This is a genomic window from Antrihabitans auranticaus (genome assembly GCF_016481275.1).
In the GTDB taxonomy this organism is placed as follows: Bacteria; Actinomycetota; Actinomycetes; order Mycobacteriales; family Mycobacteriaceae; genus Antrihabitans.
This window is the reverse complement of sequence record NZ_JAEMNW010000004.1, coordinates 230,687-288,357: the sequence shown is the minus strand read 5'-3', so window position 1 is coordinate 288,357 and position 57,671 is coordinate 230,687. Positions and strand designations below refer to the sequence as shown.

Genomic DNA, 57,671 nt, shown 5'->3' with positions numbered 1-57,671 from the left:
CGTCGCCTTCGGCTCCGGTGAAACGATGCCGACCTCGAGTAGCTCGTGGGTCGCGCCCGTCGACATCATCTTGATCTTCTCGCGCGGCACGATCTTGCCGTCGACGACCCGAACGTAGGTGACAACGCCCCGATAGGTGTCGTAGACGGAGTCGAAAATCATGGCTCGTGCAGGCGCATCTGCGTCGCCGACCGGGGCAGGAACCATCGCGACGACGTGATCCAGAAGTTCTTTAACGCCGACGCCGGTCTTGCCGGACACCCGCAGGACATCGCCAGGCTCGCACCCGATGATGTGGGCAATCTCCTCGGCATAGCGATCCGGGTCCGCCGCGGGCAGGTCGATCTTGTTGAGCACAGGAATGATCGTCAGCTCTTTGTCGAGCGCCAGATACAGGTTGGCGAGGGTTTGCGCCTCGATCCCCTGGGCTGCGTCGACAAGCAGAACCGCACCCTCACAAGCCTCGAGCGCACGCGAGACCTCATAGGTGAAGTCGACGTGGCCAGGCGTGTCGATGAGATGCATGACGTATTCGTCACCGTCCACGACCCACGGCAAACGGACGTTCTGGGCCTTGATCGTGATGCCGCGCTCGCGCTCGATATCCATTCGGTCGAGGTACTGCGCACGCATTTGGCGCCCCTCGACAACCCCTGTGAGCTGCAACATCCGGTCCGCGAGCGTCGACTTGCCGTGGTCGATGTGCGCGATGATGCAGAAGTTCCGGATCCGCGACGGATCCGTGAACGTCGTGTCAGCGAAGCTGGTAATGGGGAACTCCTCGGCAAGGACAGTTAGCGCGTCGTCACGGGGCAGTCTACGTGCGCAGATGGGTGGGTCGGGACGGTGCATCAGATCCGGCCGTCCGGCGCTTCGATTCCGGCCGGAGCCGGAGTGAGAGAAATGCCGCGCACTATTAAGCTCGGAGCCATGGCCAGACCTTGGAGCGCTCTCAGCAAACAGATCACCAGCATCGCCAAGGACCAGGCACCCAAAATTGTTCGGACACAGGCTCCCAAGCTGTTCGAACGGCTGCAGAAGTCCGGGGTTCTCCCCCACGCGCCGGCGCCCAATGCCGGCAAGGGCATCGAAGTGCGCCCCGTCGCATCCAATGCCGTTCCTACCGCGGAGCGTGCACGCCGCGTCGTCTATGCGCCGCGACTCGACGGTCGAGCAGACCCCGGCGAGGTCGTGTGGACGTGGGTCACATACGAGGAAGATCCGAACAACGGAAAGGATCGCCCGGTTCTCGTCGTTGGCCGTGACCGCAGCACACTGCTCGGATTGATGCTGTCGTCGAATCCTGCGCGCGCGAACGATCGCGACTGGATCGGCATCGGTCGCGGCGTCTGGGACCACCAGGGTCGCCCGAGTTGGGTCCGGCTCGATCGAGTGCTCGACGTTCCCGAGGCCGGCATTCGTCGCGAGGGTGCGATTCTGGAACGCAAAGTGTTCGACGAAGTCGCAGCCCGCCTGTGCCAGGAATACAGCTGGCGCTGAGGACTAGGAGTCCGCCAACCACGCCAAAAGTCGGCCCTGCGACCAGCAGCGGCCGACGGCCTCTGCGCGGAGCGATGTCCGGTCGACGACCGCCAAGCCGATGATGCTGTGGCCGGATGCACGACGATCGCCGAACGTGGGAATCGTCGGAGCGACGCCGACCCCTTCCACCGACACCCATGCGACGGTGCGGTCGGCTGCTTCGTCCAGGCGGTGCAGAAAGCGCAGACGATTGTCGAGCGAGAACTGCGATAGCGACCAGGTGGTGGTGACCACGGGCAAGGCGTCCGCGGGCACATGGGCCAACGCGTCCAGCAGCACCTCGATGGCGTCGCCCTTCAACAGCTGCGGAGGATCCTTCGCCGTCACAGCGATCTCCGCTTCGAGCCTCGCCGCCAGTTCCGGTTCGTCCGGCCGGACGCAGGCGCGCAACCACCGGGCCTCATCGGCATCGGTGACGTCGATCGGATCGAGGTCGACCCCGATTCGGGCGACCACCTGCGGAATTGTCCGCGTCGGGAGGTCCCTGTCACCCACGACGGACGCCGACAGTTGCACTGGAGACAACGGGTCGCCCAGCGACTGACCGTTGCTATAGGTGATGCCGACGCGATCGACGTTGAGGTTGAACCCCGCAGAGCAGCCCACGTCGATCAGCCCTAGCGCGTCGGCGCCCGCTCGGTGCGCGGCCTCGGCTATTGCCGGATACAGCACCGCGCAGCGACCGGCCTCGTTGGTCCGCATCTTCCGGCGTCCGGCGATTTCCGCCACCGCTTCGGTCATTCGCGTCAGCGCGTCTATCGCGGCGAGGGCTGCGGCGTCGCAATCCCCAGCTTTGTAGGCCGCCGCGAGCGCCGGCGCGCGTCCGGCGAGGGCTAGATCGTGCAGCGCAGCGAGGATGAGCGCCGGCTTCCGCTTACGCGCAGGAACCGCCTCGATAGCGCGCAACGCCTCGTCGGACTCGCTGAGCGCGATTGCGACGCGCTCGTACAGCGGCGACGTCTGCGCGGCATCGACCGCACCGAAACGTCGATACGCCTGAGCGAGACTGCCCGCCTTCCCCGCTGGTTCGGTTCCGCGTTCGGTCGACTCCGGCATCCCGAAAATTCTAGTCCGCTACGCGAGCCGGGTGATCTCCACGACGACATCGAGTGCCGTGGACCCGCCACCCGAGTAGATGCCCTTCAGTGGCGGAACGTCGGCGTAATCGCGCCCGACGCCTACCGAGACATGCTGCTCGCTGATGCCGACGGCATTCGTCGGGTCGTAGGCCCACCAGGTTCCGGTCCACGCTTCGACCCACGCGTGACTCTCACCCGCGACGGTCTCACCGAGTACGGCCGACTTCCTCGGATGCAGATAGCCGGATACGTAGCGGCTGGGAATTCCCATGCTACGCAACAGAAGTAGCGTCAGGTGCGCGTAGTCCTGACACACGCCCTTGCGCTCGTCCCAGGCCTGGACTGCCGAGGTGTGCACGCCGGTGGTACCCGCCACGTACGACATTTCGGAATGCACCCACTCGGCAGCCTTGATGACCGCGTCGGCAGGATCGACACCCTTCGCCAGCTGTTTCGCTACCGACGTGAGCTTGCGGTCGCGCGGCACATACTTGGTGGGCGTGAGCAATTCGTCGAACCGGTCGAGCAACATGTCACTGCGCAGGTCGTCCCAGGACCACGACTCCGCAGGCGGCACAAAGGGTTCCGTCTCGACGACCGACGAGCCGGTCACCTCGAGTTCCGTGTGTGGGGCATGGAGGTCGAACGCCGTCACCGAGGTACCCCAGTAGTCGCGGTATTTGTAGGAGCGCGTTGCCGGAGTGGTCTCCACGCGGTTCAGGATGACGTTCTGCCGATAGTCCGCACGCGGCGTCAACCGCGCCTCGTTGTACGACGACGTCACCGGCGCGTTGTAGGCATAGCCCGTCGTGTGTACAACCCGCATACGCCAGCTCACAGCTCGCCCTCCACTTCGACCAAATCTTCGGCGCTGATTCCAGCATCTGTCCAGGCAACCCATGGCGCAGCGTGGAAGTATTGCAGCGCAACAGCTTCCCCGACCTCGCGGCACGTGCGTTGCAACGAGAGCAACCGTGCCTGCAAATCTTCGAGCAATTCTCCCGGCGGCAGAAACTCGAGTTCACTGCGCGCCCGGCCCAGCAGGCGCTGCGCTTCGTCGCGTGCCCCGACGCGACTGCTGGGGCGCTGATCCAATTCCTCGAGGCACTTTTCAGCCACGCGGATCGTGTGGAAGACCGACCGTGGAAACAGTCGGTCGAGCAAGATGAACTCGGCGACCAAAGCGGCATCGAGCGCGCCGCGATACGTCCGCAGATAGGTGTCGTGTGCACCCGCCGAACGCAGCACCGTGACCCAAGCCGGCGACGACGTCCGGTCGCCGGCACGCGAAAGCAGCAGTCGGACAGTCATATCCACACGTTCGACGGAGCGGCCGAGCAACAGGAAGCGATAGCCGTCGTCACGACTCAGCGTGGAATCCGCCAGACCTGCGAACATGGCGGCGCGCGCCTTGATGTACTGGAAGAACTCGTGCGGGCCGAGCCGTCGGGCAGCACGTTCGCGTTCGGCCAGACCGTTGTAGGTCGTGTTGAGACATTCCCACATCTCGCTCGACGTGACTTCCCGTGCACCGCGGGCATTTTCACGTGCGCTCGAGATCGAATCGACGATCGAACCACCGTGCGCACGGCTGAACGCTACGAGATCGGTCACCGACCACACGTCCAGCGTCCCCTCCGGGGGTTCGATGCCGAGCACGCGCAGCAACAGGCGAGAGGTCCGGTCGGGGTCGACGGTCGCGTCTTCGAGCAGTTGATGAACGGCGACGTCGAGGATGCGTGCGGTGTCGTCCGCGCGCTCGACGTACCGGCCGATCCAGAACAGCGATTCCGCGTTTCGAGCCAGCATCTAGCTCACCTTGCCCTGCTGTTGTTGTTGCTGCTGATTGACCTGCGACTGACTCAATTCGGGCCCGTGCTCGGCGGCGCCACTGGAAACCGGCACTTCGCCGACCAACTCCTCACCCGCCAGCTCACGCTCTGCGATCGAGGCCCTGCTCGCGAGCACCCAGGTGTCCTTGCTGCCGCCACCCTGGCTCGAGTTCACGATCAACGACCCCTCGGGAAGCGCCACGCGAGTCAATCCCCCAGGCAGAATCCATACCTTTTCGCCGTCGTTGACTGCGAACGGCCGGAGGTCGACATGCCGGGGTGCGAGCTTGTCGCCAACCTTCGTCGGAACAGTGGAGAGCTGCACCACCGGCTGGGCGATCCACCCACGCGGGTCCGCCCTGATCTTGCGCGAAATGACTTCGAGTTCCTTGGGTGTCGCGTCCGGGCCGAACACAATTCCGTAGCCGCCCGAACCCTCGACCGGTTTGATCACCAATTCGTCTACGCGGTCGAGCACTTCCTCTTTCTCGTCGTTCAGCCAGCACCGGAACGTATCGACGTTCGCGATCAGCGGTTTCTCGTTGAGGTAGTACTCGATGATCGTCGGCACGTAGGTGTAGACGAGCTTGTCGTCGCCGACGCCGTTGCCCACCGCGCTGGAGATGACGACATTGCCCGCTCGCGCCGCGTTCAACAGGCCTGCGACTCCGAGTACCGAGTCCGGACGGAACTGCATCGGATCGAGGTAATCGTCGTCGATGCGCCGATAGATGACGTCGACCTGGCGTTCCCCCTCGGTCGTGCGCATATAGACCACGTTGTCGCGGCAGAAGAGGTCGCGGCCCTCGACGAGCTCGACACCCATCTGCCGAGCGAGAAGCGAATGCTCGAAGTAGGCCGAGTTCGCAACGCCTGGTGTCAGGACGACGACCGTCGGATCGGCTTCGTTGAGCGCGGCGGACGCGCGCAGCGCTCGCAGTAGGTGAGTCGCATAGTCGCCGACGGCGCGCACCCGATGCGACGAGAACAGATCGGGGAAGACGCGGGCCATCGTCCGGCGGTTCTCCATGACGTAGGAGACGCCTGACGGCGAGCGCAGGTTGTCTTCGAGCACGCGGAAGGTGCCCTTCTCGTCGCGGACGAGGTCGATACCCGCGACGTGGATTCGCACACCGTTCGGTGGAACGAACCCGGCAGCTTCGCGATGAAAGTGCTCGCACGACGTCACGAGCCGCTTCGGAATCACGAGATCACGCAGAATCGACTGCTCGCCGTAAACGTCCGCGAGGAACATCTCGAGCGCCTTGACGCGCTGCTTGATGCCGCGTTCGAGGCGAGCCCATTCGGCAGCGGCGATGACACGCGGCACCAGGTCCAGCGGGAACGGACGTTCCTGCCCGGACAGCGAGAACGTGATGCCCTGGTCGATGAACGCGCGCCCGAGGGCGTCCGAGCGGGCGGCGAGGTCGGCGACGTCGGTCGGTGCGAGCGCTTCGTAGATGCCCTTGTACGGCGTGCGAATCTTGCCGTCACCGTCGAACATCTCGTCGAAGGCGCGGCCGTAGCCGTTCGCGGACTCGTAGCCGTCGAACACTTGTGGCGTCGAATCCGTGCCGCGAGATCTGACCTGCGTCTGCCTGGCTGTCTTTGTCGTCGTGCGGGAGGTCATTGGGCCATGTTGCTACATTCAGCGCGGGACGGCAGGCAGCGAGAAGTTAATTTCTGGAATCAGCGCCTGTAATGACGGCGGTTTGAGAACGCGACCGTACCCCTGGTATTCTCGACCGTCGGCGTGTGAACGCGCCCAGAAGACTTTTCAGCAACGTCAGCAATGACAACCCGATCACCAGAAGACAGAGGGAAAACGCGTGGCCAACATCAAGTCCCAGGTAAAGCGGATCCGCACCAACGAGGCGAGCCGTCTGCGCAACCAGTCCGTGAAGTCGGCACTGCGTACGTCGATTCGCTCCTTCCGTGAGGCCGCTTCTGCCGGTGACAAGGAAAAGGCGGGCGTTGCGCTCCTCGCGGCCGGTCGGAAGCTGGACAAGGCCGCGAGCAAGGGTGTCATCCACTCCAACCAGGCTGCAAACAAGAAGTCGGCGCTCGCGCTCGCCTTCAACAAGCTCTGATCTTTTAGACGAGGCTGCTGCCGCCGTGGTCATAGGGACCCCGGCGGCCTTTTTGTGCCCGTAAGCAGTCCTCAGCGTGCGTTGCGCAACGTCAGAACCTGTTCGACGGCGCGCTCGATCGCATAGTCGGCGCTTGCGGCGTTGCCCTTCACGTCTGCATTCAGCGCAGCGACGACCTGCATTGCCGCGTTGATCGTCTCCGGACTCCAGCCGCGCACCTGAGCCTGGCCCTTCTTGACCTTCCAGGGCGGCATTCCCAGTTGGCCCGCCAACTTGAACGGGTCTCCCCGACCGGCCGAACCCACCCGAGCGATGGTGTGCACCGAATCCGCGAGCGCGTCGGCGAGCAGCACCGGGTGCAGCCCCTTCAGCATCGCCCAGCGCAGCGCCTCGAGAGCGGCAGCGCGATCGCCTGACACCGCGAGGTCGGCAACGTCGAATCCGGTGACTGCAGCGTTGCCCGAGTAGTACCTGCGGACCGCCGCGACGTCGATTTTTCCGCCGGTGTCCGCGGCGAGTTGCGAGCACGCGGACGCCAACTGCCGCACGTCGTTTCCGATCGCTTCGAGCACGCTCTGCACTACTTCGACCGACACCCGCACACCGAGACCGCGGAACTCGTTGCGGACGAAGTCGACGAACTCACCGGACTTGGCGACCTTCGCGCAATCGTGGACCTGCGCACCGGCTTTCTGCAGCGCCGGTGCGAGCGCCTTCGCTCGACCGCCACCGGTGTGCAGCACAACGAGGACGATGCCGTCGGGCGGCGATGCTGCCGCATCCTGCACGAGCGCCACCGCGTCCTTACCGGCCTCTGCAGCGGCTTCCAACACGATGACCCGGTCTTCTGCGAACAGCGATGGGCTGAGCATCTCCGCTAACTCCGGGGCGCTCGCGTCCCCCGCACGAAGTCGATTGACCGGCAGGTTGTCACCGGCACCGCTCGCCGCGCGGACAGCCGCGACGATTCGCGTGACGGCGCGTTCGATGAGCAGGTCCTCCTCACCGAGGACGAGATGCACCTGCGCGGGAGTCGGTTCAGTCACGGGGCGATCGTCGCACGGGGGTACGACGACCAGCCCGCCCGGGGACCCGCACCGACCACACCGCAAGGACTAGCCCGCAGCCGACCAGCGCAATGACGACACCACCGCCCAGTCCGTCCCACACCGTGAGCGAACCGCCGGGTAGCGCTGCCGCCTCGTGCGCCACCCAGAGCAGCCACCACAGCGGCGCACCGGTCAGGTCGGCAACCACGACGCCCAGCGGCAGCCAGATCGACGCGAGGATCGCACTCACCGCACCGAGGACGGTGATCGGTGCGATCACCCAGCCCACCAGCACGTTCGCGCCGATCGCGACCAGGCTGACGGTGCCCGACAGCGCCGCGACGAGCGGAGCCGTGACGGCGAACGCCGCCGTCGCGACCGCGAGAACCTCCGCCGGAGCTCGCGGCCAACCGTGGCCGCGCAGCCAGTCCGCCCAGGTCGGCGCCACGAGGACCAGTCCCGCCGTGGCAAGTACGGACAGAGCGAAGCCCATGTTCACCGCCAACGCGGGATACAAGGCCAGAAGCACGATCACCGCGGCGGCCAGCGCCGGAACCGCTTGCTTGCGCCGGCTGGTGATCAGCCCGAGCAGGCCGATCGACCCCATGACGGCTGCGCGAAGCACACTCGGCGACGGGCGCGCGAGGACGACGAACATGGCCAATGCAACTGCCGCGACCACGACAGCCGTGCGCGGACCGACCGTGAGAGCGCGTGCAGCGAGCAACACCGCGCCGACGATGATGGCGACGTTGGCGCCGGAGACCGCGGTCAAGTGCGACAGGCCCGCGGTTTTGAATTCGTCCCGGACGTCCTCGGGCAAGCGCGAGGTGTCACCGACGACCAGACCCGGCAGCAAGCCCCCTGCGGCTCCAGGAAGCGCGGCTTCGGCAGCCGCTGCGAACCGCGCCCTGACGTCGCCCGCGAATCGCTGGACGAGCGAGGGCCTGCTCGTCCACAGCGGCTCGGCGGCGGCGCGCAGCGTCGCTACCGTCAGATCGCGGTGCAGTGGTTCCGCAACTGCAGCCCGGAAACGGACGCGCTGGCCGGGTAGCAGGGTCCGCCACCCGTCGGCGGGCGCGACGACCACGACGGCCCCGCCGGAACGTGTGATACCGCGCGAGTTCTCGAATTCGACGAGCGCCGCAGTCACCATCACGCGACTTGGCCCCGGGGCCTTGACCGGCCTCGGATCGTCGGACAGTTCTACCGTCGCGGTCACGTACGTGTCGGCGTGCGCGCGTGCGAGTGGATGATCGCCGACCGCCTGGGCGCGCACCGCGATCGCGAAGGAGAAACCGCCACCGAGCGCGAGGGCCGCGACTATGCCTGCGCCGACGCGCGCAACACCCAGCGACCACACCGCTGCCGCACCGATCACCAGAACGAAGGCAAGGACGAGCGCCGGCCGCCAACCCGCAAGAACACCGAAAAGCGTTGCACCCCAAACGGACAACGCGCCCGGTACAAGCCGGAGATCGAGCTGCTGCACCGGCGTCGTCACAACGTCACCTGGTCGCGTAGGCGTGCCAGACGGGTCGGCCCAATACCGTCGACCTCCGCGAGTTGCTCGATGTCGGTGAACCTGCCGTTCGCCGTCCGCCACGCGACGATGGCGGCCGCGGTCACCGGTCCCACGCCGGGTAAGGAGTCGAGTTCTGCCTCGGTCGCCGTGTTGAGGTTGATCTTGCCTGCAACTGCCGTCGCTCCCGCGGTCTCGCCCGACGACGTCACGGTCGCACTGCCCAGGACGGGCGGACCGTCGCCCGCTCCGGCCACGCCGACCAAGATCTGGTCGCCGTCGGAGACCCGCTGTGCCATGTTGAGGCTGAACAAGTCGGCGCCGTCCTTCGCCCCGCCTGCTGCCGCGATCGCGTCGGCAACCCGCGCGCCGGGTGGCAACCGCACCAGGCCGCTGACGTTCACCAGTCCGACCACGCTGACGACCAGCTCCGCAGGTTCTGCCGCAGCGCTGGAGGTCGGCACCGACACCGACTGCACAGCAGGGGCCGGTCGGTGCATCGGCCGGTCGCCGAAGACCACCGCACCGGCCACGGCAGCGACGACGATCGCCACCCCTGCCAGGGCGATCGCGCCGCGCCTCCCGGGGTTCAGCCGTGCGCCGCGGAGCCGATCGATCGTCCACCTGCTCGGGCCGGTGTCGGGTTCGGCGAGCCAGTCCGGCGTGTCCGCGCGCGGGCTTTCGTAGTCCGCACCCGGCTCGCGGCCGCGCGAATCGTCACCGAGTACAGATTCGAGCCGGTTGCGGACAAGGTCGTGATCGTCGCCGCCGGCCGAGCGGCCGACAAGTGATGGACTGCGCATGGCCGCCACCGTAGGACAGCCGCCGGACCGGTCAGCTCGCCCGACCTGGGCTTTCGAATTGCCCTGTTAGTAACTCGGGCCCTGTGGATAACTCACCCGGGCTGCAGCGAAACTTGCTGCGGCACTTACGGTTACGTCGGGGAACCGGCACCGCCAGGCACGACGACCACGCCGACCGCACCAGGTCCGAGGTGCACTCCGAGCGTCGGGCCGAAATCGGTCACGATCAGCTCGTCGAGATTGGGAATTCGTTCGCGTAACTGATCGGCGACCCGATCGGCACGCTCGCGAGCGGAGATGTGCTGCACCGCCGCCGCGACCGACACGGTGCCGCTGTCCTTCACCGCCGCGTCGACCAATTTCCCGAGCGCCTTGGAGGAGGTCCGCGTCTTTTCCTTCGGTACGAGTTTGCCCTCGACCATGTGCAGGACCGGTTTCATCGCCAGCGCCGTCCCGACCAGGGCGGCCGCGGTGCTGATGCGCCCGCCGCGGCGCAGATGATCGAGACGATCGACAACGACCAGGCTCCGCGAACGCAGGGTCACCGAGATCGCCGCGTCGTAGACGTCGTCGAGCGATCCGCCCAATGCGGCACACCGCGCCGCGGCCAACGCGGGAAATCCGACACCCATGGCGGCGCTGAGCGAATCGACGATTCTGATGCCGCCTGTGAATTCCGTCTCCGCCTGGCGAGCCGCCTCCCAGGTCGCCGAGAGCTTGCGCGAGATGTGCACGGCCACCACGCCGTCGCCGTCGCTTGCTTCGAATGCCCGCTCGTAAGCGTCGAGCAGTTCGCCCGGCGATGCCCCGGAGGTCGTCGCCGAACCCGACAGATAGCTCTCGGGAATCTCGTCGACGCCTTCGCGCAGCTCTTTGCCGTCGACGAGGACGTGAAGCGGCACAACCCGGATTCCGTACTTCTCCGCGAGTTTTCGATCCAGGGACGCAGAGGAATCGGTGACTACGACAACGGTCACGTTGCTACCGAACCCCCGCGTCCGTCGAACGGTTGGCCGCAGCGATGGTCTTCAGCATGGCGTCTGCAACTCTGCGATGGGCTTCCCAGCCCCAGTGAATTCCGTCGGGGTTGGCAGCGTCGGAGAAAATGTTCTCCCGAACGGCGTCCCCAAGTTCGACGAGGGGAACCTGTGTCTGCTCGGACCACGCGGACAGCGCGGCCACCGCAGGTTCGCGACCGGCATGAACGCGTCCGTATGCCTCGCAATCGTGGACCGCCGGGTAGGTGCCGATGATCGGCAGCTCCGGACGCAGGTACGCCAACGCTGCGCGGGATTTCTCGAGGTACTCGACACTGAGCCGCGGCGGAAGCGCAACCGGCCGGCCGAGCTTCGAGAGGCGCGGCTGCAGCCGCTGATAGCCGGCGCGAACGTACCGTCTGAGCACGGGCGGACGGATATAGCGAATCTGCTCGCGCAGAGCGGTCGGCAACGGTGACGGCAGGGTGTCCATGCCGCCTACCGCGAACACGACGGCACCAGCTTTCGGAACCGTTGCCCACACGCGCGGATCGCCGATCAGGGCCCAATACGCGTCGCGACAGGTCCAACCGATCCGCGCGATCAGCTCGAGATCCCAGCCGAGTTCCGCGGCGACGATGTTGGGCCAGATCCGTTCGTCGTTGGCGGGCAAGCCGCCTTCGGGACCGTAATACGACAGCGAGTCGGCCAGAACGAGCAGCACCGGACGCTCAGAGGACATCAGAGGCCACCTTCGCCGACGCGTTCCACACATCGAGTCGCCAACGCAGGTCTGCGCCGTCACCGTGGGCGGCGAGCTCGACCCAACTCGCATTGCCCAGACCGCCGAGAATCGGCCAGCGGTCGATGGGGAGGTCCAGCAGCGATGCCGTCAGAGCAGCGATCAAACCGCCGTGCGCAACAAGCATGACCGGGGCATCGAGCCACCCGTCTGCGATCGATTCGAAGAGTTCGTCGACGACCGGACGCGACCGGCGTGCGACATCCACGCGGCTCTCGCCACCGGGCGGCGACATCGTCGCATCGCGCCGCCACGCGACGCGAGCGCCCGGGTACCCACTGTCGACGTCGGTGTGGGTCAGCCCCTGCCAATCCCCGAGGTGCGTCTCACGCAACCGAAAATCGACCGTCGGCGCGACGCCCGCGTGTTCGCCGACAACGCTTGCCGTGTCGAATGCCCTGTGCAGGTCCGACGAGATCAGAACGAGCGGCCGCCGCGGAGCGAGTTCGCGCGCCGCTTCCTTGGCCTGAGTGCGACCGAGATCGGTCAGTTCCGTCTCGAGCTGGCCTTGCATCCGGTCGTCGGCGTTCCAGTCGGTCTGGCCGTGCCGCAGTAGCACGAGCCTGCGAACACTCGGCTTACTCATCAGGGTTCGACCCGTCTCCGATCCCCGTGACCGGAACGGTCGGGCAGTCCTTCCAGAGCCGCTCCAGCGCATAGAAGTTGCGCTCGTCGGTGTGCTGAACATGCACGACGACGTCGATGTAGTCGAGCAGCGTCCAGCGACCCTCACGGGTGCCTTCGCGTCGGACCGGCTTGTGGCCGGCCTCGCGCAGCTTCTCCTCGATATTGTCGACGACGGCGTTGACCTGCCGCTCGTTCGGCGCCGAGGCGATGACGAAGCAATCCGTGATCACCAACTGCTCGGATACGTCGAGTACCACGACGTTGTTCGCCAACTTCTCGTCCGCAGCCCGCGCTGCCACGGATGCCATTTCGATGGCCTCGCTCGATGCGGTCACTTAGTTACCTTCCACATGGTTCGATGCTGCCGAGTGTGCAACTGGCGGCGACATCGGTGACGAACTGTCTGCGGTCGCCTCGCCGGCGGACCCGTACAGGCGCCGTTTGGATATGTACTGAACGACGCCGTCGGGCACGAGGTACCAGACGGGCCGGGAGTCTGCTGCGCGCTGCCGACAATCCGTCGACGAGATTGCCAGCGCCGGTATTTCCATCAGCGTGATGGCACCGTCCGGATACTTGGGCAGATGCTCGGCGAGGTGCTCGATTCCCAGCTCGTAGCCGGGGCGACTCACGCCGACGAACTTCGCGAGGTCGAAAAGCTCCTCCCAGTCCTGCCACGACAGGATGCTGGAGAGGGCGTCGGCCCCGGTGATGAAGTACAGCTCGGCACCGGGATTCTGGGTGCGAATATCGCGCAGCGTGTCGACCGTATACGTCTCTTTCGCCCGATCGACATCGACCCGGCTCACCGAGAATCTGGGGTTCGACGCGGTCGCGATGACCGTCATCAGGTACCGATCTTCGGCCGGGCTGACGTGGTCGCGATCCTTCTGCCAGGGCCGTCCGGTCGGCACGAAGATGACCTCGTCGAGCGCGAACCGGTTCGCGACTTCGCTGGCCGCGACAAGGTGGCCATGGTGGATCGGGTCGAACGTCCCACCCATCACGCCGAGTCTGCGGATACCGGTCTTGTGCACGAGTGACCAGCTTACGGCCCTCAAACGGGAAGCAGACCCGCAACCACCGCGGTGAGCTGTTTGGCGGAGCGGCACTCGTGCATCTCGATTACGTCCTGGTAGACGTCGGCCGCGGAGTCCCCCGACCCCCACTGCGTGCGCTGTTCCGGGTTGAGCCAGTGCGCGTGCTTGCTGACCGACACCAGTTCGCGCAGCGCCTTGATGTTCGGGTCGCGGTAATTGTTACGTGCGTCACCGAGGACGAGCAGGGAGGTCCGGCTGGTGACGCTGGAAACGAACTTGTCGGTGAAGACGCCGAACGCGTTGCCGTAATCGGAGTGGCCGTCGAACTGAATGACGTCCGCTTCGTTGATGATTCGCCACATCGACTTGCCGAGATCTGCGTTCGGCTCGAACAAATGCGTGACCTCGTCGGCGGAATCGATGAACGCAAAAATCCGGACCTTCGAGAACTGCTCGCGCAACGCATGAACCAGCAACAGCGTGAAGTTGCTGAAGCCCGCGACCGACCCCGAGACATCACACAGAATTACCAGCTCAGGACGGGTCCGGCGGGGTTTGCGCTGGACCAGATCGATGGGCACGCCGCCCGTCGACATCGATTTGCGCAGCGTCTTGCGCAAGTCGATCTCACCAGCGCGGGCCCGCCTGCGGCGCGCGGCCAACCGTGTGGCGAGCAGTCGTGCGAGCGCATTGACGCTGCTCCTGAGCTGGGTCAGCTCGCTGTCGGACGCACGCAGGAAGTCCACCTCGTCGGCCTGTTTCGGCACGCCGTAGTTCGCGACGCGTTCCTTGCCCAGGCGTTCGGCCGAGCGGCGCCGGGTCTCCGCCTCGACCATCTTGCGGAAGTCCGCGATCCGCTGCGCAGCAGTCCGCCGCGCGACTTCGGCCGCCAGATTCGCATCGGGATCGTCGTCTTTGGCTTGGCCCTGCTGCCCGAGCAGGCCGTCGAGAATCTTGCGCAACAGCGTCTCGGGCTGCACTTCGCGCAGGGTCTGATAGGCCGAGAACGACGGTCCGTTGGCGGATTGGTACTGGCCGAGCTGGTCGACCAACTGGGCGGCGATCTCCGCGGCCTGCGGGGAATCGTCGATGAGGAGGTTGGCGATCAGCTCCCGAAGTGCGTTTAGGTCGACCTGACCGTCAGGTGTTCGCGGCAGCTCGATGTCGTCCGGGCTGGACTCCCTGACCCCGATCGCGGCGGGAAACCACAGGTCGAACATCCCGTCGAAGGTCGGCCGATGGGTGGGCCGGCGAACCAGCGCGCACGCCAAACCTTCGCGCAGCACTTCGCGGTCGAGGAGGTCGAGCACCGAGACGACATGTCCTGCGTCGACCGTCTCGGACGGCCCTACCGGAATGCCACGCTTGCGCAGGGCTTCGACGAAAGCAACAAGATGCCCTGGAAGCCCATGCGGTGCAAGCGGTTTGGTCAATTCAGTTTCAACTCCGCGGTCGCCTTCTGATGATCGGCGTGATGCTTGAGCACGACGCCCAAGGTCGACCGCACCGCCTCGTCGTCGAGCGTGTCCATCCCGAGCGCCAGCAACGTGCGACCCCAGTCGATCGTCTCCGCGACCGAGGGCAGCTTCTTGAGCTGCATGCCACGAAGCACTCGAATCGTCCGGACCATCTGCTGGGCAACGGCCTGCGGCAACTCGGGAACGCGACTCGCAAGGATCCGTCGTTCGAGGTCCTCGTCCGGGAAATCGAGGTGCAGAAAGAGGCAGCGGCGCTTCAGGGCTTCCGATAGCTCGCGAGTCGCATTCGACGTGAGGACGACGAACGGCTTGCGCGTCGCGACGATAGTGCCGAGTTCTGGAACCGTCACTGCGAAATCGCTCAGTACTTCGAGCAGCAGGCCCTCGATCTCGACGTCGGCCTTGTCGGTCTCATCGATGAGGAGGACGGTCGGCTCGGTGCGTCGAATAGCGGTCAGCAGCGGCCGGGAAAGCAGGAACTCCTCGGAGAAGACATCCTGCTTCGTCTCTTCCCAATGATTTTCCGACGACGCCTGGATGCGCAGGATCTGCTTCGCGTGATTCCACTCGTAGAGCGCGCGAGCCTCGTCGACACCTTCGTAACACTGCAGCCGGACCAGTTCGGCACCGCTGGTCTGCGCGACGGCGCGAGCGAGCTCGGTCTTCCCGACGCCGGCCGGACCTTCGATCAGCAACGGCTTGCCGAGCCGGTCAGCGAGGAAAACAGCGGTCGCCGTGCCCTTGTTCGCGAGGTAGCCGGTCTCGGCCAGCCGCGCGATGACGTCGTCGACCGACGAAAAGAACGGCTGCTGCGCCGGAGCTGCTTTATCCATGTGTCTGTCCCGTCACTTCGGTGGTGATCACGCAGGCCTGGTCTGTCCGTCGCCCCACACGATCCACTTGGTCGAAGTCAGCTCGGGCAGACCCATGGGTCCGCGCGCGTGCAGCTTCTGCGTCGAGATTCCGATTTCGGCACCGAAGCCGAATTGCTCGCCATCAGTGAACGCCGTCGAAGCGTTCACCATGACCGCTGCCGAATCCACGCGCGCGGTGAACTCACGGGCCGCGGCGAGGTCGGCGGTCACGATCGCATCCGTGTGCCCGGTGCCGTAGCGGTCGATGTGCGCCACCGCCGCGTCGAGGTCGTCCACCACTTTGAGTGCAACGTCGAGCGAGAGATATTCGTTCGACCAGTCGTCCTCGTTGGCGGGGATGAGCCCGGGCAGGTCTCCGTGAATCGTCACGCCGTGCTTTTCCAGCGCCTCGATCAGCTTCGGCACGGCGGTCGTGGCGATCGCGTCGTCGATCAGCACCGTTTCCGCCGCATTGCAGACACTGGTCCTGCGCGTCTTGGAGTTGATGAGAATCTTCTCCGCCATGTCGAGATCGGCGGCGGCATGCACGTACACGTGGCAGTTGCCGGTGCCGGTTTCGATCGTCGGAACGGTTGCGTCGCGAACGACGGCGTTGATGAGGCCCGCGCCGCCACGCGGGATGACAACGTCGACCAGCCCGCGGGCCTGGATCAGGTGTGTGACGCTCGAGCGGTCCGCGCTGGGCAGCAACTGGACCGAATCGGCGGGCAGGCCGCTCGCGGTGAGCGAATCGCGCAGAACCGTCACGAGCGCCTGATTCGACAGCGCAGCAGACGAGGACCCCCGCAGCAGCGCGGCATTCCCGGATTTCAAGGCGAGCCCGAAGGCGTCGACGGTGACATTCGGCCGCGCCTCGTACACCATGCCGACGACACCCAGCGGCACGCGGACCTGCCGAATCTCCAAGCCGTTCGGCAGAGTAGACCCGCGGACCACGTCGCCTACCGGATCCGGAAGACCCGCGACCTGGCGCAGACCCGCGGCGATGCCGTCGATTCGCGCGCTCGTCAGCCTGAGTCGGTCCAGCAGCGATTCGCCGGTGCCACCCTCCCTGGCGTTGTCGATGTCCGCGGAGTTGGCCTCGAGAATCGTGTCCGCCGCCGCAAGCACGGCATCGGCCGCCGCATGCAGTGCACGATTCTTCTCCGCGGTCGTCAACAGCGCGAGAACGCGGGACGCGACACGCGCCCGCCGGGCGGCCGCGTGTACCAACTCTCGTACATCGTCCGAATTTGTGTTCACCTGCGCAGAATCGGTCACCGCCGTCATAGCTACAGCGTACTTTCACGCGTTCGACGTCTCGTTCGCGCCTGCGCACGAAATCGGCCTGTACCGGCTAGCGTGAGCAATATGACCACTGCAGAGGTGGCGGGACCGAAAATCACGGTTCTCGGTAGCGCCAATATGGACCTGGTCACGACGACCGAACGGCTCCCGATGCCAGGCGAAACGGTGCTCGGTGCCACGTTCGCGACCATTCCGGGTGGCAAAGGCCTCAATCAGGCGATAGCGGTTGCGCGCGCGGGCGGCGAGGTCGAATTCATCGGGGCGGTCGGCGACGACACCTTCGCTCTGGAACTGCGCGAAACGCTCGTGCTCAACGACGTCGGAACCGAACTGCTGCGCGAGGTCGAAGGGCCCAGCGGGGTAGCGATGATCACCGTCAACAGATCCGGCGAGAACAGCATCATCGTCGTCGCCGATGCGAACGCGAGCCTTCTCGAACTCACCGAGCAGGAACTCGAGGCGATCGCCGACGCCGACACCCTGGTCTGCCAACTCGAGATTCCCCTCGAGACGGTGCTCGTGGGCGTGAAGCACGCTCGGGCCCACGGGACCGCGGTGCTGCTCAACCCCTCGCCGGTCCAGGAATTGCCTCCCGAGCTGCTGACCTGCGTCGACGTCCTCGTCCTGAATCACCTGGAAGCCGAGCAACTCGGCAAGGACGTGCTCGCGAGCGTCCCGCATGTGATCACGACCCTCGGCCCCGCGGGAGTGAGCTACCGCGGACCGGACGGCGAACAACTGGCCGCCGAATCGGTGCCGGTCGAGGCCGTGGACACCACGGGTGCAGGTGACGCCTTCGTCGGCGCGCTCGCAGTCGCCTGGAGCCGCGGACCCGAACACGCCCTGATGTGGGCCTGCGCGGCAGGTGCGCTGGCCACAACCGTCCCCGGCGCAAGCACCTCGATGCCCACGGCAGAGCAGATCGAAGCGGCTCTCACCCTGACCGCGCACTGACGGGCGGTCGGTTCGCACCTCTAGCCCCCGCCTCCGCCGACTCCCCCGCCCCCACCGCCGACTCCCCCGTCCCCACTGTCGACTCCCCCGTCCCTCCAGCCCCCAACCGCACCCCGACTCGGCAGTCGCACCGAGTTTTGGGCCCTATTTTCGGTGCGACTCCCTAGCCGGTGTGCGACCGGCGCGTCAGAACCCGACCGGCGCGTCAGGCAGGACCCGACCGGCGCATCAGAACCCGACCGGCGGTTCGGCAGGACCCGACCGGCGCGTCAGGACCCGACCGGCGCGGCAGGACGCGACCCGGCAAAGCAGGGAACGACGAACCCGGCTCAGGCGTGCTCGTACACCGAATACTGTCCCGGCCCAAGCGCTTTCGCGTTGTACATCGCCTGATCGGCTCGGCGAATCAGATCGTCCGGTGTGCTCGACGTGTCGGACAGCGCGACGCCGATGCTCGCGCTGAAGGCGGCCGAGTTGCCCTTGTGGCCGTCTGTGATCGCGGTGTTTATCCGCCGCACGATCTCGATAGCGGCTTCCGAATTGTCGATGTCGACGCAGACGACTACGAACTCGTCGCAGCCGAGGCGGGCGACCGTGTCACTGGGCCGGACGACCGCTGCGAGGCGTTGCGCCAATCCGGCGAGGGCCGCGTCTCCGGCGGTGTGTCCGAGGCTGTCGTTGATCGTCTTGAAGTCGTCGAGATCGATCAGGAGCAGGGCGAATCGGGTGCCGAATTCGCGCGCCCGGTCCAAGGCCTCCTCGATGCGCTGAAATGCGAGCACCCGATTGGGCAGTCCGGTCAGCGGGTCGTGAAGGCTTTGGTGGCGGAGCCTGGTTTCGAGCTCGATCCGGCGGATCGCTGCCGACACGACGCTCGAAACCGAGCGCAGAAAGGCAAGGTCGCGCGCCGAATACTCGCGCACTTTCGAACTATGGGCCGTGAGCACGCCCCATGCAAGACTCTCCCCGATCGGCATGCTCACCCCACTCTTCAGTCCCCGAGCGGCCATACCCGTTGTCGCAAAACGGGTTTCGGACGCCCGATTCCGCGAGACGACTACCGACCCGGTCGACCACGCATATCCCGCCTGCGATCCCGCGCCGCACGGCAAACTCTGCGGCCGCGGCGGCTGACCGCTGTAGGCGACCACCGCGAGGGTGTCGGCGTTGGCGTCGTAACGCGCTATCGACGAGCACTCCATCCCGACCATCGCCGACGCGGCCGCCGTTGCCGCCGACAGCACCGTGTCCAGATCTGCGCTGACGGCCAGCTGGCTCAACGCTGCGAGCGACTGCTGTTCGCGCGCACGGTAAGCCGCGGCTTCCAGCGCCTGCTGAAGCCGGCGCTCCTGGCGTCGCGAGTCTCTGTAGTCACGTGCCGTTGTGACGATGACGGCTGGTCCCTCCTCGGTGCGGTGCAGCACGAACACCGAAATCGTCACCGGGATCGCCTCGCCCGTACCGAAGTGGTTGATTTCGCTGAAACCGGACCAATCGCCCGAAGTCGCTACTGCGGCTTCCAGTTCGGCGTTGAACGCCGCACCGGCCTCGGTGACGAAGTCGGCGGTGCAGCGGGAGCACGCGTCGGCCAGGTCCGCGAGACCGACGAGGCGGACCCCGGCGGGATTCAGATACAGCACGCGCCCAGTCTTGAATTCCGACAACATGACGAGATCCGGCGACCGCTCCAGCACGGAGCGAAGCACGCTCGGATCCATCGGGTCGGACACTGGGCGTCCCTTCTCAGACGTTCGGTGGCGATACCCGCCTGCGCGCGATGGCAAGCGCCGGCGGGTGTAAAGCTCGAGGATAGTCGGCTCGGCTGGACTGCGAGGTCCCGCCGGACCGTGTCTTGGCACGCCGCTCGGCGGAGCCCGCACCGGATCAGCGGATAATCGGATGCGCCAACGGATCTCGCTACCTACTGTTGTTCCGGTCACAACAACAGGAAGGACGGACCGATGTTTCCCGTCGAGCTGCGTGGAACGCGAGCGAAGACGCTGATGTGGGCACCCGAAGCGGAGATCGATCAGGCGGCCCTGCAACAGCTGCGCAACATCGCGAACCTGCAGTGGGTGCACGGTGTCCGCGTCATGCCCGACGTGCACCTGGGCAAGGTGCGACGGTCGGGTCCGTGATCGCGATGCGCGACGCGGTGGCCCCCGCTGCCGTCGGCGTCGACATCGGTTGCGGTATGGAGAGTGTCAGGACGAGCCTCACCGCTGCCGACCTGCCCGACGACCTGTCTCGGCTGCGGTCGCGCATCGAAGCCGCGGTACCGGTCGGCTTCGCTGCGCACAAGTCTGCGGTCGATGTGCGCAAGCTGCAGTTCGACGCGCCACGCCTGCGGACCGGCTGGGACCGCTTCTGGGGTGCGTTCACGTCGCTGCACAGCGACGTGCAGAAGCTGGAAGGCAAGGCGCACAACCAGATCGGTTCGCTCGGCGGTGGCAACCACTTCATCGAGGTATGCCTCGACGAGCAGGATGCCGTATGGATTCTGCTGCACTCGGGTAGCCGGAACATCGGCAAGGAACTCGCCGAGCGGCACATGGCGATCGCTCGCGGGCTGCCGCACAACGTCGGTCTCCCCGACCGGGACCTCGCCGTATTTGTCTCGGGCACAGCCGAAATGACCGCGTACCGGCGGGATCTGGAATGGGCGCAGGAGTACGCGGCGCGCAACCGCGCCGTCATGCTCGGGCTGATCTGCCGGGCGGTCCGCGCAGAACTGCCGCAGGTGCGTTTCGACGAGCCGATCTCGTGCCATCACAACTACGTGTCGGAGGAGACGATCGACGGTGAGCAGCTGCTCGTCACCCGCAAGGGTGCGGTGCGTGCCGGCTACGGTCAGCTGGCGCTGATCCCGGGTTCGATGGGCACACGCTCCTATGTCGTGCGCGGAAAGGGCAACGCGGAATCCTTCCAGTCCGCGTCGCACGGCGCCGGCCGGCGGATGAGTCGCAACGCGGCGAAGCGACAGTTCACGGTTGCGGACCTCATCGCCCAGACCGAGGGCGTCGAGTCCCGCAAGGACGCGGGGGTCATCGACGAGATCCCGGCTGCGTACAAGGACATCGACAAGGTCATCGCGGCTCAGGCCGATCTTGTCGACGTCGTCGCGACGCTGCGGCAGGTGCTCTGCGTGAAAGGCTGACCCCTTGCGCGGTTGGCGAGTCCCTGGACTCTCCAACCGCGCACAGGCACCATGTCGGTGCTGTAGGGCAGCATGGTTGCCGTGACCACCGCCACGGACCTCAAGGCCGATGCCGAACGCCTCCTGCGCGAACTCGCCGGACCGAATGCCCGGCTCCGCGACGACCAGTGGACGGCGATCGAGGCGCTGGTCGTCCAGCGGCGCCGCGCTCTGGTCGTGCAACGCACCGGTTGGGGAAAGTCGGCTGTCTACTTCATCTCGGCCAAGCTCCTGCGTGCACAGGGCCTCGGTCCGACGATCATCGTGTCGCCACTGCTGGCACTGATGCGAAATCAGGTTGCCGCGGCGGAGCGTGCCGGGGTACGCGCTGCCACGATCAACTCGGGCAACATGACCGAGTGGGATTCTATTCATGCGCAGGTCACCGCCGGTGAGGTCGACGTATTGCTAGTCAGCCCCGAGCGGCTGAACAACCCCGATTTTCGGGACCAGGTGCTCCCCTCGCTGGCAGCTGATGCGGGCCTCGTGGTCGTCGACGAAGCGCACTGCGTCTCCGACTGGGGGCACGATTTCAGGCCTGATTATCAACGCATCCGGACCTTGGTCGCCGAGCTGGGCAACAACATTCCGGTCCTTGCCACGACGGCCACCGCCAACGACCGCGTGGTTTCCGACGTCGCGTCACAGGTCGGTGTGGGCGGCGGTGACACGCTCGTCCTGCGCGGGACGCTCGAACGCGAATCGCTGCACCTGTCGGTGTTGCGTCTCGACGATGCCCTCGAGCGGGCCGCCTGGCTTGCCGAACATCTGCACAACCTGCCCGGCGCGGGCATCATCTACGTCCTCACTGTTTCGGCGGCGCGCGATCTCGCCGACCTGCTGTCCGATCGCGGGCACACGGTCGCTGCCTACACCGGTCAGACCGATCCGGCCGAGCGCGAAGTTCTCGAGGCCGCACTGCTGAACAATGAGGTCAAGGCCTTGGTCGCGACCTCCGCGCTCGGCATGGGTTTCGACAAGCCGGACCTCGGCTTCGTTGTTCACGTCGGAGCGCCGTCCTCCCCCATTGCCTATTACCAGCAGGTTGGGCGCGCGGGTAGGTCGACCGATCGCGCCGAAGTCGTGCTTCTCCCCGGCGCCGAGGACCAGCGCATCTGGAGTTACTTCACGTCCGTCGCGTTCCCACGAGAACAGCTGGTACGCAAGGTGATCGAGGCGCTCGATCCCAGCAAGCCGATCTCGACACCGGCGTTGGAACCACTCGTCGAGCTCAATCGCACGCGCCTGGAAATGGTCTTGAAAGTTCTCGACGTGGACGGTGCCGTCAAACGCGTTCGCGGCGGCTGGATCGCGACCGGCGAGCCATGGAGTTACGACGAGGAGCGCTACCAGCGACTCGATGCTGCCCGCGAGGCCGAACAGCAGGCGATGCTCGACTATCAGCGAACCACCGGGTGCCGCATGGAATTCTTGCGTCGCCAGCTGGACGATCCGGGGTTGTCCGCGGAGCCCGCCCCGTGCGGTCGGTGTGACAACTGCACCGGTCAGCCGCTCAGCCCAGCCATCGACGGTCAGGCGCTTGCTACGACTCGGGCTCGCCTCGACCGGCCCGGCGTCGACCTGCCACCGCGCAAACAGTGGCCGACCGGGTTGGCGAAGCTCGGCGTCAAGCTGTCCGGAAAGATCACCGAAGGGCCCGAAACCGGTCGCGTGCTCGGCAGGCTGTCCGATATCGGCTGGGGTCAGCGCTTGCGCGGACTACTCGACGGACCCGACGGACCGGTCCCCGACGCGGTCATCGGAGCGTGCATTCAGGTCCTCAAGGCGTGGGATTGGGAGCAGCGCCCGGAGTCGGTGATTGCTCTCGACTCACCGACCCATCCGGAACTCGTGCGCACGCTCGCCGCACGGCTTGCGGAGGTCGGCCGGTTGCGCGATCTGGGCACCCTGCGGGAGCGCCCCGACCACCCACCGGTGTCGGCGGCCAACTCTGCCTATCGAGTGGCCGGTCTGGTCGATGCATGGGACGTGCCGGATCTGAGCGGAATTTCCGGGCCGATTTTGCTGGTAGACGCGTTGACCGATACCGGCTGGACCCTCACGATGGCCGCGCGCGACCTGCGCCGCGCGGGCGCTGACGCGGTCCTCCCACTCGCGCTGGCAACGCCGAAATAATCCCGCCTAACCGCCGCGAGAACGACCGAATGGTCAGCGACACGCCGATGACGCTAGCCATTTGTTCGGGGTCGCGCCGAATGGCAGCCGACCTCCCCCAGCACTCCGGCGAACCTCCGAACAGGCACTTCTCGTGACAAGGCTCACATCCGCCGCCTCACCTGCATAAAAATCAGGCCAGCGGGTATCCGTCTGTCCAGGTACGTGAAATCGTGCCGCCACCTTGTTACGTTCGGATGACCGATGACCCAGGCACAACCGAGAGTGAACCCAAGCGCCGCGCCGGACGCGGTGTTTCGTAGTCCGCAGATCGCCGACGGAGTCCGGCTCTGGCAGATCGCAGAGGCGTCGAAAGTACTCGACGTCAACTCCAGCTACTCATACCTGTTGTGGTGCAGGGATTTCGACGCATCGTCCATCGTCGCCGAAGTCGATGGCAACGTGGTCGGATTCGTCACCGGTTTCGTTCGACCGCACGCACCGGACACCTTGTTCGTGTGGCAGGTTGCCGTCGACGACAGCCAGCGAGGAAAGGGTCTGGCAGCGGCAATGCTGCACAGATTGCTGGAAAGCCTTGCTTCGCAATCAGTTACACACTTGGAAACAACGATCAGCCCCGACAACGCGGCCTCGATCGCCTTGTTCACAGCACTCGCGAGAAACCGCGGGACGCAGATAACCAAGCAAAACCTGTTCGACCCCAACGACTTTCCTGATGCACATGAAGCTGAAGAGCTCTACATCATCGGACCGTCGCGACAGCCGGAAGGAAACCCGACATCATGAGCACCAAGGAACCAACGATTTTCGAGTCACTCGAATCGGAAGTCCGTAGCTACTGCCGGGATTGGCCCACCGTATTCAAGAGCGCACAAGGCTCCTGGCTACGTGACGAGGACGGCAACGAGTACCTCGACTTCTTCGCGGGCGCCGGCGCCTTGAACTACGGTCACAACAACCCGATTCTCAAGCACGCACTCGTCGATTACATCGTCAACGATGGCATCACGCACGGCTTGGACATGTCGACGACCGCCAAGCGCGAGTTCCTCGAGTCGTTCAAGCGCAACATTCTTGATCCGCGCGACCTTGATTACAAAGTCCAGTTCCCCGGACCGACGGGCGCAAACTCCGTCGAAGCCGCACTGAAGCTCGCCCGCAAGGTGACGGGCCGCGAAGCGATCATCAACTTCACGAACGCCTTCCACGGCATGACCCTTGGGGCACTCTCCGTCACCGGAAACTCCATGAAACGCGCCGGTGCGGGCATTCCACTCGTACACGCGACACCGATGCCGTTCGACAACTACTTCGACGGCGTGATGGAAGACTTCCACTGGTTCGAGCGCGTGCTCGACGACTCCGGTTCGGGCTTCAACCGCCCGGCAGCGGTAATCGTCGAAACGGTTCAGGGCGAGGGCGGCGTCAACGTCGCACGTCCGGAATGGTTGCGAGCACTGGCCGATCTCTGCTCACGGCGCGACATCCTGCTGATCGTCGACGACGTCCAGATGGGATGTGGCCGCACCGGCCCGTTCTTCTCGTTCGAGATTGCCGGGATCACCCCCGACATCGTGACGCTGTCCAAGTCGATCGGTGGCTACGGCATGCCGATGGCACTGACATTGTTCAAGCCGGAACTCGACATCTGGGGACCGGGCGAGCACAACGGCACGTTCCGCGGCAACAACCCCGCGTTCGTCACGGCAACGGCTGCCATCGACCACTACTGGCGCGACGATGCGCTGCACAAGTCGACCCTCGCGAAGGGTGAGCGCATCCACGCCGCCTTCACCGATCTGTCGGAAGCTTTCGACGGCGTATCCACCCGCGGTCGCGGAATGGTTCAGGGTCTCGTCTTCGAGAACCCCGACCTCGCGGGCAAGGTGTGCCAGCACGCGTTCGAGGCCGGGCTACTTGCCGAAACTTCCGGCCCGTCGGACGAAGTTGTGAAACTTCTTCCCGCACTGACAATTACCGAAGACGAGCTAGACCACGGGCTGCGGATCCTCGCTGACGCTACTGCCGCGGTCTGCCGCTGAACGGAGTTCCGAAAATGATCGTTAGATCGACAGCCGAGATCACCGGTACCGACAGAGACGTCACGAGCGACGACGGCAACTGGCGTAGCAAGCGAATCGTCCTGGGCGGCGACGGCGTTGGCTTCTCGTTCCATGAGACCACGATCGAGCCGAACACCGTCAACAAGTTCCACTACGCGAACCACGTCGAAGCGGTGTGGTTGGTGGAGGGCGAGGGAACGCTGACCGACCTCGACAACGACAAGGTCTACGAACTCGGTCCAGGTTCGATGTACCTCCTCGACGGGCATGAGCGCCACCGCCTCGAACCGCGGACCCGCATGCGGATGCTGTGCGTTTTCAATCCGCCGGTGACCGGGCGCGAAGTACATGACGAAAACGGGGTGTACCCCCTTATCGAGGTGGCGGCAGGATGACTGACATGGTCGAGATCGCAACGGCAGATCAATACCCCACCCGGACCGGCACGGCATGCACCGTCAGCGGGCGTGCCGATCCGGTTGTCTGGGGTACGTGGAACGGTCCGCTGACACCGCCTGAACTTGCCCGGTACGACGACAAGGGCTTTCATGTCGCGCCTCGTGCGCTGTCAGCCGACGACGTGGCCGCGTGCTACTCCGAAATCGGCCGCCTGGCGAGATCGCCTCAGCTGGAACAGGACTCGCGCGTGGTCCGCGAGCAAGGCACGGGCGACGTCAGGTCTATTTTCGACGTCCATCTCCTGAGCGGGTTGGTCGCCGATATTGCGTCGCGCCCGAATATCGCCGGGATGGCACAGCAGATTCTGGGGTCGGACGTCTACATCCACCAGAGCCGGCTCAACTTCAAACCCGGCTTCACCGGCGGACCGTTCTACTGGCACTCGGACTTCGAGACCTGGCACGCCGAAGACGGAATGCCCACGCCGCGTGCCCTGAGCATCTCGATCGCCCTGACCCCAAACTTCGAGGTCAACGGCAGTCTGATGATCATCGCCGGATCTCATCGACGCTGGGTCTCGTGCGCTGGTGAGACCCCGAAGGACTACTTTCTGCAGTCGCTCGTCCAGCACATTCCGCCGACCGGCTCGCCCGACCAGCCGACGCTGACCCGGTTGGCGGACGAGTTCGGGATCGAGCAGATCACCGGGCCCGCCGGTTCGGCGATCGTCTTCGATTCGAACTGTATGCACGGGTCCAACGGCAACATCACCCCGTATCCCAGGTCGAACCTGTTCCTCGTGTTCAACAGTGTGGAGAACGTCTTGACCGAGCCGTTCGCAGCACCTGCGCCGCGCCCCGAGTTCTTGGCGAAGCACGACTTCACGCCGTTGCGCCGAGCCTAGAGACCAACAGCGCCCCGGCTGAACTGTCGATAGAGTGGTCGGCGAGCCCGACCGCTGCTTTCGTCCTCGCTACGTGGAGGTCCGACGTGCCACCCATCCCGATCGCCCTCGGTCCAACGCAGGAACGCCAGCTCGTGGACGCGATCGAGCGTGGGAGCGGCGTGCTTGCGGACATCGACGCTGCGCGGGGGCTCGTCTGGGCAACGGGTCCGGACGGGTTTCCGGACCCACTGCCGCCCGGCGTCGAATGGGTCCAGCTGTACGCCGCCGGTGTCGAGGAGTTCTTCACCACCGGCATCATCGGTCGAAATCCCAAAGTCCAGTTCACTTCCGCTGCAGGCGCATTCGCGAACACCGTCGCGGAACATACACTGGCCCTGCTGCTTGCGGGAGTCCGCTATCTACCCGAGCAGATCCTTGCGACGACCTGGCGCCAGCCGGAGTTCTTCCCGCACATCGGAACTCTGCGAAACTCCACGGTCGCGATCATCGGCGCCGGCGGAATCGGGCGAGCCCTCATTCCGATGCTCGCGGCTGTCGGTGCACATGTGCTGGCCGTATCTCGTTCTGGCAGACCGGTTCCCGGTGCCGTCGAGACGCTACCTGTCATTCGGCTCGACGAGGTGTGGGCACGAACCGACCACGTCGTGATCGCCGCGCCGGCAACCCCCGCGACCAAGCACATCGTCGGCGCCGACGAACTGGCGCAGCTCAAGCCCACGTCGTGGTTGATCAACATCGCGCGCGGGTCGCTGGTCGATACGGACGCGCTGGTGAAAGCGTTGCAGAACAACATAATCGGCGGTGCCGGACTCGATGTCACCGAGCCGGAGCCGCTGCCCGACGATCACCCGCTCTGGTCGCTGCCGAACGCGATTGTCACACCACACCTTTCGAATCCGCCGCAACGACGGGTAGAGGCGTTCGCGGAACGCGTATCCGCGAACGTCGCTCGCTTTGCGGCGGGAAACGAGTTGCTGTCGAAGGTCGACCCCGTTTCCGGCTACTAAAAGTCTCCGGCTACTGAGACGTTCCAGCTACTGGGCCGGCTCGGCCTCCGGGAAGAACAGCTCGCGCGCACGGCGAGCGACCTCGTCGGCTGGAACGTCTTCGATCTTCGTGCACACTGCCCAGCGGTGCCCGAACGGATCCACGACGACGCCGTGGCGATCACCAGAGAACGTATCCGACACCGGCACAACGAGTGTGGCACCTTCGCGGACCGCACGATCGACGAACGTGTCGGTATCTTCGACGTACACGACGATCGAGGAATGTACCCAGCCCGGCTCGGGTGCCTTGATCCCGTAGTCGGGCATGTCGTTCGACATCTGCAGCATCGAGTCGCCGATCCGCAATTCGGCGTGCATAAGGCTGCCGTCGGGCGCATCCATCCGATCGACGACCTCGGCGCCGAGACCGCGAACGTAGAAGTCGAGCGCCGCAGCACCGTCCGACACGGCGAGATACGGGGTGAGCGTGCGGTATCCGGCGGGGATGGGATTCACTGTTGTCATACGACAAGTCTGGCGGCCGACAGTTCCGCCGGAATTGAAGATTTGCGACAAGTTCGCTAATCCGTGAAAACCGGCGGCCGCTTCTGCAGGAAGGAATCGACTCCTTCCCGGAAGTCCGCCGCAGCGAGCAGCGTCAACTGATCACGCGTCTCGACCGCCAGCGCCTGTCCTAGGTCACCGATTGTCAACGCGTTGATAGCGGCCTTCGTACTCGCATAGGCCGCCCGTGGTCCCGCAGCGAGTTCACGGGCCAACTCGCCGGTGACGCGGGAAAGCTCTTCCGGTTCACAGACTTCGGCAATGAGACCCCAATCGAAGGCGTCCTGGGCAGGCACGCGTTCGCCGCGCAGGGCCAGCCGGATTGCGCGTGCGCGCCCGATCGAGGCAGCGACCGTCAGCGTCGCGCCACCGTCGGGCATGATTCCTCGCGCTGTGAACGGCAGCAGGAAGTACGACGCGCGCGATGCGACGACAAGGTCGCAGGCGAAAGCGAACGAGGCGCCAACCCCCGCGGCGGGGCCGTTGACAGCCCCGACCACGGGCTTCGGCATCGAGGTGAGTGCGGTGACGACTCGCGCGACTGCTCCCAACATGCGGTTGGAAGCCACCGGGCCGAGTTTCGCGACGTCGTCGCTCAGATCGGCCCCTGTGCAGAACGCCCGCCCGGCACCGGTCAGCAGCACACAGCGGACGGTTTCGTCGGACGCGAGAGCTTCCAGCCGGTCCGCGAACTCCTCCATGGTGTCGATGTCGATCGCGTTGCGAACGTGCTGACGGTCCAGCGTGACCAGCGCGACCCCACCGTCGAGCTCGACCCGGACCGCACCTGGCTCAGCAGTCACCGCGGTGCCATCCGGATCGCGCCGTCCAGGCGGATCGTCTCGCCGTTGAGCATCGGATTACCGACGATCGCCGCGACCAGATCCGCATACTCGGACGGCTGACCGAGCCGGCTCGGGTGCGGGACCTGCGCGCCCAGGGACGTCCGTGCTTCCTCCGGAAGCGAGCCAAGCAGTGGCGTGTGGAACAGGCCGGGAGCAATGGTGACCACGCGGATGGCGTACGAGGCGAGATCGCGCGCAATCGGTAGCGTCATTCCGACGATTCCGCCCTTCGATGCCGAGTAGGCGGCCTGACCGATCTGTCCGTCGAACGCCGCGACCGACGCGGTATTGATGATGACGCCGCGCTCCTCGCCGTCGATCTCGTTGGCGGCCATGGCATTCGCAGCAAGGCGAATCACGTTGAAGGTTCCGGTCAGGTTGACACCGACGACTTTCGTGAAGCCGTCGAGCGGAAACGGCCCACGCTTGCTGACAGTCTTGATCGCATTGCCGATGCCCGCGCAGTTGACGACGACGGACAGGTTGCCGTGCTCGTTGGCGACGTCGACCGCGGACTGCACAGCCGCCTCGTCGGTGACGTCGGCGCCAACGAAGAACACTTCACCGTCGATCTCCTGCAGACCGGCCTGGTCGGCGTGCGGGAGGTCGAGGGCGACCGCGCGGGCGCCGTCGGCGACGAGCCTGCGCACCGTGGCGAGCCCGAGGCCCGACGCTCCACCGGTCACGAGAACGGACTTACCTTGCAACTTCATGCAGACCTCCGAGGGCACCATCGACCGAAGACATTTCCTTATACGTCGTACACCACGCTACGACCGAGGCGCTGCGCGACCCCTTGCGCCTAAGATGGCGGGGGTGGCAGTCGAAAGTCCACCCGCACCGAAGGTCGAGCACGCGGTCGACGAACTGCACGCCCTTCTGCGTGGTCGTCGAACCGTCGCGCTGACCGGCGCCGGAATGTCCACGGACTCCGGGATCCCGGACTATCGCGGCCCCGATTCGCCACCCCGCAGCCCGATGACCTATCAGCAGTTCGTCGGCGACACCGATTTCCGGCGGCGGTACTGGGCACGCAATCACGTCGGCTGGCGGTACGTCGATTCGGCGGTTCCCAACGCGGGGCATCGAGCGCTCGCGAGCCTGGAGAAGGCGGGCCACGTCAACGCCCTGATCACCCAGAACGTCGACCTCCTCCATACCAAAGCCGGCAGTCGGCGGGTGATCGACCTGCACGGCACGTACGCGCAAATCCGGTGCTTGCGGTGCAACGACCTCACGTCGCGGCATGCACTCTCGGAGCGGCTCGAACGCGCAAACCCAGAGTTCGCGGCAACGCTCGTGAAGGGTGACGAGATCGCACCGGACGCCGACGCCGTCGTTGCACGAACCGATCACTTCCGTCCGGTCGACTGCGTGCGGTGCGGCGGAATGCTGAAGCCCGACATCGTGTACTTCGGCGAGAGCGTGCCGCGTGAACGGGTCGCCGCCGCATTCTCGCTTGTCGAGAACGCGGAACGGCTGCTTGTCGCCGGGTCGTCGCTGACGGTGATGTCCGGACTGCGGTTCGTCAGGCGTGCCGCGAAGTTAGGAATTCCCGTAGCGATCATCAACCGCGGCCACACCCGAGGCGACGAGTTCGCAACTCTCAAAATCGAACTGGGTTGCTCCGAGGTTCTGGCGGGGTTGGTGCAGCGAGTGCATTAGGCGCTCCGACTACACCACTACTAAATCGTCCGCGTGCACCACGGGCCGGCGCAGATCATCGGGCAACTCGTGCGTCGAACGACCCAGCATCCCGGTGAGTTCTGTGCTGTCGTACTCAACGACTCCACGCGCCACGACATCGTCGTCCGGTCCGACCAACGACACCACATCGCCGCCGTAGAACCGGCCGTGAATGCTCGTGATGCCCGCCGCCAGAAGGGAACTGCGCCGCGCCACCGCGCGGACCGCACCGGCGTCCAGCCGCAGTGATCCCCGCGCGTCAGCGGCGTGGCGAACCCAGAACTTTCGCGCCGACAGCCGGACCGGTCGGGCAGCGAACGCTGTTCCGACGCGTCCGGACCCGAGTGCTTCGTCGGCCGCCGACGCGGCTGCGAGCAAAACAGGAACACCGGCGTCGGCGGCGAGTCGAGCAGCCGACAACTTCGATGCCATACCGCCCGTCCCCAGCACACCACCTGTGCCCGCGATGACTCCTTCGAGATCGGCGCGGCTGCGCACCTCGGGGATCAGGTTCGCATCGCCCTTGCGCGGATCGCCGTCGTAGAGGCCGTCGACATCCGACAACAACAGCAGGGCGTCGGCGCCGACGAGGTGCGCGACCAGCGCGGCCAGCCGATCGTTGTCACCGAAGCGAATCTCTTCCGTTGCGACAGTGTCGTTTTCGTTCACAACGGCGACCGCACCGAGCGATCGCAGCCGCTCCAGCGTGCGCTGCGCATTGCGGTGATGCTCACGGCGCGCGAAGTCGTCCGCCGACAGCAACACCTGTCCGACCGTCCGGCCGTACCGTGCGAAGGAGGTGCCCCACGCATGCGCCAGCGCCAGCTGACCGACACTCGCGGCCGCCTGCTTGGTCGCCAAATCCTTTGGCCGCCTTGTCAATCCAAGCGGTGCAAGACCCGCGCCGATCGCGCCCGACGACACGACGACGACGTCGGATCCGGCACGCATGCGTGCCTCGACCGCATCGGCGAGCGAATCGAGCGACGCCGAGTGAATGCCGCGTTCCAAGCTGGTCAAAGCCGACGAACCGATCTTGACGACCACGCGACGAGCCGACGAGATTGCTTGTCGCGCAGGACTTATCGCATCATAGGACGCGGTCATCGATCCTCCGGGTCGCCGCTCTCGAGACCACGGCGAACGCGACTGGCGTGCTTGCGCTCCGCGGCACCGATGCGATCGATCGGATCTACGCGCGGGTCGGTACCACGACCGGTCGGGACCAGGTCGACACCGGCAGGAGTCTGCGGTTCCCAATCGAAGGTCACGTTTCCGATCGTCACTGCAGCACCGGGCTTCGCGCCGAGCTTGACCAACGCGTCCTCGACACCGAGGCGAGCGAGCCGGTCGGCGAGGTAGCCCACTGCCTCGTCGTTGTCGAACTGCGTCTGGTTGATCCAGCGTTCCGGGCGGGTGCCGTGGACGATGAAACCACCGGCGATATCGGGGTCTGGAACGACCTTGAAACCGCTCTCGTTCGTCGCGACCGGGCGGATGATCGGACGCTTGGGCGCAGCCTTCGGGTGGGCGATCCGGTAATCCTGAACCATCTGTGCCAGCGCGAAGGTCAACGGGCGCAACCCTTCCCTCGTCACTGCAGAAATCGTGAACACCGGCCACCCGCGCTCGGTCAGGTCGGGGGTCACGAACTCGGCGAGCTCCGCAGCCTCGGGCACGTCGGCTTTGTTCAGAATGACGACACGCGGCCGGTCCGCCAGATCTCCCAGCTCGGAGTCCGCGGACAGCGCAGGCTTGTATGCCGCGAGCTCAGCTTCCAGCGCGTCGATGTCGCTGATCGGATCGCGGCCGGGATCCAGTGTCGCGCAGTCGACGACGTGTGCGAGAACCGCACACCGCTCGAGGTGGCGCAGGAAGTCGAGGCCGAGGCCACGCCCCTGGCTCGCGCCGGGAATCAGTCCCGGAACGTCCGCGACCGTGAAGGTCGTGTCACCGCTCGAAACAACGCCCAGGTTCGGCACGAGCGTTGTGAACGGGTAGTCCGCAATCTTCGGCTTCGCCGCCGACAGGACCGAGACGAGCGACGACTTGCCCGCCGACGGGAACCCGACGAGGCCGACGTCTGCGACGGACTTCAGTTCGAGTACCAGTTCGCGCTCGATACCGTCTTCGCCGAGCAGCGCGAAGCCTGGTGCTTTGCGTGCCTTCGACGACAGCGCGGCGTTCCCGAGGCCGCCGCGGCCACCCGATGCCGCAGCGAAAGTTGTGCCGATACCCACGAGGTCCGCGAGGATCGTGCCGTCCTTGTCGAGCACCATCGTGCCGTCCGGGACTTTCAGAACGAGGTCGTCGCCGTTCGAACCGTCGCGGTTGCTGCCCATCCCCTGGCTGCCGTTGGTGGCCTTTGCGTGCGGATGAAAGTGGAAGTCCAGCAGTGTATGGACGTTCTGGTCGACCTCGAGGATCACGTCACCGCCGCGACCGCCGTTCCCGCCGTCCGGTCCGCCGAGCGGCTTGAACTTCTCACGGTGAACCGACGCGCAGCCGTTCCCACCCTTGCCGGCGCTGACGTGCAGCACCACGCGATCGATGAATCGGGACATATATCCGATCCTCCTAGGTTCTTGTTGCGGGTGGTCTGCGAATCGCTGAGTGTCGTGGAAAAACCAAACGGGGCGAGCCTGGGTACTCGACCCTGGCTCGCCCCGTCCGGGAGCTTGGAAGCGGCAGCCTAGGCCTGAGCCGCTGCCGGAACGATGTTGACCATCTTGCGTCCACGCTTGGTGCCGAACTCGACCGCACCGGCCGCGAGCGCGAAGAGCGTGTCATCGCCGCCACGGCCAACGTTCTCGCCCGGGTGGAAGTGCGTGCCACGCTGCCGGACGAGAATCTCGCCCGCGCTGACAGCCTGTCCGCCGAAGCGCTTCACACCGAGTCGTTGTGCGTTCGAGTCGCGACCGTTGCGCGAGCTGGATGCACCCTTCTTATGTGCCATGCCGAACCCTCCTGGGTGTTAAGGATTAATTGATTCCCGTGACCTTTAGGACGGTCAGCTTCTGACGGTGTCCCTGGCGCTTGTGGTAGCCGGTCTTGTTCTTGAACTTGTGGATGCGGATCTTCGGACCCTTGGTCTGCTCGACGACCTCGCCGGTGACCGAAATCTTGGCGAGCTTGTCTGCATCGGTGGTCAGATCGGCGCCATCGACGACGAGGACCGGAGAAAGTGAGACAGCCGTGCCGGGCTCACCCTCGATCTTCTCGACCTTGACAAGATCGCCTACTGCGACCTTGTACTGCTTTCCGCCGGTCTTGACGATCGCGTACGTTGCCATCGGAGGGCTACCTCTCTCTTCCCAAAAAGTCACTGCTGGTCGTGCTGCTGTTCGCACGGCCTGAGACCGTGCGACTGGTCTTGTGTGGTTGCTGCCTCGCGCACGCGCGGCTCCCGGATGGGAACACAACACGTCTGCACGATCCCGTAGACGCGGCGAACCGATATCGCCGGGCAGCGACTGATCAAGGTTACGGGACCGCGACCGCGAGGGTCAAACCGGCCGAATCACCTAGTCATCTCCACTTCAGGCGTCGACGTCCACGGGCGGCCCAGCCGGCCGTCCAGCGGCGCGTCGGGGGCGGGGTTGACGCACTGGAACTGGCTGTTCCGGTTCGTTCGCCTGTGTTGCCGTTTCCTTCGATTCCGGTGCCTCCGCTGGCGGTGTCGCCGGAATCACAAACACTTTTCCCGCATTCGCCGCGCCCTCGGGGGCGGCTGCGGCCCTGGAGACCTTGCGACGCAACCAACCGCGTCGCTCAGGCTCTGCCGACTCCGGCGCAGCAGGCGCCGATACCGGCTCTTCGGCAGCCTTCTCTGCGGGCTTGTCTTCGGCGACCGGTTCTGCGGCTGCCGTCGACTCGTCCGGCTTTGCGGTTTCGGGCACTGTGGGAGTGACCTCGACGTCGACCTCGGGGGCCAGCACGTCGGAGGTCACCTCGGTAGCAGCAGCATCCAGGTCCGCGGCAACCTCGGCGGGTTGGTCGGCCACAACCTGCTCGCTCTCGGAAGCGTGCTCGGCGGCCGGGTGATCGTGGTGGTGCGCAGCCATCGCCAGCGCGACCGGGTGCGCCCGGCGGACCGATGCGTCGACCTCGGAGGCCGGATGCCCGTTGGACACGGCCTCGGCCGGCTCGGGTGCCGGTCGCTCACGTCCGCGACGCTTGCGCGCGGGCGATTCGCTGCGTGCCGCCTGTCGCGAACCGCTGTCGTCGCCAGAGGAAACCTCGACGGGGTACGCGTGAACGAGGATTCCCCGGCCGTGGCAGTGCTCGCACGGGGTCGAGAACGCCTCGACAAGTCCCGTCCCGAGCTTCTTACGAGTCATCTGGACCAGGCCGAGCGACGTCACTTCCGACACCTGGTGCCTGGTGCGGTCGCGGCCGAGTGCTTCGGTCAACCTGCGCAGGACGAGATCGCGGTTGGACTCGAGAACCATGTCGATGAAGTCGACGACGATCATGCCGCCGATATCGCGCAACCGCATCTGCCGGACGATCTCTTCGGCGGCCTCGAGGTTGTTTCGCGTGACGGTTTCTTCGAGATTGCCGCCGGCACCGGTGAACTTTCCGGTGTTGACGTCGACAACAGTCATCGCTTCGGTGCGGTCGATCACCAGGGTGCCACCCGACGGCAGCCACACCTTGCGTTCGAGTGCCTTGGCGAGTTGCTCGTCGATCCGGTGTGCCTCGAACACATCCGGACCGCCGTTGCCTTCGTGGCGGTGCACACGCGGAAGTAGATCTGGCGCAACAGTTCTGATGTAGGACTCGACCGTGGTCCAGGCCTTTTCGCCCTCGATCACGATCTTGGAGAAGTCCTCGTTGAAGAGGTCGCGAATCACCTTGACGAGCAGATCCGGCTCTTCGTACAGAGTCTTCGGATTGCCCTTGCCACCGGCGGCGGTCGCTTCTTCGTCGACCTTGCGCCACTGGTTCTGCAAACGCTCCACGTCACGCGCGAGTTCTTCTTCGCTGACGCCCTCGGACGCTGTCCGGATGATGACGCCCGCGTCCGCAGGAACGATGTCGCGCAAGATTTCCTTGAGCCGCTTGCGTTCGGTGTCAGGCAGTTTGCGGCTGATACCCGTCGACGAGCCACCCGGCACGTACACCAGGAATCGGCCTGCCAGGCTGATCTGCGTGGTCAGGCGGGCGCCCTTGTGTCCGACCGGATCCTTGCTGACCTGCACGAGGACCTGATCGCCCGGCTTGAGTGCCTGCTCGATCTTTCGCGAGTTGCCGCCGAGGCCCGCGGCCTCCCAGTTGACCTCGCCTGCATACAGCACACCGTTGCGGCCGCGACCGATGTCGACGAACGCCGCCTCCATGCTGGGCAGCACGTTCTGGACCCGGCCGAGGTAGATATTGCCGACCATCGAACCGGAACTGGTGCTCGTGACGAAATGCTCGACGAGGACGTTGTCCTCGAGCACGGCCACCTGCGTAGTTGCACCCTGATCGGGGAAGTTCTTCTCGCGCACGACCATGACGCGGTCGACGGCTTCGCGCCGCGCGAGGAACTCCGACTCCGTGAGGATCGGCGGCCTACGGCGACCGGCATCGCGGCCGTCGCGGCGCCGCTGCCGCTTCGCTTCGAGACGGGTCGAGCCGGTGATGCCCTGGACCTCGTCCTTGACCCGCGGCTTGTTGCGCGGTTCGCGCTCGTGCACAACGGTGTTCGGCGGATCGTCTTCGGAGGTGGCGGTAGCGTCGCCGGTGGCCTCGCTGCCTACCTTCCGACGCCTGCGCCGACGCCTACGTCGACTCGGCCCGTCTCCGGTCGCCGATTCGTCGTCCTCGTCGGAATCATCGGCGTCACCGGAATCGCTCGAATCGCCGGAGTCGGCCGAGTCGTTGGACTCGTCGGAAGACTCTGCGGACGTCTCGTCCTCGGAATCCTCATCGGTGTCGTCGTCGGAATCGTTCTCCGACTCGCCGCCGGGCTGCTCGCCCCGGCCCCGACCACGGCCACGGCGACCGCGCCGCCGCCGCCGCGGGGTTGCGGAGTCGCCCGAAGTTTCGTCGGTGCCCGTTTCGTCGGCGCTCTTGTCGGCGCTCTCGTCTCCGGTTGTCTTGGCTTCGGCCGGAGCCTCGGTCGGCGCAGGCTTCTCCTGCGGTGCCGATTCTGCAGGGGCGGCTGCCTTGCTCTGGGACTCGGTCCGGCGGCGGCGACGGGTTTCTTCGACGACCCCGGCGTCCGGCTGCAGAAACAGCGGCGCCGGTACGACAGCGTTCGGCTCGAAGGCCGGACGGTTCGCGTCTTCGACTGCCTGCTGCCCCGGGCTCGCAAACAGCTGCTGCTGCGCCCCGAAAGGATCTGCCACTTCGGGCGCTGCCGGTTCTTCCCGCGCAGGAGTCTCGGTGTCCGCAGGCGCCGCGGCGGTGTCCTCGGCAGCCGTCTCGACAACGACGGTTTCGCTGACAACGGCAGTGGCGAGTTCGGGCTCAGGCGCAGCGTGCTCAGGCTCAGCGTGCTCAGGCGCAGCGGGCTCGGGCTCGACAGACCCGGACTCGGCGGCCTTGGCAATCGCGTCGCGGACCGATTCGGCCGCTTCCCTGCTCACGCTCGAATGCGGGCTGCGGGCGGTGACGCCCAGTTCCTCCAACGCACCGAGGAGTTGTTTGCTCTTCACCCCCAGGAGCTTGGCGAGGGCGTGCACCCGAATTCGGTCGGGCAGTGTTGCGACAGCCGGCTCGGGCTCGGGGTCTGCAGGCGGGCCCTGTTGGGGCTCCTCCGGGGCAGACACCGCCTCGGCGGCTGGAGTTGCATCAGGCGTGCCGTCGTTCGGCGCGCTTTCGTCGGACGCCGGGTCACCCGGGACAGCTTCGCTCTGCTCGGTCGAAACCGGCAGGTCCAGCTCTTCTGGTGTCTCGGGCGGCTCTTTGTCGGCCACGTGGTCTCCTCGACCCCCGGGCGCGTCCGCCCAGCTACTGGGCGGTGACGCGGCCACGCAGGGGTTACATGTGTACCCGCGCCTGAATGGGCGCGAGATTGTATGGTCTCGCTCCGCGTACTCGGATCGTCCGTTGGGCTCTAGGACCGTATGGGCTAGCTGGGCACGCGGTGCCGGGCTGGATGGCTGTGCTCCACGGTTCGCGCGCTGATCATCAAGCGTGCCGACGCGGACTCAGGTATCTCCTGGAGTCCGTAGCAGCGATGAAGGCATCGAACCACGGTGTCATCCGATTGCAGCCGCTGTGACATTGCTGGGTCGGACAAAAGCGGGGATCGAAACTTCAGCGGAGCAACCGTGACCAGTATCCCATACGGCCGCGCGGGGTCTTCACCAACGGCGCACTTCGCGGTCGTGTCGTGCCTGTCAGCCTGCGGAGAGCTCCGGGAACCACAAAGCGATCTCACGTGCGGCGGACTCGGCGGAGTCGGATCCGTGCACCATGTTCTCTTGCGTTTCGAGCGCGAGGTCGCCACGAATGGTGCCCGGCGTGGCCTTCTCGACAGGGTCGGTGCCGCCGGCGAGCTGCCGGAAGGCCGCGATTGCCCGGGGACCTTCGACGACCGCGGCGACAACCGGCCCGGAGGTGATGAATTCGAGCAGCGATCCGAAGAAGGGGCGCTCGGAGTGCTCGGCGTAGTGGCTCGACGCGAGTTCGTTGGAGACATTCTTCAGCTCCAACGCTGCGATGGACAGTCCCTTGCGCTCGATGCGGGCAAGGATTTCGCCGACGTATCCACGAGAAACGGCGTCGGGCTTGATAAGTACGAGGGTGCGCTCAGTCACGGGCGAAACTCTAGAGGGCTAGTCCCGCTGTCCTGGCAGCAGCCCCTCTTTTAGGCGTAACTGCACGTCACGGCGTAGGTAGAGGATGTAGCCCCAGACGCCCGCGAACAGAACGCCGAGCCACCCGATCGCAGGATGCGCGAAGAATCCAAGGATGAACGCGACCTGTAGACCGAGGTTGAGCGCGAGTGCCCACGGCCTGCGCTGCAACCCGCTCGCGACAATCATCAGCAGCGCGAGGCCGCAGATATAGGAGATCGACAGCCAGCTGAGCCCGCCGCCGATCTTCGCTACTACCGGCAGACCCAGCAGAACGACGATCACCTCGAGGATCAGGACGCCGGCCATCACGCCGCGCAACGCCTTCCACGGATCCTTGGCGGGAGCGTGGAATTCTTCGGCATCCTCCGCAGTCACGCTGGATCCTTTCCTAGCAGCGAGCGGGCGGCTCCGGCTGTGACCACCGACCCGGTGACGACGACTCCCGCACCCGACACGGCCTCCCCCGGCTCGACGACCTCCTCGGCCAACGCAATTGCCGTCTCTAGCGCATCGGCAAGGCTCGACGCGACGACGACTCGTTCGTCTCCGAAGCGCTGCACCGCGAGGTCGGCGAGTTCTTCGGCCTCGAGACTGCGCGGCGATCCGTTCGTGGTGACGACGAGCTCGTCGAAGATCGGTTCCAGTGCTTCCAGAATTCCGGAGACGTCCTTGTCCCGCATCACGGCCACGACGCCGACGAGCTTGCGGAAATCGAACTCTTCGGTGAGAGCTTTGGCGAGCGCCTTGGCACCGGCAGGGTTATGGGCGGCATCGAGAAAGATCGTCGGCGCGTTGCGAACTCGTTCGAGGCGGCCTGGCGAGGTCACCGACGCGAAGCCTGTGCGAATTGCCTCGATATCGAGCTTGCGCTCCGCTCCCGCACCGAAGAACGCCTCGACAGCAGCCAGAGCGAGCACCGCATTGTGCGCCTGATGCTCGCCGTGCAACGGCAGGAAGATGTCGTCGTAGACGCCACCGAGGCCCTGCAACTGCAAGACCTGCCCACCGATCGCGATCTGGCGGCCCAGCACAGCGAACTCCGAGCCTTCGCGGGCAACCGCCGCATCGACCTCGACGACGCGCCGAAGGAGGACGTCCATCGCTGCGGGGTCCTGCTGCGCGATCACGGCGACCGTGTCGACTGGAATCAGCTGCTCGGGAGCTTTTTTGATGATCCCGGCTTTTTCTTTGGCAATCGTCGCGATGTCGTCGCCGAGGAACTCGGTGTGATCCAGGCCGATCGGCGTGATCACCGCAACCTGCCCGTCGATGACGTTGGTCGCATCCCAGGTGCCACCCAGCCCGACCTCGACGATCGCGACATCGACCGGCGCCTCGGCGAACGCGGCGAAGGCCATGGCGGTCAGCACCTCGAACTTGCTCATCGGCACGTCGGACGATGCGTCGACCATCTCGACGTAGGGCAGCACCTCGCGATAGGTGTCGACGTAGGTCCGCGGAGAGATCGGCAGCCCGTCGATTCCAATTCGCTCGGTGGCCAGTTGCAGGTGCGGACTCGTCGTGCGACCGGTACGGCGGTGCAGGCTACGCAAAAGCGCGTCGATCATCCGCGTGACCGACGTTTTCCCGTTCGTTCCTGCGACGTGAATGGCCGGGTAGCTGTGCTGGGGCGAGCCCAGCAGGTCCATCAGTGCGCTGATGCGCGTCGTCGACGGCTCGATCTTCGTTTCGGGCCAACGCTTGTCGAGTTCGGCCTCGACGAGGGTGAGCTCAGCGAGGTCGACCGGCGACGGCGGTTCGGCAACTGGTTCCAGCGGCGAGGTCACTTGGCTCCCATGTCGGCAAGTCGAGCGCCGATCCTGGCGACTTCTTCTTCTGCGAGAACCTTGCGCGCCTTGATCTTGTCGACGACTTGATCGGGCGCCTTCGCAAGGAATGCATCGTTCGACAGTTTGGCTGCTGTACCCGCAAGTTCCTTTTCGGCTGCGGCCAAATCCTTTTCGAGCCGACGGCGCTCTGCTTCCAGGTCGACGGTTCCCGACGTGTCGAGTTCGACGGTCACCGTTGCCGCGGACAGGCGCACCTCGAGGGACGCTGTCACGGCGAAGTCATCCTCCGGCGGCGTCAGGCGCGCCAGCGCGGCGATGGCATCTTCGTGTGCCGTCAGTGCTGCAGCATCGATCCCGACGAGTCGGGCCGCAACCTTCTGCTTGTCCTTGAGCCCCTGATCACTACGGAACCGGCGGACCTCGGTGATCAACCGCTGCATATCCTCGATCCGTTGTGCCGCAGCAACATCGGTTTCGATCCCGGACGCCTCCGGCCAGCTGGAGATCACCACCGATTCGCCACTCGTCAGCGCTTTCCACAGCGATTCCGTGACGAACGGAATCACCGGATGCAGCAGCCGTAGAAGCGAATCGAGCACGACACCCAGGACGGTCCTGGTGTGCGCCTCGTCCGGCCGCGTGAGCTGCACCTTGGCAAGCTCGAGGTACCAGTCACAGACTTCATCCCACGCGAAGTGGTACAACGCCTCGCACGCCTTACCGAACTCGTACGCCTCGAAGGCTGTATCCACTTCTGCGCGAACCTCATCGAGGCGGTCGAGGATCCAGCGGTCGGCGTCCGTGAGCTCGGCGCGATCCGGAAGTTGTGCCGGCTGCGCGCCGTTCATGAGTGCGAACTTCACCGCGTTGAAGAGCTTCGTGACGAAGTTGCGTGACGCGGCAGCGTGCGACTCACCGATCGACAGGTCGCTACCCGGCTGCGCACCGCGAGCTAGCGTGAACCGCAACGCATCTGCGCCGTACAGCTCTACCCAATCGAGCGGGTCGATGCCGTTGCCCCGCGACTTGGACATCTTCTTGCCGAACTGATCGCGGATGAGTCCGTGCAGGAAGACGTCCTTGAACGGCACGTTAGGAACGTCCTTCGCGCCGAAGGCATCGTCGTTCGCGACGTACAAACCGAACATCATCATTCGGGCGACCCAGAAGAAGATGATGTCGTATCCGGTGAACAAAACGCTTGTTGGATAGAACTTTTCGAGCTGCGGCGTTCTCTCCGGCCAGCCAAGGGTCGAGAACGGCCAGAGCGCTGACGAGAACCACGTATCGAGGACGTCGGGATCCTGCGTCCAGCCTTCGGGAGCGGTTTCGTCCGGGCCGACACAGACGGTTTCGCCGTCCGGTCCGTACCAGATCGGAATCCGGTGCCCCCACCAGAGCTGCCGCGAGATGCACCAATCGTGCATGTTGTCGACCCAGCCGAACCAACGCGGCTCCAGGCTCGTCGGATGAATCACTGTGTCGCCGTTGCGAACCGCGTCACCCGCCGATTTCGCAAGCGTCTCGACCTTGACCCACCACTGCAACGAAAGGCGCGGCTCGATGGCCTCGCCGCTGCGCTCCGAATGGCCCACGCTGTGGAGGTACGGCCGCTTCTCAGCAACCACGCGCCCCTCCTCGGCGAGTCGCTCGCGCACCTTGACGCGCGCTTCGAAGCGGTCCATACCGTCGAATTCGGTTCCAGTACCGACGATTCGAGCGCGCTCGTCCATGATATTGGGCATCGGCAGGTTGTGCCGCACGCCCATTTCGAAGTCGTTCGGATCGTGCGCGGGGGTGATCTTCACTGCGCCCGTACCGAATTCGGGGTCGACATAGTCGTCGGCGATGATCGGAATCTGGCGGCCCGTGATCGGGTGCTCGAGCGTGGTGCCGATGATCGCCCTGTAGCGCTCGTCGTCGGGATGGACCGCAACCGCGGTGTCCCCCAGCATCGTTTCGACGCGAGTCGTCGCCACGACGACATGTGGCTCGTCATCATTCAAGGACCCGTAGCGCAACGACACCAGTTCGCCCTCGACGTCCTCGAACTTGACCTCGATGTCCGAGATGGCGGTGCGCAGCTCGGGCGACCAGTTGACGAGGCGCTCGGCGCGATAGATCAGCCCGTCGTCGTAGAGCCGCTTGAAGATCGTCTGCACAGCGCGCGACAGGCCATCGTCCATGGTGAAGCGGTCGCGGCTCCAATCGACACCGTCGCCGATGCGTCGCATCTGGCCCTGGATGGTGCCGCCGGATGCGCGCTTCCAGTCCCAGACCTTGTCGATGAACAGTTCGCGGCCGAAGTCTTCCTTCGTCTTGCCGTCGACCGCGAGCTGCTTTTCGACGACGGTCTGCGTCGCGATTCCTGCGTGGTCCATACCGGGCTGCCAGAGCACCTCGTAGCCCTGCATGCGCTTGCGGCGCGTGAGCGCGTCCATCAGCGTGTGGTTCAGCGCGTGGCCCATGTGCAGGCTGCCGGTGACGTTCGGCGGCGGCAGCACGATCGAGTAGGTCGGCTTGTCGCTGGTGACATCTGCGGTGAAGTAACCGGCGTCTACCCAGCCCTGATACATCCGCGCCTCTACGTCGCTGGGGTTCCAGCTCTTCGGAAGCGAATCTGCTCGGTTGCCGGTGTTTTCGGAGGCTGCGCTGGTCACCCGGCGATTCTAGTGGTTCGGGCTGCGCCGCCGGTGCGCGCGTCCAGCCCTCGACCGGCTCACGGGCAACGCAGCTGCAACACTCCGGGATCGGCGCTGATGTCGATCGGCAGCGAACCGAGCGGCTCACCATCCGCGTAGGCGGTGGTGTCCGGTGCGCTCAGCCGCACCCGCGCGGACCGGTAGACGTCGACGCCGTCGATATCGACATGGGTGCCCTTGTAGATCGTCGGGAACAGCCGAATCAACCGAAACCTGCTGGTCGCGCCTACCACGGTGATGTCGAGCATGCCGTCGTCGGGGCGGGCGGTCGGGACGACGAGCATTCCGCCGCCATAGGAACGGGTATTGCCGACGGTGACGAGTATGGCGTCGACCTCGACCGTCCGATCGTCCAATTCGATTCGGTAAGGCACCGCCTCCAGTTTGGCCAGCTCGGCGATCATCGCGACGTTGTAACGCATCGGGCCCTTCGGCCAGCGCAGCAGGTTCGCGCGATCCGTCACCCGGGAATCGAAGCCGCTCGAGAGCACGGTGCCGAACCAGCGGTCTCCGACCCTGCCGAGGTCGATCGTCTTCGTCGTGCCGTCGATGACGATGTCGGCGGCGGCGACCGGGTCGTCGACCGGGATGCCGAACTCGCGGGCGAGGTCGTTTCCCGTGCCGCCTGGAATGATCCCGAGCGGGACGTTCGACGTCGCGACTGCCTGCAGAACACACGAGATCAGGCCGTCGCCACCCGCAGCGACCAGCGCGTCGACGCCGTCCGCGACCGCTTGGCGGGCAAGGGCGAGCGACTCTGCCGCCGTCGCACCCTGCAGCTCGACCACGTCGACGCCGCGTTCTCGCAGCCGGCCGAGTGCCTTTGTGCTGCTCACCATCGCCTTGCCGTGCCCTGACATCGGGTTCGTCAGGACGGCGACCGAAGAAATCGCGCTCACGGGATCAGTTTCCCCGGATTCAGGATGCCCGCGGGGTCAACGACGTTTTTGACCGCACGCAGAATTTCGACACCCAGGTCGCCGACCTCCGCCGTCATCCAGGGGCGATGGTCGCTGCCGACCGCGTGATGGTGGGTGATCGTGCCGCCGTTGCCGACCATCGCATCCGACGCCGCCCTCTTGGCAACGGTCCACTGGGCGATCGGGTCGTCCTTCTGTGCGCAGATCACCGTGAAGTAGAGGGACGCGCCTGTCGGGTAGGTGTGCGAGATGTGGCACAGGACCAGCGGCGGCGTGCCCTGACCGGTCAGGGCTTCCGAGAGCGCTGCCGTAACTGCTCCGCGTAATGTGCCGAGGTTGGACCATGTCGTCGCAGTCTCCAGCGTTTCGCACAGCACGCCGGAGTCGAGCAGTGCGTCGCGCATGTACGGCGCGTTGAAGCGACCGTGCTCCCACTGCCGCGCGGGATCTGCGCCGAGGGCAGTCCCACCATTTTCTGTGAGGATCGCCGACGCCTCCGCGGCCCTGGACGCAACGTGGGCCGCGGTGCCCTCGAAGGTGGTGATCGCGAGACACCCGGATGTCACCGCGGCACCGCCCGCCTTGTCGGCCATCGCGAGGTTGACGCCGGACTCGGCTTCGTCGGACAGACGCAGGACGGTCGGCGCTACGCCTGCCTGCACTACCGCACGCAAAGCGGCTGCGCCCGTTGTGAAGTCGGGGAAGGACCACGCCTGGTAGTCGGTCCGCTCCGCGACCGGATGCACGCGGAGCGTTACCTCTGTGATGACGCCGAACGCACCTTCGGACCCGACGAACAGCTCACGAAGGTCCGGTCCGGCAGCCGATGCGGGTGGCTTTCCGAGTTCGATGGTTCCTCGCGGCGTAGCAACTTTCAGATGCGCGACCATGTCGTCGAAGCGGCCGTAGCCTGCCGACGCCTGGCCCGACGAACGCGTTGCCGCAAAGCCGCCGATGCTCGCGAACTGGAAGCTCTGCGGAAAGTGCCCGATCGAAAGGCCATGCGCACCAAGCAGTTCCTCCGCCTGCGGACCGGTCAGGCCGGCGCCCATTCGGGCGGTCCCGCTGATCGGATCGATCGCCGACAGGCTGTTCAGGCGACGCAGATCCAGCGCGATCGCCGCATCGGAGCCACCGCGTTCGGGGTCGACGCCGCCGACGACGCTCGTACCGCCGCCGAACGGAACGACCGCGATCCGGTTTGCCGAGCAGTACTGCAGGACCGCGACGACCTCGTCGTGGTCGGCGGGGAACAGAACTGCATCCGGCGCGTTCTGCGGATCGGTCGACCGCCGGCGCAGGAGGTCGAACGTGCTCTTACCACCCGCGCGGAGCAGCCTGGCGCTCTTGTCGGTGGCGACGTTCGCCGCGCCGACGAGCTCACCGAGTCCTGCGACGTGGTCGGCGGTCAGCGTCGAATCACGCAGGATCACTGCATCTTCCGACGGCCGTCCACCGTCGGATACCTGCACTCCGAAGGCCTGCGACAGCAAGGTGCCGACTGCCGGCGAAAGCGGCTTGTTTCCGGCGGCCACTCCCCACGCGTTCCACTGCATCAGCGGTGCGGGCGTCGGTGGAACGTCGGATGTTGCTAGGTCCGATAGTGCATTTACGTCGCTCATGCATTACAGTATTACACATCATGTCAACTAGTAACGATGAGACGATCAGCGATCAGACAGCGAGCACTGACGCGATGGACGCCATCGATCAGGCGGTCCTCGATGCTGCGCGCAGCTGCATCGAAGACTTCGGCGTCAAACGGACGACGCTCGCCGAAATTGCGCGGCGCGCCGGCGTCAGCCGCCCGACCGTCTATCGCCGCTGGCCGGACACGAACACGCTCATCGGAGAACTGCTGAATCGCGAGATCAGGTCGATGCTCGCCACGAATCCGGTCGGCCACGCGCACGGACGCGAACGAATGGTGCGCGAAATCGTCGAGGGCGCCGCGGCGATGCGCGGCAACTCGTTGTTTCAGAAGATCTTTCGCACCGACACCGACATCGTTCTCACCTACGTCGTCGACCGGTTGGGCCGCAGCCAGCGCGCCTTGATCGCCTTGTTCGCCGAGGCCATCCGCACAGGTCAGGCAGACGGTTCGATCCGCGACGGCGATCCAGCCCAGTTGGCGACCATGGTCTTGCTCATCGCGCAGTCGACCGTCCAATCGGCACGAATCGTCGAGGACACCCTCGCCGGTGCCGCCGTCGACACAGAACTTGCCAAAGCCATAGATGGCTACCTTCGTCCCATTGGAGACACACGATGACCACCGCACCCACCCACGACTCAGCTCTGAACGCGGCTCGTCGCACCCGCGAACTCGACGCACTGGCCGCCGGTGCCGAGATCGACCTCCTTGTGATCGGCGGCGGCGTGACCGGCACCGGCATTGCGCTCGACGCGGCCGCTCGCGGCCTTCGTACAGTCCTCGTCGAGAAGCACGATCTCGCGTTCGGCACCAGTCGCTGGAGTTCCAAACTCGTGCACGGCGGCCTGCGCTACCTGGCCAGCGGCCGGGTGGGTATCGCACACGAAAGTGCCGTCGAGCGTGGCATTTTGATCGATCACACCGCACCCCACCTCGTGCGTCCGCTCCCCCAGCTCGTGCCGATTCTGCCGTCGATCGGACGGCTCAACCGGTTCCTGGTGCGTGCCGGATTCGTCGCCGGAGACATGCTCAGGCGCGGTGCAGGCACCTCCCCTGCAACCTTGCCCCGCTCGCGAAGGGTGGCCCGCGCCGAGGCGCTACGGCTGGCTCCGACCGTCCGGCGCGAGGGCCTGCGGGGCGGGTTCGTCGCCTGGGACGGTCAGTTGGTTGACGACGCCAGACTCGTCGTCGCGCTCGGCCGCACCGCCGCGGCACACGGCGCGATGATCCTGACGAAGGTCGAGGCGACGGACGTTACCGGCAGCTCAGCGCTCCTGCGCGATACGTTGACCGGATCCGAAACGCTTGTCCGTGCCAAGGCAGTTGTGAACGCAACCGGCGTCTGGGCGGGCGACGTGGACAAGTCGATCACATTACGCCCCAGTCGCGGAACACATTTGGTGTTCTCGGCGGAGTCGTTCGGCGGCATGACAGCGTCGCTGACAGTTCCTGTGCCCGGCGAGACCGGCCGCTTCGTGTTCGCGTTCCCCGCCGCACACGGCCGCGTGTATCTCGGGCTCACCGACGAAAGCGCGCCCGGCCCGATCCCCGACGTCCCGACCGCGTCCGATGGCGAGATCGATTTCCTGCTGACGACCATCAACACAGTTCTGCGGGAACCGTTGACGCGCAAGGACATCGTCGGCACATATGCCGGACTGCGGCCACTGCTGGATTCCGGTGACGGCACCACTGCGGACCTCTCGCGCAACCACGCCGTCACCACGTCCGAGTCGGGCATCATCACGATCGTCGGCGGCAAACTGACGACCTACCGCAAGATGGCAGAGGACGCGGTCGACGCAGCTGTCGCGCAGCGCGGCCTGACCGCCGGCCCGTGCCGAACGAAGCGACTTCCCTTGATAGGTGCAGCATCTGGCGCGAAGCGGGACGCGATCGCCGCGCCGTCACGACTGGTCGAGCGGTACGGTACGGACGCCGTCACCGTGCTCGCTGCAGCACAGGACAATCCAGCATTGCTGGAACCTGTCGCCGACGGCATCGATGTCTGCGCAGCCGAATTCGCGTTCGCAGTCAGTCACGAAGGGGCAATGGACGTCGACGACCTTCTGGATCGGCGAACCCGCATCGGACTCGTCGAGGCGGACCGCATCGCTGCACTGCCCGCCGCCTACACCGCGCTCAGCGGGGATTCCGCCACATTGCAAACAGAGTCGGCCCACCGTCCGGAATGACGATCTCGCCCGTCGTCTCGAAACCGAATCTCTCGTAGTACGGGACGTTTTCGGGCTTGCTCGATTCGAGATAGGCGGGCGCGTGCTCGGCGTCGACCCGGTCCAGACGCGACTTCATCAACGCGAAGCCGTGCCCGCCGCCGCGCACGGCGGGGTCCGTGCCGATCGTCGACAGGTACCAGTGCGGTTCCTGCGGATGGTTCTTTTTCATCGTCTCGGCAACTTCTTGGCCGACCTGAACGCGGCGGCCGAACGCCAGAATCATCGCGGGCATCATCCGGAGCTCGGAGAGCTGCGATCCCTTCCAGGTGTCCGGCGGCGCCCAGAGTGCTGCCCCGCCGATCGATCCATCGTCGGCGAGCGCGATCTCACATCCGCCCGTGGCGAAGTATTGATATCTCGTGATGGCACCGAAGAGCCGAGGCAGGCCTTTCGCCCGCGCGGCGTCGCCGGGCAGCATCCAGTTCATTACCGGATCGTCGTAGAACGCCCTGCCCAGGACCTTGCTCAGGCCGCCGATATCGGACTTCGTGATTGCTCGCACGCTCCCCATGCCAACACGATAGGCGCTACGCGCGTGTGCGCGGTTGGAGAGTCCAGAGACTCGCTAACCGCGCACGGGACGATAGACGTCCACGTCCACGACCGTCATCCGCTTGCGGTCGAAGTAGCACATCAGCACGGCCGGTTCGCCGGCCGCCGTGCACGATGCGCAGACCACGTCGCCCGCTGCAATCACCTTTTCCAAGCCGGTGACCGAAACCCCGCCGAGAAGCGTCAAAGCTCGGCCGTCCCCCGCTTCGGCAGCTGAAACAAGCTCGGCAACAGCAGCTTTACCCGCATCGCCGACACTGCGTATCGCACCGCCGAAGGCAACGGCTCCGCCCAGGTGTTGCTGAGCAAGCAGACGCCTGGAAGTCTGCGCCATCGATCGGAGCCGCGCTCGATCGACCCCCAGCGACTGCCCCAGGACCGGTCCGACTTCCCAGTGCGCCGCAAGGCGGGCGATCTTCAGCTCGTCGCCCTCGACCGTCAGCTGATAAAGGAGGTATGCGGGCGTGTGCAGTTCGACGCCTTCGTCATCTCGAATCTCGATCGTCACGTTGCGGACCACGTCGAGCCCACGCACGATGTCCGGACCGTCGAATCGGAAACGAATTGTCCGGGTCGCGATGAAGGTCTCCCAGAATCGCGCCAGCGCACCGGTGCCGCGACCACCGCTGCGCGCGTCGTAGATGCCGCCGACGACCGGTTCACCGCCGACCGGGTCCTCGACGATGTGCCGCCGCGCGAAGAGCGCCAGCCAGGCCTGTTTGTCATGCCGTGCAACAGCTTCCGGCGACCGTTCGACGAACGCGAGGACATCTGCGTGCGGCACGACCGTCATCGTGCGCGGCTCAGCATCCCCGATGTCACGAAGAACGCGACGAGGTCCGAGATGGTCTCCTGCATCGGGCGCGGCTGATAGCCGAGCTCCCGCGCGGCCTTTGTCCTGTCGATACGGGGGCTGGTCTCCAAGGCGCCGATCGCTGCGGCACTCACCAGGTCGGAGCCGAACCGATTGCCGATTCGCTCGGCGATCGGCAGCACCGGTTTGATCATCCCGAGCGGGAACGCGATGCGCGGCCCGCGCCGGCCTGCGGCCGCGGCGGCCATCCGGAACATGTCGAGGACGGGGATGAACTCGCCGGCGAGCAGATAGTTCTCACCGGTGTTGCCCTTCTCCGCGGCGGCGACCAGACCTTCCGCCACGTCACGGACGTCGACGAAATCGAAGCCACCCTGCAGGACTGCGGGGACTCGACCCTTTGCGGCGTCGAGGAGCATTCCGTTCACCCGCGACGGTCCGTGGTCGATCGGCCCGAGGACACCGGTCGGGTTACAGATCACGGCGTCGAGGCCGGCGCGTACGACAGCCTGCACCTCCTGCTCGCCCGCCCATTTCGACCGGTCGTACACGGGCATCGCTGGATTCTCCGACCGCACGCTCGATTCGTCGATCAGTTTCGAGCGGTACTGGTCGAACGCGTGGATCGAACTGCAGTGAACGTAGCGACGGACGCCCGCCGCCAGCGCAGCTTCCGCGGCGTTTCGCGCCCCTTCGGTGTTCAATCGCCAGGCCAACTCGTCGCGCTCGGAGAGCGTGATCTTTGCGACCAGGTGGTAGACGGTGTCTGCACCCGCTAGCCCTGCCGCGATGGATCGTGGGTCGAGAACGTCGGTCCGCACGAACTCGACACCCGGTGGAAGGTGCGGCGACGCAGTCACATCGAGGGCACGCACGGCGTGCCCCTCCGCGACCAATTTGCGAACCAGATTGACTCCGACGAAGCCACTGGCTCCTGTCACCGCAACCGTCATGTGCCCAACCTCCATTGCTCGACCGTTGCGGCGATCATAAACGAGAATTAGAACACGTTCTAGTATCTGTCGATATTTGGACGCCCGATGATCAGCGCGGCAGTATGGAACATATGACGCGCACCGGCCCCGAGAGCGACATCGACGAATCGGCGGTATCGGTGACCGATGCAAAGTCGAAAGCCGCGGGGCTGACTGCAGTTGCAGTGTCGTTGCGCCGGTCCGTCGAGCAGATGGGCGTCGTCCGCACGACGCGCGCCCTGACGCGCGTGAACCAGAACCACGGTTTCGACTGCCCCGGTTGCGCCTGGCCCGAGCCGACCGGACATCGCCGACCAGCGGAATTCTGCGAGAACGGCGCGAAGGCGGTCGCCGAGGAGGCGACGCTGCGGACAGTCGATCCAGCATTCTTCGCGCGCCACTCGGTCGATGACCTGGCCACGAAGACCGGCTACTGGCTCGGCCAGCAGGGCAGGTTGACCCACCCGATGGCGTTGCTGCCCGGAGCCACCCACTACACCCCCATCGAGTGGGAAGACGCCTACCGCCTGATTGCCGACAACCTGCGTGGGCTGGCCAGCCCCAACGAGGCGGTGTTCTACACATCGGGCCGCACCAGCAACGAGGCGGCATTCCTATACCAACTGCTGGTGCGCAGCTACGGCACGAACAACCTTCCCGACTGCTCGAACATGTGCCACGAGTCCTCGGGCACGGCGCTCACGTCGGCGATCGGAATCGGCAAGGGATCGGTGTCGATAGACGATGTCGCCCAGGCCGACCTGATCATCATCGCGGGACAGAATCCCGGGACCAACCATCCACGGATGCTCTCGGTGCTGGAGACGGCAAAGCGAAACGGCGCCAAGATCATCGCAATCAACCCACTGCCCGAGGCAGGGTTGATGGGCTTCAAGGACCCACAGCGCGCGTCCGGGTTGCTGCGCGGCGGCACCGAGATCGCCGACGAGTTCCTCCAGATCCGCATCGGCGGAGACATGGCACTCTTCCAGGGCCTCGGGCGGTTGCTGCTCGAGGCCGATGACGCCGCGCCTGGAACGGTCGTCGACCGAGCCTTCATCGAGAACCACTGCGCGGGCTTCGCCGAGTACGAGGCGCACCTTCGCACGGTCGACCTCGATACCGTCGTCGAAGCGAGCGGGCTGACCCGCGCTCAGCTCTCCGAAACAGCCGCTGCGCTGGCCGCATCCGAGCGCACGATCACATGCTGGGCAATGGGCTTGACGCAGCAGCGGCACGCGGTGGCAACCATCGAAGAAGCGACGAACCTCCTACTCCTGCGCGGAATGATCGGCAAACCGGGCGCCGGGGTCTGCCCGGTGCGGGGTCACTCGAACGTGCAGGGCGATCGCACGATGGGCATCTTCGAAAAGATGCCGGAAGAATTCCACGCAGCATTGGACACCGAGTTCGCGATCACGACACCACGCGAGCACGGCTTCGACACCGTCGATTCGATCAGGGCGATGCGCGACGGCAGGGCGAAGTTCTTCTTCGCCATGGGCGGGAATTTCGTTGCGGCAACACCGGATACGGAAGTCACCGAGGCAGCGCTGAGGCAATGCGATCTGACGGTACAGGTTTCGACGAAACTGAACCGGAGCCACGTCGTTCCCGGTCGCACCGCACTCATTCTGCCGACCCTCGGCCGCACCGATCTCGACGAGCACAACGGTGTCAAACAGCATGTCTCCGTCGAGGATTCGATGTCGATGGTGCACCTGTCGACCGGTCGACTGAAGCCGGTAAGCAAACAGTTGCGCAGCGAGGTCGCCATCGTGTGCCAACTCGGCGCCGAACTGTTCGGACCGGCGCATCAGGTGCCGTGGGCCGAGTTCGAGAACGACTACGACCGCATCCGCGACGCGATCGCGCGCGTCGTCCCCGGTTGCGAGGACTACAACGCCCGTGTTCGCGATCGCAACGGCTTCCTGCTCCCCCACCCGCCCCGCGACACGCGGGAATTTCACACGACGACCGGGAAGGCGAACTTCGCGGTCAACGAATTGCGTTGGGTCCCAACACCGGTCGGGCGGCTGATTCTGCAGACGATGCGGAGCCACGACCAGTACAACACAACGATCTACGGACTCGACGACCGCTACCGAGGCGTCAAAGGCGGGCGGAAGGTCATCTTCGTCAATCCCGACGACATCACCGCGCTCGGATTCACCGAGGGTGATCACGTGAACGTTGTGTCCGAGTGGTCCGATCCCGCAGGCAATATTCAGGAGCGCCGGGTCGAAGGCTTCCGGATCGTCGGGTACAGCACCCCGCGCGGCAACGCAGCGGCGTACTACCCCGAAACAAACCCGCTGATTCCGCTCGATCATGTTGCGGAGAAGTCGAATACGCCGGTGTCGAAGGCGATCGTCGTGCGGTTGGAGCGCACGAGCTGATGGGCAGGGTGACCGCTCGACGACCTGTCCGCCGAATCTCGGCGGCGGGCACGATCGAGCGCCCGGACACGCTCGCTGTCGAAGAACCGATGGAGATCCGGATCGGCGGCGAGTCGGTCACCGTCACCATGCGTACACCCGGCCACGACGTCGACCTCGTGCACGGCTTTCTGTTGAGCGAGGGCATCATCGGGCATCGCGACGATGTCGCGGTCGTGCGCTATTGCAACGGCACTGGCGAAGACGGGCTCAATACCTACAACGTCCTCGACGTCACGCTGACGTCCCCGCTGGCCGTGCACCTCGCGCAGCGGAACTTCCTCACCACGAGCGCATGTGGCGTCTGCGGCAAGCTGTCGCTCGACGACGTCCGGACCCGATCGCGATACGACATCGGCGCCGCGGAACTGTCGATCGATGCAGGCACCCTCTCCACCATGCCGGACACGCTGCGACGCAGCCAGCGGATCTTCGACGCGACAGGCGGGCTGCATGCCGCCGGGCTGTTCACTGCCGACGGCGCACTACTCGCGCTCCGCGAGGATGTCGGCCGGCACAACGCGGTCGACAAGGTTATCGGCTGGGCGCTGTCGGAGAATCGGATCCCCGCGTCGGACACCGTGCTGATCGTCAGCGGCAGGGCATCCTTCGAGCTCGCGCAAAAAGCCGTGATGGCCGGGATTCCTGCGTTGGGCGCTGTTTCGGCGCCGTCGTCGCTTGCCGTCGACCTCGCCGTAGATGCCGGACTCACACTGGTCGGATTTCTCCGCGGCGAGACCATGAACGTGTACGCGCACGACCGCCGGATAAAAACCGCCTGACCGTTGCCGGCCGGCGTCCGTAGGGTCGAGGTATGACGCAACTCGGTGACAACCTGACAACGAGCCCGCTCGGTTTTGGCGGGATGGCCCTCACACCCGTCTACGGCGCCGTCGATCCCGTGGACGCACTGGCGACGCTCCATCACTCGGTCGATTCGGGGGTGACGTTTATCGACACCGCCAACGTCTACGGTGGCGGAACGAACGAAGAACTGGTCGGCAAACTGCTCGCCGATCGCCGCGAAGAAGTCACTGTCGCAACGAAATTCGGTATCGCTGGCAACCCGGCGGCAGGCGACCGCGCAATCCGCGGCGACCGTGCGTACGTCATGCAGTGCATCGACGAAAGCCTTGCCCGACTCGGCACAGACGTGGTCGATCTCTACTACATGCATCGCCTCGACCCGAACACGCCGATCGAGGAAACGGTCGGCGCGATGGCGGAATTAGTCGCGGCAGGCAAGGTCCGACACCTCGGACTGTCCGAGGTCACGGCCGACGAACTTCGCCGCGCGAGCGCGGTTCATCCGATCGCTGCGGTCCAGTCCGAGTGGAGCATCTGGAGCCGGGATGTCGAGCGGAAGGTTGTGCCCGCGGCAGCCGAGCTCGGCGTCGGATTCGTGCCGTACGCGCCGCTGGGGCGCGGCTTTCTCACCGGCACCGTCACCGCGGAATCGATCGGCGACAACGATCTTCGCCGCAACTTTCCCCGCTTCGCCGACGGCCGACTCAACGCCAACGTCGTAGCGGTGGAGACGGTCGAGCGAGTGGCCGCCGAGGTCGACGCCACTCCCGCGCAGGTCTGCCTGGCATGGCTGCTCGCCAAAGGGGCGGCGCAGGGACTCGCGGTCGTTCCGATCCCGGGCACCCGACGGTCCGAGCGAATCGACGAGAACGTTGCCGCCCTGTCCGTCGACCTCGACGCCACCCACATCGAAGTGCTGGATGGCGTCGCCGACGTCGTCACCGGCGCACGATCTGCGGATCCGAATTGGGTGTCGTCGGGTCGGGAGTGACGGGCTTCTTCCCCACGCTCGATCCCGCTGCTAGATTTGCACCGTGTTCTGAATTAGAACGTGTTCTAGTAGAGGAGTACGGCATGGCGTCGGCTGAACAGATGCGTGATGTGGTCGAGAAGTACGTGAAGCTGGTGGGCGCGGGCGCAACCGAGGAGATCGTCGCGCTATATCGAGCCGACGCCTCGGTCGAGGATCCGGTCGGCACCGAGCAGCGCATAGGAACCGAGGCCATTCGCGAGTTCTACAAGATCCTCGAACCGCTGGAGAAGACCACCGAACTGACTACCGCTCGAATCGCGGGAAGCCGCGCGGCATTCCTGTTCACACTGCGCACCAAGGTCGGCGAGCAGACCCTGGAGCTGTCCCCCATCGACGTCATGGAGTTCGACGACGACGGAAAAATCAGCAGCATGAAGGCCTTCTGGGGCCAGGACGACATGCATATGAGCTGACCGCAGCCAGGTTCGAACCGCTGTTCACAAAGCGGTCGTCCGAAGAATGAGGTCCGCGCACTTCTCGCCGATCATGATCGACGGCGCATTGGTGTTGCCGCCGATGATGCTCGGCATGATCGATGCATCGGCGACGCGCAGACCGTCGATGCCCAGCACCCGCAACTCGGGATCGACGACTGCCCGATCGTCGACACCCATCCGCACCGAGCCGACCGGGTGATAGACGGTGTGAATCCGGTTCGGCAACTCTGCGCGTACCGACACCTCGTCGGCGAATTCGGGCCCCGGGTTGATCTCGCCGGAGTTGTCACCGGTGCCGGCCATGATCTCGCGAACCATCTTGATGCCTTCGAGCAGCACTTCCGCGTCCTTCGACGCGGTCAGGTACCCGGGGTCGATGAGCGGTGCGGCGGTCGGATCCGTCGACGCGAGCCTCACCGTGCCGCGACTCTCGGGGTAGATCAGCGTCGGGAAGACGCTCTGACCTGGCTTCTTGGTCGGCGGCAGTACCCGTTTGTCGGAGTCTTGGTTCGGCGCCGGATAGACCCAGTAGAGGCTGAGCAACTGCAGGTCGGGGATTTCCCGGGCGAACGATGTTCGGACGAACGCCACGGATTCGAATGACGATCCAGCCGCCCAGGAGCTGCCCGGCCGGCGCCTTTCGGCGAGTAGTCCGCGCATGAAGTACGACGGAGTAGGTCTGCGGATCGCCGAGTTCATCTTGAACGAGACCGGGACGAAGAGGTGGTCGTGCAGATTGTCGCCGACGGGTAGGTTCGCGTGCACCGCGATTCCGTGCTGCGCAAGGTGTTCAGCGGGACCGATTCCGGACAGTTGGAGGATCTGCGGCGACCCGAAAGCCCCCGCCGAAAGGATCACCTCGCGGGAAGCCCGCACAATCTGCGTGCCGCCTTCAACCAAGATTTCGACGCCTGTCGCACGCGAGCCATCGATGACGATTCTGGTGACGGTCGCCGCGGTGAGCACCCGAAGGTTTTGTAGCGGAGCCTCGTGGATGTACCCCTGCGCCGTGGAGTAGCGCAAGCCTTTCGCGGCGCTCTGCTGAAAGACCGACACGCCTTCCTGACTGTCACCGTTGTAATCGTCGATCTCCGGCACCCCGAGGCGCTCTGTCGCTGCACCCATGAATGCGCGCGCCGCATCGGTGAGGTCGTGCTTGCGGGTGACCTTGATCGGGCCACCGGCGCCGCGCAACTCGCTGGCGCCACCCTCCCAATCCTCCAGCCGCTTGAAATACGGAAGGACCCCGTCGTAGTCCCAGCCTGTGCAACCTTCGTCGGCCCAATCGTCGAAGTTCTTCTTGTTGCCGCGAACGAAGAGCATCCCGTTGACCGAACTCGAACCACCCAGGACACGGCCGCGGGTCATCGGGATCGAGCGATTCAGCGCATTGTGTTGCGGCGTCGACTTGTATCCCCAGTCGAACAGCTTCTTCAACTGCGGCGTCGAGTGCATGACGTTCACCGCGCCCGGAATCTGGAAAAGCATCTTTGCGAGGCCTTTGTCGTCTGGGCCACCAGCTTCTATCAGCACGACAGCTGCGCCACTTTCGGCAAGGCGGCGGGCCACCGCACAGCCGGCGCTACCGGCTCCAACCACGATGTAATCAGCCTCGGCCATCTGCGTTTCTCCGTTCGAGACTGCGGCAGGCACCTCGGAAAAGCGTAACGTGTTCTACCCCCGCCCGCGCGAACCCCAACTAGAAAGACCCACGCGATTTCGCGTGGGTCTTCGTAGTGAGCTGGGGCGAGCTATGCGCTCTTGTCGCGCCTCTCGGGCCGCTCGCGCTTGCGCGGAACGATCGTCGGAAGCACATTGTCGACGACGGTCTCTTCCGTGACGACGACCTTGGCGACATCGTCACGACTCGGAATGTCGTACATGACCGGAAGCAGAACTTCTTCCATGATGGCGCGCAGGCCTCGGGCACCGGTGCCGCGGTGAATCGCCTGCTCGGCGATTGCATCGAGCGCGTCCACCGTGAACTCGAGCTCGACGCCGTCCATCTCGAACAGGCGCGTGTACTGCTTGACGAGCGCGTTCTTCGGCTCGGAGAGAATCTTGACGAGCGATTCCTTGTCCAGGTTCGTCACCGAGGCAACGACCGGAAGTCGGCCGATGAACTCAGGGATGAGCCCGAACTTGATGAGGTCCTCGGGCATGACCTCGGCGAAGTGATCGGTCGTATCGATGTCGGCCTTGGAGTGCACCTCGGCACCGAAGCCGATACCGCGCTTGCCGATTCGATCGGAGACGATCCGCTCGAGTCCCGCGAAAGCACCGGCCACGATGAAGAGCACGTTGGTCGTATCGATCTGGATGAACTCTTGATGCGGGTGCTTGCGACCACCCTGCGGCGGCACGCTCGCTTGCGTTCCTTCGAGGATTTTCAGCAGTGCCTGCTGGACACCCTCGCCGGAGACGTCGCGGGTGATCGACGGGTTCTCGCTCTTGCGGGCGATCTTGTCGACCTCGTCGATGTAGATGATGCCGGTCTCGGCACGCTTCACGTCGTAGTCGGCAGCCTGAATCAGCTTCAGCAGAATGTTCTCGACGTCCTCACCGACATAGCCGGCTTCGGTAAGAGCAGTCGCGTCCGCGATCGCAAACGGAACGTTCAGCATCTTCGCCAGGGTCTGCGCGAGATAGGTCTTTCCACAACCGGTCGGGCCGAGCATCAAGATGTTGGACTTCGCCAACTCGACCTGCTCGCCGCGCGCGTCCCGCTGCTTGTCACCGGCCTGAATGCGCTTGTAATGGTTGTAGACAGCCACC

Annotated in this window: 52 protein-coding genes and 1 pseudogene (2 of these 53 running past the window's edge); 17 read left to right on the top strand and 36 right to left on the bottom strand. The window is 65.4% G+C overall.

Translation table 11 applies throughout. The features are described 5' to 3' along the window. Window positions 1-852 carry the 5' end (the start) of a translation elongation factor 4 gene (lepA, locus tag JGU72_RS19360; protein ID WP_233532695.1) on the bottom strand. It extends 1,065 nt beyond the left edge of the window, so only the first 852 of its 1,917 coding nucleotides appear in the window; it begins with the start codon at window positions 850-852; the stop codon falls past the left edge of the window. A gap of 78 nt (window positions 853-930) precedes the next feature. Here lepA and JGU72_RS19355 point away from each other — a divergent pair, with 78 nt between their 5' ends. Continuing rightward, window positions 931-1,500 carry a type II toxin-antitoxin system PemK/MazF family toxin gene (locus JGU72_RS19355; protein WP_199685635.1) on the top strand — a complete coding sequence of 190 codons (570 nt, stop codon included), beginning with the start codon at window positions 931-933 and terminating at the stop codon, window positions 1,498-1,500. 3 nt (window positions 1,501-1,503) lie between these two features. On the opposite strand, the gene JGU72_RS19350 is transcribed toward JGU72_RS19355, so the two are convergent. From JGU72_RS19350 to JGU72_RS19335, 4 genes are read right to left on the bottom strand one after another with little or no spacing between them, the layout of a single operon-like run. After that, a complete protein-coding gene (locus JGU72_RS19350) occupies window positions 1,504-2,598 on the bottom strand; it encodes a DUF2332 domain-containing protein (protein WP_199685633.1) in 1,095 nt (364 codons plus the stop codon). Between the two features lie 18 nt (window positions 2,599-2,616). Next, a complete protein-coding gene (locus JGU72_RS19345) occupies window positions 2,617-3,447 on the bottom strand; it encodes a transglutaminase family protein (protein ID WP_199686092.1) in 831 nt (276 codons plus the stop codon). Between the two features lie 8 nt (window positions 3,448-3,455). Beyond that, on the bottom strand, window positions 3,456-4,430 hold the full coding sequence (locus JGU72_RS19340) for an alpha-E domain-containing protein (RefSeq protein WP_199685632.1): 975 nt from the start codon (window positions 4,428-4,430) through the stop codon (window positions 3,456-3,458). Beyond that, complete coding sequence (locus tag JGU72_RS19335; RefSeq protein ID WP_199685630.1) at window positions 4,431-6,083, bottom strand: circularly permuted type 2 ATP-grasp protein; 1,653 nt, start codon at window positions 6,081-6,083, stop codon at window positions 4,431-4,433. It lies immediately after the preceding gene. A 199-nt stretch (window positions 6,084-6,282) separates the two neighbouring features. On the opposite strand from JGU72_RS19335, the gene rpsT reads away from it, so the two are divergent. Next, a complete protein-coding gene (gene rpsT / locus JGU72_RS19330; RefSeq protein WP_199685628.1) occupies window positions 6,283-6,543 on the top strand; it encodes a 30S ribosomal protein S20 in 261 nt (86 codons plus the stop codon). A 71-nt stretch (window positions 6,544-6,614) separates the two neighbouring features. Here rpsT and holA read toward each other — a convergent pair whose 3' ends face one another. From holA to JGU72_RS19275, 11 genes are all read right to left on the bottom strand, one after another. Beyond that, window positions 6,615-7,589: a DNA polymerase III subunit delta gene (holA, locus tag JGU72_RS19325; protein WP_199685626.1), complete on the bottom strand. Its 975-nt coding sequence runs from the start codon at window positions 7,587-7,589 to the stop codon at window positions 6,615-6,617. Next, entirely contained in the window at window positions 7,582-9,096 is a 1,515-nt protein-coding gene (locus JGU72_RS19320; RefSeq protein WP_199685625.1) for a ComEC/Rec2 family competence protein, read from the bottom strand. The genes holA and JGU72_RS19320 overlap by 8 nt, the downstream gene beginning before the upstream one ends. Beyond that, entirely contained in the window at window positions 9,093-9,917 is an 825-nt protein-coding gene (locus JGU72_RS19315; RefSeq protein WP_199685624.1) for a ComEA family DNA-binding protein, read from the bottom strand. Before JGU72_RS19315 ends, JGU72_RS19320 begins: the two co-directional genes overlap by 4 nt. Before the next feature lie 131 nt (window positions 9,918-10,048). Beyond that, window positions 10,049-10,894 carry a DegV family protein gene (locus tag JGU72_RS19310; RefSeq protein WP_199685623.1) on the bottom strand — a complete coding sequence of 282 codons (846 nt, stop codon included), beginning with the start codon at window positions 10,892-10,894 and terminating at the stop codon, window positions 10,049-10,051. Window positions 10,895-10,898: 4 nt separating this feature from the next. Continuing rightward, complete coding sequence (gene octT, locus JGU72_RS19305) at window positions 10,899-11,636, bottom strand: diglucosylglycerate octanoyltransferase (RefSeq protein WP_199685622.1); 738 nt, start codon at window positions 11,634-11,636, stop codon at window positions 10,899-10,901. After that, window positions 11,626-12,282, bottom strand: coding sequence for a histidine phosphatase family protein (locus JGU72_RS19300; RefSeq protein WP_199685621.1), 657 nt, complete (start codon window positions 12,280-12,282; stop codon window positions 11,626-11,628). Before JGU72_RS19300 ends, octT begins: the two co-directional genes overlap by 11 nt. Next, window positions 12,275-12,658, bottom strand: a complete 384-nt coding sequence (gene rsfS / locus JGU72_RS19295; protein WP_199685620.1) for a ribosome silencing factor — start codon at window positions 12,656-12,658, stop codon at window positions 12,275-12,277. The genes JGU72_RS19300 and rsfS overlap by 8 nt, the downstream gene beginning before the upstream one ends. Next, complete coding sequence (gene nadD, locus JGU72_RS19290; protein ID WP_233532769.1) at window positions 12,659-13,327, bottom strand: nicotinate-nucleotide adenylyltransferase; 669 nt, start codon at window positions 13,325-13,327, stop codon at window positions 12,659-12,661. Window positions 13,328-13,380: 53 nt separating this feature from the next. Continuing rightward, window positions 13,381-14,796 carry a vWA domain-containing protein gene (locus JGU72_RS19285; RefSeq protein WP_199685619.1) on the bottom strand — a complete coding sequence of 472 codons (1,416 nt, stop codon included), beginning with the start codon at window positions 14,794-14,796 and terminating at the stop codon, window positions 13,381-13,383. Next, window positions 14,793-15,674 carry an AAA family ATPase gene (locus tag JGU72_RS19280; protein WP_199685618.1) on the bottom strand — a complete coding sequence of 294 codons (882 nt, stop codon included), beginning with the start codon at window positions 15,672-15,674 and terminating at the stop codon, window positions 14,793-14,795. Before JGU72_RS19280 ends, JGU72_RS19285 begins: the two co-directional genes overlap by 4 nt. Before the next feature lie 27 nt (window positions 15,675-15,701). Next, the gene (locus JGU72_RS19275; protein ID WP_199685617.1) at window positions 15,702-16,985 is read right to left on the bottom strand and encodes a glutamate-5-semialdehyde dehydrogenase; all 1,284 of its coding nucleotides are present in this window, start codon (window positions 16,983-16,985) and stop codon (window positions 15,702-15,704) included. An 81-nt stretch (window positions 16,986-17,066) separates the two neighbouring features. Here JGU72_RS19275 and JGU72_RS19270 point away from each other — a divergent pair, with 81 nt between their 5' ends. After that, the gene (locus JGU72_RS19270; protein WP_199685616.1) at window positions 17,067-17,957 is read left to right on the top strand and encodes a ribokinase; all 891 of its coding nucleotides are present in this window, start codon (window positions 17,067-17,069) and stop codon (window positions 17,955-17,957) included. A 329-nt stretch (window positions 17,958-18,286) separates the two neighbouring features. Here the strand turns inward: JGU72_RS19270 and JGU72_RS19265 are convergent, their stop codons facing one another. Further along, window positions 18,287-19,687 (bottom strand): diguanylate cyclase domain-containing protein, encoded by a 1,401-nt coding sequence (locus JGU72_RS19265; protein ID WP_307828516.1) that lies wholly within the window; start codon window positions 19,685-19,687, stop codon window positions 18,287-18,289. A gap of 231 nt (window positions 19,688-19,918) precedes the next feature. Here JGU72_RS19265 and JGU72_RS19260 point away from each other — a divergent pair. From JGU72_RS19260 to JGU72_RS19230, 7 genes and pseudogenes are all read left to right on the top strand, one after another. After that, a pseudogene (locus JGU72_RS19260) lies at window positions 19,919-21,114 on the top strand (RtcB family protein). 72 nt (window positions 21,115-21,186) lie between these two features. After that, complete coding sequence (locus JGU72_RS19255; protein ID WP_233532694.1) at window positions 21,187-23,289, top strand: RecQ family ATP-dependent DNA helicase; 2,103 nt, start codon at window positions 21,187-21,189, stop codon at window positions 23,287-23,289. A gap of 243 nt (window positions 23,290-23,532) precedes the next feature. Next, window positions 23,533-24,075 carry a diaminobutyrate acetyltransferase gene (ectA, locus tag JGU72_RS19250; RefSeq protein WP_199685614.1) on the top strand — a complete coding sequence of 181 codons (543 nt, stop codon included), beginning with the start codon at window positions 23,533-23,535 and terminating at the stop codon, window positions 24,073-24,075. Next, window positions 24,072-25,331 carry a diaminobutyrate--2-oxoglutarate transaminase gene (gene ectB / locus JGU72_RS19245; protein ID WP_199685613.1) on the top strand — a complete coding sequence of 420 codons (1,260 nt, stop codon included), beginning with the start codon at window positions 24,072-24,074 and terminating at the stop codon, window positions 25,329-25,331. The genes ectA and ectB overlap by 4 nt, the downstream gene beginning before the upstream one ends. Before the next feature lie 14 nt (window positions 25,332-25,345). Beyond that, entirely contained in the window at window positions 25,346-25,747 is a 402-nt protein-coding gene (locus tag JGU72_RS19240) for an ectoine synthase (RefSeq protein WP_199685612.1), read from the top strand. Further along, a complete protein-coding gene (gene thpD, locus JGU72_RS19235) occupies window positions 25,744-26,655 on the top strand; it encodes an ectoine hydroxylase (protein WP_374101129.1) in 912 nt (303 codons plus the stop codon). The genes JGU72_RS19240 and thpD overlap by 4 nt, the downstream gene beginning before the upstream one ends. Window positions 26,656-26,741: 86 nt before the next feature. Further along, complete coding sequence (locus JGU72_RS19230) at window positions 26,742-27,665, top strand: D-isomer specific 2-hydroxyacid dehydrogenase family protein (RefSeq protein ID WP_199685611.1); 924 nt, start codon at window positions 26,742-26,744, stop codon at window positions 27,663-27,665. A 27-nt stretch (window positions 27,666-27,692) separates the two neighbouring features. Here the strand turns inward: JGU72_RS19230 and JGU72_RS19225 are convergent, their stop codons facing one another. The 3 genes from JGU72_RS19225 to JGU72_RS19215 are packed head-to-tail and all read right to left on the bottom strand — an operon-like array spanning window position 27,693 to window position 29,769. Further along, window positions 27,693-28,172, bottom strand: a complete 480-nt coding sequence (locus JGU72_RS19225; RefSeq protein ID WP_199685610.1) for a VOC family protein — start codon at window positions 28,170-28,172, stop codon at window positions 27,693-27,695. Window positions 28,173-28,228: 56 nt separating this feature from the next. Beyond that, window positions 28,229-29,014 (bottom strand): enoyl-CoA hydratase-related protein, encoded by a 786-nt coding sequence (locus tag JGU72_RS19220; RefSeq protein WP_199685609.1) that lies wholly within the window; start codon window positions 29,012-29,014, stop codon window positions 28,229-28,231. Further along, window positions 29,011-29,769: a 3-hydroxyacyl-CoA dehydrogenase gene (locus tag JGU72_RS19215; protein WP_199685608.1), complete on the bottom strand. Its 759-nt coding sequence runs from the start codon at window positions 29,767-29,769 to the stop codon at window positions 29,011-29,013. The genes JGU72_RS19220 and JGU72_RS19215 overlap by 4 nt, the downstream gene beginning before the upstream one ends. A 94-nt stretch (window positions 29,770-29,863) precedes the next feature. On the opposite strand from JGU72_RS19215, the gene JGU72_RS19210 reads away from it, so the two are divergent. After that, window positions 29,864-30,721, top strand: coding sequence for an NAD-dependent protein deacetylase (locus tag JGU72_RS19210; protein ID WP_199685607.1), 858 nt, complete (start codon window positions 29,864-29,866; stop codon window positions 30,719-30,721). Between the two features lie 9 nt (window positions 30,722-30,730). Here JGU72_RS19210 and proB read toward each other — a convergent pair whose 3' ends face one another. From proB to JGU72_RS19155, 11 genes are all read right to left on the bottom strand, one after another. Beyond that, window positions 30,731-31,849, bottom strand: coding sequence for a glutamate 5-kinase (proB, locus tag JGU72_RS19205; protein WP_233532693.1), 1,119 nt, complete (start codon window positions 31,847-31,849; stop codon window positions 30,731-30,733). Then, complete coding sequence (gene obgE / locus JGU72_RS19200; protein WP_199685606.1) at window positions 31,846-33,306, bottom strand: GTPase ObgE; 1,461 nt, start codon at window positions 33,304-33,306, stop codon at window positions 31,846-31,848. Before obgE ends, proB begins: the two co-directional genes overlap by 4 nt. A 128-nt stretch (window positions 33,307-33,434) precedes the next feature. Continuing rightward, window positions 33,435-33,698, bottom strand: a complete 264-nt coding sequence (gene rpmA / locus JGU72_RS19195; protein ID WP_199685605.1) for a 50S ribosomal protein L27 — start codon at window positions 33,696-33,698, stop codon at window positions 33,435-33,437. Window positions 33,699-33,723: 25 nt separating this feature from the next. Beyond that, window positions 33,724-34,035, bottom strand: coding sequence for a 50S ribosomal protein L21 (gene rplU, locus JGU72_RS19190; protein WP_199685604.1), 312 nt, complete (start codon window positions 34,033-34,035; stop codon window positions 33,724-33,726). 246 nt (window positions 34,036-34,281) lie between these two features. Next, complete coding sequence (locus JGU72_RS19185; RefSeq protein ID WP_199686087.1) at window positions 34,282-37,434, bottom strand: translation initiation factor IF-2 N-terminal domain-containing protein; 3,153 nt, start codon at window positions 37,432-37,434, stop codon at window positions 34,282-34,284. 642 nt (window positions 37,435-38,076) lie between these two features. After that, window positions 38,077-38,496 carry a nucleoside-diphosphate kinase gene (gene ndk / locus JGU72_RS19180; protein ID WP_199685603.1) on the bottom strand — a complete coding sequence of 140 codons (420 nt, stop codon included), beginning with the start codon at window positions 38,494-38,496 and terminating at the stop codon, window positions 38,077-38,079. An 18-nt stretch (window positions 38,497-38,514) separates the two neighbouring features. Continuing rightward, window positions 38,515-38,844 (bottom strand): DUF4233 domain-containing protein, encoded by a 330-nt coding sequence (locus tag JGU72_RS19175; protein ID WP_199686086.1) that lies wholly within the window; start codon window positions 38,842-38,844, stop codon window positions 38,515-38,517. 65 nt (window positions 38,845-38,909) lie between these two features. Next, the gene (gene folC / locus JGU72_RS19170) at window positions 38,910-40,325 is read right to left on the bottom strand and encodes a bifunctional tetrahydrofolate synthase/dihydrofolate synthase (protein WP_199685602.1); all 1,416 of its coding nucleotides are present in this window, start codon (window positions 40,323-40,325) and stop codon (window positions 38,910-38,912) included. Then, window positions 40,322-42,988, bottom strand: coding sequence for a valine--tRNA ligase (locus tag JGU72_RS19165; RefSeq protein ID WP_199685601.1), 2,667 nt, complete (start codon window positions 42,986-42,988; stop codon window positions 40,322-40,324). The genes folC and JGU72_RS19165 overlap by 4 nt, the downstream gene beginning before the upstream one ends. Before the next feature lie 59 nt (window positions 42,989-43,047). Then, the gene (locus JGU72_RS19160) at window positions 43,048-43,929 is read right to left on the bottom strand and encodes a diacylglycerol kinase (RefSeq protein WP_199685600.1); all 882 of its coding nucleotides are present in this window, start codon (window positions 43,927-43,929) and stop codon (window positions 43,048-43,050) included. Then, the gene (locus tag JGU72_RS19155) at window positions 43,926-45,506 is read right to left on the bottom strand and encodes an FAD-binding oxidoreductase (RefSeq protein ID WP_199686085.1); all 1,581 of its coding nucleotides are present in this window, start codon (window positions 45,504-45,506) and stop codon (window positions 43,926-43,928) included. Before JGU72_RS19155 ends, JGU72_RS19160 begins: the two co-directional genes overlap by 4 nt. A gap of 86 nt (window positions 45,507-45,592) precedes the next feature. Here JGU72_RS19155 and JGU72_RS19150 point away from each other — a divergent pair, with 86 nt between their 5' ends. After that, entirely contained in the window at window positions 45,593-46,222 is a 630-nt protein-coding gene (locus JGU72_RS19150; RefSeq protein ID WP_199685599.1) for a TetR/AcrR family transcriptional regulator, read from the top strand. Continuing rightward, window positions 46,219-47,799, top strand: a complete 1,581-nt coding sequence (locus JGU72_RS19145; protein ID WP_199685598.1) for a glycerol-3-phosphate dehydrogenase/oxidase — start codon at window positions 46,219-46,221, stop codon at window positions 47,797-47,799. Before JGU72_RS19150 ends, JGU72_RS19145 begins: the two co-directional genes overlap by 4 nt. Here JGU72_RS19145 and JGU72_RS19140 read toward each other — a convergent pair. Genes JGU72_RS19140 through JGU72_RS19130 form a run of 3 tightly spaced genes read right to left on the bottom strand, consistent with a single transcriptional unit; the run spans window position 47,747 to window position 50,160 of the window. Continuing rightward, the gene (locus tag JGU72_RS19140) at window positions 47,747-48,352 is read right to left on the bottom strand and encodes a GNAT family N-acetyltransferase (RefSeq protein ID WP_199685597.1); all 606 of its coding nucleotides are present in this window, start codon (window positions 48,350-48,352) and stop codon (window positions 47,747-47,749) included. The genes JGU72_RS19145 and JGU72_RS19140 overlap by 53 nt on opposite strands. Before the next feature lie 54 nt (window positions 48,353-48,406). Then, the gene (locus JGU72_RS19135) at window positions 48,407-49,177 is read right to left on the bottom strand and encodes a ketosteroid isomerase family protein (RefSeq protein ID WP_233532692.1); all 771 of its coding nucleotides are present in this window, start codon (window positions 49,175-49,177) and stop codon (window positions 48,407-48,409) included. A 5-nt stretch (window positions 49,178-49,182) separates the two neighbouring features. Then, complete coding sequence (locus tag JGU72_RS19130; RefSeq protein WP_199685595.1) at window positions 49,183-50,160, bottom strand: NAD-dependent epimerase/dehydratase family protein; 978 nt, start codon at window positions 50,158-50,160, stop codon at window positions 49,183-49,185. A 113-nt stretch (window positions 50,161-50,273) separates the two neighbouring features. Here JGU72_RS19130 and JGU72_RS19125 point away from each other — a divergent pair, with 113 nt between their 5' ends. From JGU72_RS19125 to JGU72_RS19110, 4 genes are all read left to right on the top strand, one after another. Next, window positions 50,274-52,580, top strand: a complete 2,307-nt coding sequence (locus tag JGU72_RS19125; protein ID WP_199685594.1) for an FdhF/YdeP family oxidoreductase — start codon at window positions 50,274-50,276, stop codon at window positions 52,578-52,580. Beyond that, window positions 52,580-53,401, top strand: a complete 822-nt coding sequence (gene fdhD / locus JGU72_RS19120; protein ID WP_199685593.1) for a formate dehydrogenase accessory sulfurtransferase FdhD — start codon at window positions 52,580-52,582, stop codon at window positions 53,399-53,401. Before JGU72_RS19125 ends, fdhD begins: the two co-directional genes overlap by 1 nt. A 32-nt stretch (window positions 53,402-53,433) precedes the next feature. After that, entirely contained in the window at window positions 53,434-54,417 is a 984-nt protein-coding gene (locus JGU72_RS19115) for an aldo/keto reductase (protein ID WP_199685592.1), read from the top strand. Window positions 54,418-54,500: 83 nt separating this feature from the next. Then, complete coding sequence (locus tag JGU72_RS19110) at window positions 54,501-54,872, top strand: nuclear transport factor 2 family protein (protein WP_199685591.1); 372 nt, start codon at window positions 54,501-54,503, stop codon at window positions 54,870-54,872. Window positions 54,873-54,896: 24 nt separating this feature from the next. Here JGU72_RS19110 and JGU72_RS19105 read toward each other — a convergent pair whose 3' ends face one another. Beyond that, window positions 54,897-56,549 (bottom strand): GMC family oxidoreductase, encoded by a 1,653-nt coding sequence (locus tag JGU72_RS19105; RefSeq protein WP_307828514.1) that lies wholly within the window; start codon window positions 56,547-56,549, stop codon window positions 54,897-54,899. 98 nt (window positions 56,550-56,647) lie between these two features. Continuing rightward, window positions 56,648-57,671 carry the 3' portion of an ATP-dependent Clp protease ATP-binding subunit ClpX gene (gene clpX, locus JGU72_RS19100; RefSeq protein WP_199685590.1) on the bottom strand. It continues 257 nt past the right edge of the window, so only the last 1,024 of its 1,281 coding nucleotides appear in the window; its start codon lies off the right edge, out of view; it ends in the stop codon at window positions 56,648-56,650.

Excerpts from the sequence above, each read along its gene's own strand:
- JGU72_RS19355 (WP_199685635.1), top strand. The coding sequence starts at position 931 with ATGGCCAGACCTTGGAGCGCTCTCAGCAAACAGATCACCAGCATCGCC.
- JGU72_RS19350 (WP_199685633.1), bottom strand. The coding sequence starts at position 2,598 with ATGCCGGAGTCGACCGAACGCGGAACCGAACCAGCGGGGAAGGCGGGC.
- JGU72_RS19345 (WP_199686092.1), bottom strand. The coding sequence starts at position 3,447 with ATGCGGGTTGTACACACGACGGGCTATGCCTACAACGCGCCGGTGACG.
- JGU72_RS19340 (WP_199685632.1), bottom strand. The coding sequence starts at position 4,430 with ATGCTGGCTCGAAACGCGGAATCGCTGTTCTGGATCGGCCGGTACGTC.
- JGU72_RS19335 (WP_199685630.1), bottom strand. The coding sequence starts at position 6,083 with ATGACCTCCCGCACGACGACAAAGACAGCCAGGCAGACGCAGGTCAGA.
- JGU72_RS19315 (WP_199685624.1), bottom strand. The coding sequence starts at position 9,917 with ATGCGCAGTCCATCACTTGTCGGCCGCTCGGCCGGCGGCGACGATCAC.
- octT (WP_199685622.1), bottom strand. The coding sequence starts at position 11,636 with ATGTCCTCTGAGCGTCCGGTGCTGCTCGTTCTGGCCGACTCGCTGTCG.
- JGU72_RS19300 (WP_199685621.1), bottom strand. The coding sequence starts at position 12,282 with ATGAGTAAGCCGAGTGTTCGCAGGCTCGTGCTACTGCGGCACGGCCAG.
- nadD (WP_233532769.1), bottom strand. The coding sequence starts at position 13,327 with ATGGGTGGGACGTTCGACCCGATCCACCATGGCCACCTTGTCGCGGCC.
- JGU72_RS19280 (WP_199685618.1), bottom strand. The coding sequence starts at position 15,674 with ATGGATAAAGCAGCTCCGGCGCAGCAGCCGTTCTTTTCGTCGGTCGAC.
- JGU72_RS19275 (WP_199685617.1), bottom strand. The coding sequence starts at position 16,985 with ATGACGGCGGTGACCGATTCTGCGCAGGTGAACACAAATTCGGACGAT.
- JGU72_RS19270 (WP_199685616.1), top strand. The coding sequence starts at position 17,067 with ATGACCACTGCAGAGGTGGCGGGACCGAAAATCACGGTTCTCGGTAGC.
- JGU72_RS19255 (WP_233532694.1), top strand. The coding sequence starts at position 21,187 with ATGGTTGCCGTGACCACCGCCACGGACCTCAAGGCCGATGCCGAACGC.
- ectA (WP_199685614.1), top strand. The coding sequence starts at position 23,533 with ATGACCCAGGCACAACCGAGAGTGAACCCAAGCGCCGCGCCGGACGCG.
- ectB (WP_199685613.1), top strand. The coding sequence starts at position 24,072 with ATGAGCACCAAGGAACCAACGATTTTCGAGTCACTCGAATCGGAAGTC.
- JGU72_RS19240 (WP_199685612.1), top strand. The coding sequence starts at position 25,346 with ATGATCGTTAGATCGACAGCCGAGATCACCGGTACCGACAGAGACGTC.
- thpD (WP_374101129.1), top strand. The coding sequence starts at position 25,744 with ATGACTGACATGGTCGAGATCGCAACGGCAGATCAATACCCCACCCGG.
- JGU72_RS19225 (WP_199685610.1), bottom strand. The coding sequence starts at position 28,172 with ATGACAACAGTGAATCCCATCCCCGCCGGATACCGCACGCTCACCCCG.
- JGU72_RS19215 (WP_199685608.1), bottom strand. The coding sequence starts at position 29,769 with ATGAAGTTGCAAGGTAAGTCCGTTCTCGTGACCGGTGGAGCGTCGGGC.
- JGU72_RS19210 (WP_199685607.1), top strand. The coding sequence starts at position 29,864 with ATGGCGGGGGTGGCAGTCGAAAGTCCACCCGCACCGAAGGTCGAGCAC.
- proB (WP_233532693.1), bottom strand. The coding sequence starts at position 31,849 with ATGACCGCGTCCTATGATGCGATAAGTCCTGCGCGACAAGCAATCTCG.
- obgE (WP_199685606.1), bottom strand. The coding sequence starts at position 33,306 with ATGTCCCGATTCATCGATCGCGTGGTGCTGCACGTCAGCGCCGGCAAG.
- rpmA (WP_199685605.1), bottom strand. The coding sequence starts at position 33,698 with ATGGCACATAAGAAGGGTGCATCCAGCTCGCGCAACGGTCGCGACTCG.
- rplU (WP_199685604.1), bottom strand. The coding sequence starts at position 34,035 with ATGGCAACGTACGCGATCGTCAAGACCGGCGGAAAGCAGTACAAGGTC.
- JGU72_RS19175 (WP_199686086.1), bottom strand. The coding sequence starts at position 38,844 with ATGGCCGGCGTCCTGATCCTCGAGGTGATCGTCGTTCTGCTGGGTCTG.
- JGU72_RS19155 (WP_199686085.1), bottom strand. The coding sequence starts at position 45,506 with ATGCAGTGGAACGCGTGGGGAGTGGCCGCCGGAAACAAGCCGCTTTCG.
- JGU72_RS19150 (WP_199685599.1), top strand. The coding sequence starts at position 45,593 with ATGTCAACTAGTAACGATGAGACGATCAGCGATCAGACAGCGAGCACT.
- JGU72_RS19145 (WP_199685598.1), top strand. The coding sequence starts at position 46,219 with ATGACCACCGCACCCACCCACGACTCAGCTCTGAACGCGGCTCGTCGC.
- JGU72_RS19140 (WP_199685597.1), bottom strand. The coding sequence starts at position 48,352 with ATGGGGAGCGTGCGAGCAATCACGAAGTCCGATATCGGCGGCCTGAGC.
- JGU72_RS19130 (WP_199685595.1), bottom strand. The coding sequence starts at position 50,160 with ATGACGGTTGCGGTGACAGGAGCCAGTGGCTTCGTCGGAGTCAATCTG.
- JGU72_RS19125 (WP_199685594.1), top strand. The coding sequence starts at position 50,274 with ATGACGCGCACCGGCCCCGAGAGCGACATCGACGAATCGGCGGTATCG.
- fdhD (WP_199685593.1), top strand. The coding sequence starts at position 52,580 with ATGGGCAGGGTGACCGCTCGACGACCTGTCCGCCGAATCTCGGCGGCG.
- JGU72_RS19115 (WP_199685592.1), top strand. The coding sequence starts at position 53,434 with ATGACGCAACTCGGTGACAACCTGACAACGAGCCCGCTCGGTTTTGGC.
- JGU72_RS19110 (WP_199685591.1), top strand. The coding sequence starts at position 54,501 with ATGGCGTCGGCTGAACAGATGCGTGATGTGGTCGAGAAGTACGTGAAG.